The following is a 57,671-nucleotide window of genomic DNA, read 5'->3' on the forward strand; positions in this document are numbered from 1 at the left end:
ACAGGATGTCATTCAGGGAGAGGCCACTGGCTACCTGGAGGTGCAGACGACTGCCGCCCGTTATCGGCTGCCGCTATCGCTGCCGTTGCTCTATGAGGTATCAGACGATACCGAGGTTGTGCTCACGATTGCTCAGACCGATGCTACTTATACCGAGGAATGGAAAGCCTACCTGAGTGCTTCCGGCATGCGACCACTGGTTGAAGTGCCCGTCGTCTTCCATCTGGAAATTGACGGGGTGCCGTACCGCGATTTTGGTGGTGTATATGTGGAGCGTTCCATCCGTCTGAGTGATGGGGTGGGCGCCTACCAGGCCAGCGCGGTCTGGATGGATGCGGAGGGGCACGCGCATTTTGTCCCGCATCAGGCAGGAGAGGGTGAGCTCTGGATCAAGTCGCCACATAACAGTGTGTATGGCGCAGTTGGCTATGAGAAATCATTTGGCGACCTGACGGGTCACTGGGCCCAAACCGAGGTCGAACGTCTGGCAGGCAAGCTGATCGTGCAGGGAACCTCGGCGGATCATTTCTCACCGGGAACTGCCGTCACACGGGCCGAATTCGCTGCGCTGCTGGTGCGGGCGTTAGGCTTGGGTGGTATGTCAGACGGCCCGCAGTTGTCTAGCCATGGTGCTACGGCAGGAGCAGGCGGTTCGGGCGGTTCGGAGGCGATGGCTCCTCATTTCGGGGATGTCGAAGCCTCCGCCTGGTACGCTGATGCGGTTGCGAAGGCAGCCGCCACCGGACTGGTAACCGGCTATGAAGACGGCACCTTCCGTCCGGCGCAGACGATCACCCGTGAGCAGATGGCGGTGATGCTGGTGCGGGCGCTGGCATACGCCGGTGCAACCGGGACGCCTGACCTTGCGGCGTTGGATCGCTTCGATGATCGCAGCGACATCTCCGCCTGGGCCCGCGACGCCGCTGCAACAGCGCTTGGTCAGGGCCTCATGCAGGGGATGACCGAGACGGAATTCGGTGCCCAGTCGCCAGCCACCCGCGCCCAGAGCGCGGTGATGCTGCACCGGCTGCTGCAGCAGGTGGATTTTATCGACTGAGGATGGGTGGAACAGCTAGTGATGGAGAGCCCGCTATGAGGAGTTAGATGGGGGTAGCGGTGGATTTCTTAGCTAGAGCTAATGGCAAAGAGGAGGCTTCGATCCCTTACGGATTGGAGCCTCCTCTTGGTCTGTTGGCATCATTTCGCTGGTGTTGCGGAGTGAGTAGAGAATGTCACTAGTTGTGCACCTCGATTTTAAACAACCCCTCTGGTCCCAGCCGATAACGCTCAATCTCTGCGGAATTCGCCCAGGTTCCAACCTCTATAATGTCCTCTGGCGTAATCCGTGCGTAGTCGGCCTGTAAGCTATCACTAAGCCAGAGCCATTCCAACCGATCGCCATGCTGCCGATAGACGGTAGCGTCACCAGCCGTCCCAGAGCTGGCAACGACTTCCGCTTGTCCATCCCCATCAACATCCTGATGCATCACGTGCCCTGTATCCACCATTAGCAGAAGGATGGGCTCAGCTTCACTGACATCCACGTAGTGCGTTATGGACGCTGCAGCGCCTACAGCACCTGTGATTCGAACTGTGGAAGTTGAGAATAGGTCATGCATTTCAACTAGGAGTTGGTCATCTTGGTCGTAGCCGTATCCGGCCACTGCTCCAATGTCGTATACCGTATCATCCTTCGTCAATGCCGCCCAGAGCCACTCCTCATCCTCCGCTTTGGCGTAAATATGAACCGTCAGCGGTGCGTTCTCTGGCGAGCTCAGCGACGTTGTCTTCACAACACGGTCTGCGCGCTGCGGCCAGTCTTCAATTGTCTTCAGAGGGGCGGGCTCAGCAGCTTTTTGCCAGTTTAGCGTAAGTGGTGAAGCAGATTCAGTCGTTACAGTAGATGGCTGTTGTGGAGGTGGCTCGGGGAGGGATTGGGCTGTGCTCTGGCATCCCGCAACAATTACCGTGACCAGGATAAGTACAATACCGTGTCGTTTCAAAAGGATCTCGCTCCTGTCTTCTTTGGTATCTATATAGACGTAGGCGGGTGGGCGATGGTTGAGTGGTAGCCGAGTGTGTGGCGATGGTGTGAAAAGGCTAAATTAATTAAAAAGGCCAAACAGCAAAGCCGCAAAGCCGCAAAGCCGCAAAGCCCCCAAGCCCCCAAGCAACCAAACGGCCAAGCCGCAGAGTCGCAAAATCACATAGCCGGCAAGCAACCAAGCCGCGAAATGGTAATTTCGAATAGCAGTAAGGACAAAAATACACTTATTTCTGCAGTTGGGGCTGATTCTTATGGTGCTAAGGTCAAAAGTGCAGTTATTCCGCCTGAAACACCCATATATATCCATAAATGAGCTGATTAGTTGTACTTTTGACGTTAAGGAGGTGTGTGGCGGGTTTTCACAGAGTTTTAAGTGTATTTTTGTCGTTAGCGAGTCAAACGATCCTAATTTACAGCTATCCAATTTACCATGCATTGAGTAGCTGCCTGCCGCATCACAACTCCTTCGCTTCAAGCGCCTCACACGAAGCGCTGGTTCCCGGGGTCCGAAGATCGAACCTAAGAGATAACTGTCACTCGATAATCGCAAATCATACAAAAAACCTTCCTCTTATTCGATTATTAGTCAAATAAAAGAAAGGTATTTAGGAGTAAGGTTATATTAACTGCTTATACTGTAACAATCGATATAAAATATCAGCCAACAAAGCTCTTGTTACTGGTCTATTTGCACCATCTTCTAGATCCTCTTCCTTCAAAATCTCTAATTCTGACAATGATTGAGTATAGATATAGCTCCAATGTTGATTTTCTCCTGTATGTTTAGCGGGTTCTATCTGAAACGCAAGTACTAATATTTTGGCAAGCTCGCCTATTGTTAACTGTCCTGATGGATAAAATAAATTTTTATAACCATCAATAACTCCACCTTGCTGTAAGTTTACTATTGCACTATAGCTCGAATGGTTAGTCGGCACATCTTCAAAGCTTGCACCTTCCCTTATTGGATCAAATGTTACTAACCGATGGATTAGCAAGGTAAGATGATGTCTTTGGATCAAGTCATTTGGACCAAATTGACCTGTATCATATCCTTTTAAGATCCCTTTTTGTGCTAAGCTGTTAATACTATTTTCAGCCCAATGTCCATCTGTATCCGTAAAATATTTTTCTACTGGTGCTTCAGGTTCATTTTCTGATTCAATGTCTTCCGTATCTTCTACTTCTTCTATTGCTTCTTCAACAACTGGTGGAACATACGGGGGCACGAATGGTGGAATATAAATCGTATTCCACTTTGCAAACAATGTTGTATTTTCAATTACTTTTTCCGAATTGAAATTCCAGGCTGTTGTAAGTGCTTGATCAACATACCATCCTCCGAAGGCATAACCGGATTTTGTAGGAGGGACTGGTTCTGTTATCGTCGTATCATAGCTTACATCATTTAAATCCACCACCTGACTACCACCATTACTATTAAAAGTTACCGTCAATTGATTAGGAATATATTGCGAATATAAGGTTGTATTGGCATCAATTGAACGAGTGAAATCCCAAGCTGCTTGCCATGTTTCATCGCTATACCAATTTCCAAAGGTATAATTTTGTTTGGTTTGAGAAGCAACCACAGACTCGTCCAACGACGGTAAGCTACCTTCAAACGTAATCGTATCAAGACTGTTCGAAGCAAAAGCGTATGAATTGATCCTTGTAACGCTAGCAGGGATCGTTATACTCGTCAATTCATTGTTATAGAAAACACTATTTTCAATAGAGGTTAGGCTATTTGGTAGAGTAACATGTAATAATTTATTATAACTAAAAGCATCCCTCCCAATATTAATGACACTATCTGGGATAGTAACACTCAATAGTTCATTAGACGAAAAAGCATTTTCTTCAATGGTAGTCACACGATCAGGAAGGGTCACACTTATTAAGTTATTACCATGAAAGGCACCATTACCAATACTCGTTACACCATCAGGAATGATTAAATGTGTTAATTTATTACTCATAAAAACCGAAGGATTTAGTCTCGTCAAACGACTAGGTAAACTCACACTTGTTAACTGATTATAGAAAAAAGCACCATCACCAATAAACGTAACATCATCGGACAATGTAACTGTATTTAAATGATTAGAAGAGAATGCATAATCTCCTATGCTCGTCACACCATCAGGAATAACAAGATCACCTATATGATTCGAAGCAAAAACACGGTCTGAGATAGATGTGACACTGTCGGGAATGGTGATACTTGTTAACTGATTACTATGAAATGCGCTACTACCAATTGTGATTACACCTTCAGGAATCGTTACACTCGTTAACCCTAGAGACCTGAACGCTTCATTCCCTATGCCCGTTACGGGGTATCCGTCTATTTCTTCAGGAATAATGATATCTTTCGAACTACCCGTATATCCGGTTATTGTCGCCATTGAATTATGCACCGTGTATGCAAATTCCGTTGGGATATCAGCATAGACCTTATTAAAACTGATTGGTAAAACTAATAAAGTTATTGCCAAAAGTAATCCTAATATCTTTCTCATAATCGTTCTCCTTCTGTTTCATTTACTTGAACTATAGCACTTTCTACATGCTCGGAGTTTAAAGAAATCTTTACTTTAACCTAAATAACGAAAATGCCGTCTCATGTTTGCAAGTACACAGTTCAATAACAACAACCGTCCAAGCCATCCAAATTTACTGCTTGACGGAAGTTTGTGGGAATGTTAGACTCACTTTAATCCTAGTTAATACATCGGATTAATAAAATAAACGACTGTACCGGTCCACCGGAGGTCTCCTAGATAGCAGCCGCGCGCTGCTGTTCGGGAGGCCTTTTGTCTTAGTATTCAATGGGAAATGACCATTGCGCTCGTCAGAAGGGGCGATGGGTTGCCCAGGGGGAGTCCCGGTATGGGAGAGGGGTAGAGAGATGAAGCGGAACGTACACAAGCAATGGCGTAGTGGCCTAACAGCAGCCCTGTTGGCGGCTCTGATGCTGGTGATGGTGGCCTGCGGCAATAGCAGTAATGGCGGTAATGGGAGCAACAACGGAGGTAATGGGGGTTCCGGCGGCAACAATGGGGCGGCAGGTACGACAACGAATGCCAGCGAGCCGACAGCAGCCGCAGAGAGCGGGGAGTCCCGTGACCTGACGATCCGCATCGGCTACCAGAAGTATGGGACGATCAACATTCTGAAGGCGGATGGCGGGCTTGACGAGCGGTTGGCCGACGAGCGCAACATCACCATTGATTGGATAGAGTTCCCTGGCGGTCCGCAGCTGCTGGAGGCGCTCAATGTGGGCAGTCTGGATATCGGCCATACCGGCGAAGCACCACCCATATTTGCACAGGCGGCAGGAGCGCCGCTCGTCTATCTGGCCCATGAGCCTGAGAGCCCCCGCAGTGAAGGCATCATTGTGCCGAAGGACTCGGATATTCAAGAGGTTGCTGATCTGAAGGGCAAGACCGTTGTGCTCAACAAAGGCTCCAATGTCCACTATTTGCTGGTTAAGCAGCTGGAAAAAGCAGGCGTGGCCTACGAGGATGTCGATGTGAAATTCCTGCCGCCAGCTGATGCCCGCGCCGCATTCGAGCGTGGCAGCGTCGATGCCTGGGTCATCTGGGATCCTTTCCTCGCAGCAGCAGAGACCGCTACAGAGGGCCGGGTAATTGCCGATGGCACCGGAGTTGTGGCGAACCACGAATTCTACCTGGCTACCCGCGAATTTGCCGAGCAGTACCCGGATCTGATCGACATCCTGCTCGAGGAAGCTGACCGGATCGATACCTGGTCCAAAGAAAATACGCAGGAGCTAGCCGAGCTGCTGTCTCCGCAGTTGGGTATTGACGTGGAGTCGCTCGTCCTGGCTGCAGAACGCCGTACCTATGGCGTGACGCAGATCAGCGAGGAGCTGATAGCCGCGCAGCAGTCCATTGCCGATACATTCCATGACCTGGGCCTGATTCCCGAGGCGATTGATATTCGCGAGGCGATTCTGGAATAGAGCACTACACAATAAAAACGAACCATAATCTACGAAGCGAGGGTGAGTAGCATGAATGTATTCTGGTTTATCCCGACACATGGAGACGGACGCTATCTCGGCACGAGCCAAGGCGCGCGTGCCGTGGATGCCGAGTACATGCAGCAGATCGCAGCAGCCGCAGACCGGCTAGGCTATGAAGGTGTATTGATTCCAACGGGTACCTCTTGCGAGGATCCATGGGTTGTCGCTTCCTCATTGGTACCTGTGACCAAACGGTTAAAATTTCTCGTTGCGGTGCGACCGGGGCTAATGTCTCCTACCCTGGCAGCTCGCATGTCGGCGACGCTGGACCGAATCTCCGGCGGTCGCCTGCTCATTAATGTTGTGGCTGGTGGCGATCCCGTCGAGCTGGCTGGAGACGGCCTCTTCCTGGATCACACCGAGCGGTACCATCTGACAAGCGAGTTTCTCTCCGTGTGGCGCAGGGAGCTCTCGGGCGAGCGTGTCGATTACCAAGGCGATCATCTGCGGATTGAGGGCGGGCATGTGCTCTACCCGCCGATCCAACAGCCCTATCCGCCGCTCTGGTTCGGTGGTTCTTCGGAGGTCGCGCAGCAGGTAGCTGCGGAGCACGTCGATGTGTATCTGACCTGGGGCGAGCCACCTGCAGCCGTAGGTGAGAAGATTGCGGCGATGCGGGAGCTTGCCGCCAAGGAAGGCCGTCAGCTGCGCTTCGGCATCCGGCTCCATGTTATTGTGCGGGAGACGGAGGAAGAGGCCTGGCGGGCTGCCGACAAGCTCATTGAGCATGTCGATGAACAAACGATTGCCGAGGCGCAGCGTATTTTTGCCCGGTTCGATTCGGTAGGCCAACAGCGCATGGCGCAGCTCCATCAGGGCCGCCGCGATCAACTGGAGATCAGCCCCAATCTGTGGGCGGGGATCGGCCTGGTACGCGGCGGCGCAGGGACGGCTCTGGTAGGCAGTCCCGAAATTGTCGCAGAGCGGATGCGGGAGTATGAGGCGCTGGGGATCGAGACGTTTATTTTCTCCGGCTATCCGCATCTGGAGGAGGCTTACCGGGTAGCCGAGCTGCTGTTCCCGCTGCTTCAGCTGAGTCGTGACGGACTTCCCGGACCTTCTTCCATCAGTCCATTTGGGGAGATCATTGCCAATAACGTCAAGCCGGCCCCCCGGGCTTCGGCGCACTGACGGGAGGGCGGACGCAGATGAACAGATGGTCCAGAGTCTATGCTTCATCCTTGCCGCTTTTCATTCCACTGCTCATTCTGGTCATGTGGCAGCTTACAACCAGTACAGGCATGATCTCTGACCGCACTCTCCCTACGCTGGTTGACGTCTTCCAGGCAGGTGTGAGGCTCACACTGGATGGCACGCTGCTCGAAGCCATTACCGTCAGTACGATGCGGGCGGGGACGGGACTGTTGATCGGCGGGGGTATTGGCTTCGTATTCGGTCTCCTGAACGGAGTGCTGGGTATTGCGGACAAACTGACGGATTCGACGCTGCAGATGCTCCGCAACATTCCGCATCTGGCGATGATTCCCCTCGTTATCGTGTGGTTTGGTATCGGTGAGACGGCCAAGATTTTTCTGGTCGCGCTAGGCGTCATGTTCCCCATCTATCTGAACACGCTGCATGGGATTCGCTCCGTGGATCCTGGGCTGATCGAGATGGGCCGGGTCTATGGATTGAGCCGTTGGCAGCTCTACCGCAAGGTGATTCTGCCAGGCGCCATGCCTTCGATTTTGGTGGGTCTGCGCTTTGCGCTAGGCATCATGTGGCTGACCCTCATCGTCTCGGAGACGATTGCGGCCGATCAGGGTATTGGGTACATGGCGATGAATGCCAGGGAGTTTTTCCAATTGGACGTCGTTGTATTCGCAATTATTATCTATGCGCTGCTGGGCAAGCTATCCGATACGATGGCCAAGTGGCTGGAGAGGAGATGGCTCAGATGGCATCCACATTTCGCAAAAACGGCGCCGCCGCCGAAAGCCTGACACCCGAGTACCGGGTGGCTCCTGAACGCCATGAAGCTGCAAAAGGACTGCATGTGCAAGAGCAAGATGCCCCGCAACGTTCCATCCGGCAGGCAGCCCCCGCGGGAGCAGTATCGGGGGAAGGCGGGGTAGCGCTCCGTCTGCGTGAGGTCTCCAAGCGCTTCGGGACCAAGTACGTATTAAGCGATCTGTCGCTCGACATTGAGCCGGGCTCCTTCGTTGCCATCGTCGGACGCAGCGGCTGTGGCAAAAGCACGCTGCTGCGCTTGTTGTCCGGATTGGACGGGGCAAGCGAAGGCGAGCTGACGCGGGACGGCAAGCGGGTGAAGGATATTGATGCCGACACGCGCTTCATGTTCCAGGATGCCCGGCTGCTGCCTTGGCAGACGGTAATCGATAATGTCAAGATCGGCCTGGCTTCCGTGAACGCGACAGAAGCCCAGCGCCGGGCAGAGGCGGCGCTGGAGCTCGTCGGTCTGGCGGATCGCGCGAACGAATGGCCCTCGGTGCTATCCGGTGGTCAGCGTCAGCGGGTCGCCCTGGCCCGGGCACTGGTCGGGCAGCCACATCTGCTGCTGTTCGACGAGCCGCTGGGCGCGCTGGATGCACTGACGCGGATTGACATGCAGCAGCTGATCGAGTCGCTCTGGACGTCGCGAGGCTTCACCGCCGTGCTGGTTACCCATGACGTCAGCGAAGCGGTGGCGCTTGCCGACCGCGTCATACTGATCGATGCGGGTCGTATCGCGCTCGACATTCCAATTACCCTGGCCCGGCCGCGGGTGAAGGATAGCGGCTTTGCCCATTTTGAACAGCTGATTCTAAATCGTGTGCTGCAGACTGGAGACAACGCCAGCGGAAATCGCGAGCGCTCGGACTTCGATATCTGATGGGGAACCCCTATTGTAGAGCCTGACCGCCCCATATGATACACTGATTCTACCAAGCGGCGATGGCCGGATAACAGGAGGATCAGGATGGTCTATGTAGCGTTGTTAAGGGGCATTAACGTGGGCGGCAACAATAAGGTGGATATGAAGATCTTGAAGCAGGCGTTTGAAGCGGCGGGCATGGAGCAGGTCGTTACGTATATCAACTCTGGCAATATTGTGTTCGTAGATCAGAGCCGCACGCACGGAGAACTCGCTGCATTGCTGGAAGATGTGATCTACACAACCTTTCATCTGCGCATTCGGGTGCTGATCCGTAGTCTGGATGATTTTGAGGCGCTCATGCGCGAGCTGCCGGCATCCTGGACCAACGATCAGGAGATGAAGAGCGAGGTGCTGTTCCTGTGGGAGGAGATCAACCAGGCGTCTATACTGGAGCAGTTGGTCTGGAAGCCGGAGCTGGAGGACGTACGCTATGTCGCCGGGGCGATCCTCTATGCCATAGATCGTCAACATGCTGCACGCGGCTCGCTTAACAAACTGGTGGGTACGAAGATGTATAAGCTGATGACCATCCGCAATTTGAATACGACCCGCAAGCTGTATGACCTGATGAAGGCGGCTGCGGAAGCATCTAAGTGACGCTAAGTAATTCAATGTATCACTTAATATTACTTGGTATTACTATTAGCTTCTCGCCTTACTCCACGGTGAATCCAGCCAGTCCGGCTCACTCTCAATACGACCCATCGCTTCCTCATGATCTCTTGCCTTGAAGTCTGCAATAAGCTCAATCAGGTCCTCCCGGTCCAGCAGCTTGACGCCATTGACGCCTGCCAGAGTGATGCAAGATGCGGTATAAAACGCCGATGCCAGCACAATGGCCCGGTCGGCTTCGTAGTAGCGCATCGAGGTGTAAATCTCCTGCACGGCAGAGAGACCGACCTTGGCCCTCGGCTGGTAACGCTTGGCCTGCAGCACATGGCGGTACCCTTCGCGACAGGTGAACACGAGGTCAGCCCCGAAATCCTTGCTCTCCTGTGTCCGTGTCACATCCTCATACCCCAGCTCTGTGAGAAAGCGATGGAGGTACCGTTCGAATTCTCTGCCCTCCATCTCGTCAATGTCACGAATCGTAATTTTGTAAGGGTCCAGACGCGCCAGGCGTCGCCTCGCCAGTGCCCTAATCCATAGCCGGAGCAGCAGCCAGCCAAGCCCCAAGGCAAGGACGGCGCCTAGCACATAGGCGACCGAAGCAGAGACGGGCAGCCTCTCTATCCATTCATGCATCGTACGAACGCCTCTTTCTATACCAAACTTATGTTCCCTACTATATCACAATTTCGACCCTTTGCGCACAGCGGCCAATCCGCTCACGGGAGAGACGCGGGAGATCAAGCTGACCCTGGTGAGAACCACCAATATAGCACTGGACCGGACCCAGTATATAACGGGGGACGCCAGCAAGCCCACCCGCTAAGGGTGGGCTTGCTCTTAGATCCTGGCATAGTCGCAAGAATTGAATATTTAGTTGTAGAATAGTCGTTTTCGTGCTTAAGGTGTTACTGCAGCTTTGTCTTGCGTCAGTAGATCTGTCAAGAGATCCAGCTGATGTTCCATAGCTACGGGATCCTCATTATAGATCAGGTCAAAGTCGATTTCATACACCTGACCGTTTTGGACGGCCTCCAGCCCTTGCCAAATTCCACTTTCCTTGAGCTCTGCGGTCAGCTCATCGGCGTCAAAGGTGGTTAGGATGATATGATCGCCAGCGAAGGACGACAGCTCTTCCATAGAGATTGCATGGCCCGCATTGATGGATTCGCCCTGGATAATATCACTGAGGACGCGCTCTTGCGGACTCAGACCGAGCGCGTTGTAGAGGATATAGCCGCCCATGTTAATATCGCCATAGACACGCAGCTCTTTGCGCCAGACGGTGAAGATCGTAAACGTCTCGTCCTTGCCGATGTGTTCCGCGAGCTTCGCCTTGGCTGCCGCTGTTTTGGCCTCAAAGTTAGCGATCCAATCGTTCGCTTCCTGCTCTCTTCCCAACAGATCGCCGAATACCTGCATCGTGTTAATCGGGTCAGGATACAGCTCCAGGCCCACGGTGGGCGCGATTTTGGAGAATTGCTCATAGTTCTCATTGTTCCCATAGAGCAGGATTAGGTCCGGCTGCAGCTCGAGTACCTTCTCCAGATTCGGCGTCGAACCGATATCCTCGGTGCCCTCCGGCTCAATAAACGGGTGATGAGTGAGAACATAGCTGGTCAAGCCGATCGGCCTGACGCCCAGAGCGACCAGCTCACCATAGTACCAGTCCGAGACGACTCGCTGGGGTTTTACAGGAATCTTGCTTTCTCCTGACACATGAGTATACGTCCGAGTAGCTCCTTCTTGTGAGACGTCCTCCGTATCCGGAGCGTCCGTCTCCTGTTCCGTGTCTGATGAGAGGTTGGTCCCCTGTTCTGTCTGATTCGTGCTTCCGCAAGCACTGAGCAACAGCAGCAGCGCAAGGCAAGCTGCGCTCAGCCAGTAGCCGTATGTTGTACGCAACGTGATGTCATCCTTCCCTTGAATATAATGATAATGATTATCATCATCAATATATCAGCGCGGGAAGACGTTGTCCATGTCAAAAAGGGAAGGCGAGACTTGTTTTTTTTGTTGCAACAGTAGCAGCAGCTCCTCCAGTTGAGCCTCAATGGCCGCTGGCCCATAGCCATACCACTTCATCATCTCTACGGGATAGGCGCGTCCCTGGCGGACGGAAGAAAGGGTGGACCAGAGTGGGTCTTGCATCGTTCGCTTGGCGCGTGTATGTCCTGCAGTGCTGGATTCAATGGCTATGATGAGGTGGGAGGGATCAATTACGGCCAGGTCGTCCAGAGCAACCTCCCGCCACTCCTTGCCGTCATTATTGTGCTGCGATACGATTGCAGGCCGGGTTAGGCCAAGCGTGTGGTACAGCAGATCGGCTCCCATATAGCCACTGCTATAGAGAATCATTCCCTCGGCCCGAATATTCAGGATGCCTACCGTTTCGTCAGGTTGAAGAAGCTTCGTCAGCTCCTCCCGGGCTTCCGCTGCCCGCTCTTCGAAACGTACCAGCCACGCCTCTGCTTGGCTCAAGTGGCCTGCCAACTCGGAGACGATGCGGAAGTGCTCCCGCCAGTCTACGCCCTGCCAAGGAATCTGGACGACGGGGGAGATGCGACGCAGGCGGTCCAGATCGTCGCCCTCCTGCTCCGCATAGACGATCACATCCGGCGCCATCTGCTCCAGCAGGGCATAGCGCGCAGGCCGTGACCAGCTCCAGTCAATGGCATGGCAGGAACCGCTCTTGAGCAAGTGGGGGTAGCTGCGCTCCAGCCAGGTATCGGCCATGGCCACGAGCGGCGAGACCCCGAGGGCGACAAAGTCCAGCGTATAGGCGTGGTCGAGGGTAGCGAAGCTCTTGGCACGCTTGATATAGACCGTGGGCGAGAGGCCGGTCTTCCGCTTGAATGTTTTGCTGAGGTAGAACTCATCCTTGTAACCGACGGCCTGCGCAATTTCGCTCAGCTTGCGGCCGGAGCCCAGCATCAATTCCTGAGCGCGGCGAATTCGCAAGGCGTTGGTATATTCACTGATGCTCTGGCCGAAGGCTTGTCGGAAGAGGCCGGGCAACGCCTTGCGGCTGCGACCTGCAACGGCAGCAAGCCGCTCTTTGTCAATCTTATGCCTATAGTGCTGCTCGAGGTAGCCTCTGATCCGCTCCGCAGCATCCGCTTGTTGTGCGGCTTCATGACGTTGCCGGCATTGAGCGAGCTGGTGCAGCATCTCATACAGCAGACGGGTACCGGCAAGGGGATCGTGGAGCTGTCCCAGGGACTTGAGCCTGTCCATCTCTCTAACCAGCGCCAAGATCGCTTCGGTGCCGGGAAAGGCATATATACTCGAGTGCTCGACGGGTGCTTCTGCCGGTGGAGGGTGCTCTTGCAGCGGAATAATACGGTAACGAATCAGCCACAGACGCATCTCGTGGTCTCCTGTGCAAGCGAGTCTGACCGAGGCACCGGGAGGAGACATGACTATTATTCCGGCATTAATCGGACTGCTCGTGCCCCCACACTCCAGCGTTCCTTCTCCGGAGGTGACGATAATAATGCTATGGTAATCTCGTGTCATCTGCACAGGCCGATCCGGCAGGACAGGGGAGATGAGGACATCTATCAGAGCATAGAGAACAGGCGGCAGGCCCGCTGTTGTTGAGAATACATGATGCTGCATAACCAATACCTCCCGTACATGGTCCATAGCATCATTATACCAGCAAAGCCTGCGCACTGCTGCTGTTCAATCGATTGTCACTGGCTTCCCCGGAAGCGGCGGTAGGAGGCATTATACTCCTCTATAATCTGGGCCCCGCCGCTCTGTTTCCAGCGGGCAACCTCGCCCCGGAAGCCGGCTTCGTCGAGATTACCGAGAATGAAATTATAGGTGGCCTCCGTAATGATACTCTGGAGCTCCAGACCGATCTCGTCGTCTTTGGGCGATTCCAGGTTAATCGTGGCATCTCTTACGATGAAGCGTGTATTGTCCTTGATCAGGGACTCCGACAGCTCCGTTAATGGTCGATATTGTGCGAAAGGCAGCAGGTTCGGATTGGTGCGCTCACCGATCATTAGCGTGTGGATGGCGTTGACCTCATTGATGCGGAGGCTCTCGGTCTCGGGTGTCAGACTGACCTTGTCAGCGACTCGCGTATGATGGCGCCCCTCGAAGCCATAGCGCATTAAATTGCTTACATCAGCATCCATGCTGCGGTCATAGAAGGCCAGAATATCGAGCAGCTCCTCCTTGGTCTGGATGGCGTTCTTGGAGAACAGGAACATCCCGCCATAGCCCGGCATAGCCCAGACCCGGTAGCCTGCGGGCCCGAGCACACGGTTCACCAGCGTGAATTCGGCCTCGGGATTCAACTCCTGTGCGCTATCAGCCAGCCGCTGCGCATCCGCCATACTGCCGACGTACACGCCTGCTTGGCCGCTGACCAGCATATGGCGCTGATTCTGCTTGCTGGTGACTGAGAAATCCCGATTAATCAGCCCCTCGTCGTAGATACGCTTCATGAATCGCATCGTATCCATGTAGGGCTCCGTCTCGAATTCAGGCACAATCTTGCCCTGGATCAACCCCCAGTTATTCGGCGTGCCAAAATAAGAGCCCAACGTCTTAAAGGCGCCGTAAACGAGGTCATTGCGGTCGGTTAGTCCAAATGTATCCTGTACGCCATTGCCGTCGGGATCATTGTACGTAAAGGCATGCAGCACCTCATAGAGCTCTTCCAACGTCCCTGGAGGTTTCAGTCCGAGCCGGTCCAGCCAATCCTTGCGGATGACAATGCCCTGTCTGGATTCCGGACGCTCCGCATACAAGCCGTAAATCTTGTCATCGACGGCCGATTCTTCGAACACATGAGAGCTCAGCTTGCGCAGGTTAGGGAAGTCCCAGAGATAGGGCCCGATCTCCCAGAACATGCCCAGGCGAATAGCATTTTTCATATACTGATATTCCAGGAAATTAACATACGTTACCTTCATAAAGGAGGCGCTCGCCACTGCCAAGCTCAGTTTGTCGGCGTAGATTTCATCTGGAACCCAGTGGAGGTCAAGCTTGGTATCGGTGAGTTGCTCCAGCTCGCCCATCAGCTCCGGACTGGGAGGCTGAATCAGATGCAGAGGCAGCATGATGCTGAGCGGGGTGTTGGTTGGTACCGGCGGATCCTGAGCCACTGGGACTCCGGAGCAGGCTGTTAGCGCCAGCACGAGCAGCCATCCCAGGGAACGCAAGCCGAATCTACTACTTTGTAAGCGGTTTAAAAAATGATGATGCCGCAAATCACGCATGCCGAGCTCCCCCCTTAATCTTTACAATCGAGCAAGAACGTGTATGATTAGTGTAACATCACGACCTGCGATTCTTCAATTGAAATTACCGGAAAATTGGAAATAACCTGGAGGTGAGCAGCCTATGCGGCATTTGAGCTTCTTGGCGCGATTAACGCTGTTCGGTTTTTTGCTCAGCGCGCTCCCGGTGCTGTTCATCGGCGTGACCTCCTATGTCACCTCGACCAACGAGATCGAGAAGCATGTGACCCGCTCGAAGATGCAGCTGCTGCGTCAGACCAATGCCAATGTGGAGCAGGTGCTGTCTACAGTCAACCATACCTTGAATCAACTGGTTACTTCGACGGTTGTTAGGAAAGCGATTACAGACCCGCTGGGGGCCGAGTCTTTTGTTACCTACAATGAGCTGCGCAATGAACTCGGCAATCTGCAAGCCTTCGATACCAAGGTTCAGGACGTCATTCTGGTGAACCAGGATATGAACTGGATGATCAAAAACTCCGGCCGCTACGCGCTGGACGAGTACCCCTATCATCAGGAGCTGATGAGCATGCTGCGCATCCCCGACAGCACCTCCTGGGTACTCAATCCTAGCGACTGGTTCCATGGAGAAGGACTCTCCGTCCGTCCCGTCTGTCCTTACCAGATCTCCCTGGTGAAGAAGCTGCCGCCCAATTCGCTAGAGAAAGCCGGCTTCGTGGCGGCCAATATTCCGGCTTGTGGTCTCCAGGAGATGATTCAGTATGAGATCGAGGAGAACGGGTCGCATCTGATAATTGTTGATGATCAAATGCGGATTCTCCTGCATCCCGATCTGGATCTGATCGGGCAACCGGTCTCCCAGAGCGGCTACATCTCGGAGGCCTTGCTCGAAGGCCCGTCGGCGGATCAGTTAGGGACTGAGATTGATGGTGAGTCGTATACTGTCAGCTACTACCGGTCTGGATTGAACGGCTGGTACTATGTCTCAGTGGTTTCCATCGACAGTATTACAAGCGAGGCGGGCAAAATCGGCCGCTACACACTTTACATCTGTCTGGGGCTGCTGCTCTTGTCCATGGCGATTGCATGGGTGGGCTCACGCCGCATGTACTCGCCGATTGGCAAGCTGCTATCGCAGATTGCACCTGGTGGAAGGCAGCAAGGCGGTGACGAGCTCCAATACATTAGCGAGCATGTGCGGGATCTGTTCCGTTCCAAGACAATGCTGGAGCAGGAGGTGCATCAGCAGCTCTCCCAGGTGCGTACGCTCTATTTGATCAAGGCGTACCAGGGACAGGCCAAGCGGTCGTCGTTGAACGCACGGCTGCGTCAATACGGCTATGGCAGTCAGCTTGACAGCTGGCAGACGGCGGCCGTAATTACGCTGCAGATCGATTCGCTGGATCAGACGCGGTATGGCAGGGAGGACACGGAGCTGCTGCTCTACGCCATGGACAATATTCTGGGCGAGAGCGTACCGGCCGAGCATCTGGCCGCCCCGGTCGTCATTGATACGACAGCGGTAGCGATGATCGGTCACACGGAGCGGGATACGGACGCATTTGCCACGTTCATCTATGGGCTAACCGAGCGGCTGCAGCAGCGCATCGAATCCTATCTGGGTCTCCAAGTGAGCATCGGCATCAGCCTCCCGTTCACGGACCTGACCCAGCTGCATAGCGCTTATCGGGAAGGGCTGGATGCGCTGCGACACCGGATGAAGCTCGGCGAAGGCGTCATTATCCAATACAGCGATGTGAACTCGGGCCGACGCCACCTGCAGCTGGATTATCCCCGCCAGAAGGAAGGCGAGCTGCTGGATGCCATTAAGCTGGCTGAGCCTGAACGGGCTAGGGAAATGCTGGGCCGTCTGCTCGCATCCATCTTCCAGGTCGAGATGACGCCGCAGGAGTATGAAGTGCCGCTCAACCGACTGCTGGGCAGTCTGATGACCATGATGCAGGAATCCGGCGTAGCGATGCACCAATTGCAGGTGCCAGGCTCACTCTATGGCGAGCTGCGCAGCCGACAGACGGCGGGCGAGATCGAGGAGTGGTTCTGGGAGACGGTCGTGCTGCCGCTGATTACGATCTTCCGGGATCGCCAGGAGCAGCAATACCACAATATTTCCGAGCAGATTATCGCGATCATCCACGAGCAGTATGATACGGATCTCACGCTGGAGCAATGTGCAGCGCAGCTGCACTATAACGCCAACTACCTGAGCAGCGTCTTCCGCAAGGAGACGGGCGTCTCCTTCAGCGACTACCTGAGCGGCTACCGGTTCACGATCGCCAAGAAGTGGCTGCTGGAGACCGATCTCCCCGTCAAGGAGATCGCCGCCAAGCTGAGATACACGAACTCACAGAATTTCATCCGCTCCTTCCGCAAGCAGGAGGGGGTCACCCCCGGGCAGTATCGCGAAAGCGGCCAGCGTCATTGACGCGTGGCCGCTTTTTTCTTTGCGTCCTCCGTAACACCGATAATCATCACCTCAGGTGAAGGGGGGTCATCTGCCCGAAACCCTTGGCATGCCTGCGTTTGTGAGGAGATGATTATAGCGGTAACCGCACGGAGGGGATAAAGTGAAAGCGTAAACAAAAAACCGCAAGGAGGTCGTCTACACCGATGAATTCTACAAAGAAACGGTTACGGATCCTGACCATGTGCATCGCCGTCATTATGACATGCTCGCTCATGGCAGCTTGCTCGAGCGGCAACAACGGCGGAGGCACTGGCACAAACACACCAGCAGGCGAGGGGGGCACCAATGCTGAAGGTACGGCACCAGCAGATGACACGCCATTCGAGATTACCATGATGGTCACCCAGCACTCGGCGGAGGTGCCGAGCAATGTCATTCCCCAATTAATTGAAGAGAAGACCAATACCAAGATCAAGTTCCAGTGGGTACCGGACGGCAGCTATGATGAGAAGCTCAATGCAGCCTTTGCCACCGGTTCTCTGCCGATGATCGTGTCGGCCAAAAACACCGATTTTGCCAAGGATGCGATTCGCGCCGATCAATTTTGGGAAATCGGTCCCCTGCTGTCTGAATATGAAAACCTGAGCAACCTGAATCCCGAGGTACTGAACAACACGGCTGTGGATGGCAAAATCTATACCTTGTACATGGAACGTCCACTCTCCCGCCAGGGTGTCATCTACCGCAAAGACTGGGCAGACAACCTGGGTCTGAGTGAGCCGAAGACAACGGATGATCTCAAAGAAATGATCCGCGCCTTCACTCAAGATGATCCCGACGGCAACGGCCAGGACGATACGATCGGCCTGTCGGATCGCAGCGACCTGATCTACGGTGCGTTCAAGACGGTTAGCTCGTACTTTGGCACACCAAACTATTGGTCCGTTGAGGGCGATACGTTCCAGCCGGAATTCATGCATGAGGCGTATATGGATACCCTGAACTTTTTCCGAGATATTCATAGCCAAGGCTTCATGAACCAGGACTTCCCGGTGACCAGCAAGACGGACCAGATCGACCTGCTCGTCAATGGTAAAGCCGGCGTCTACATCGGCTCCATGCCGGACGTACTGACTCTCTCCAACCAACTGGCCGATATGAATCCGGATGGGGAATTGACCGTTGTGAACGGCATTGAAGGGCCGCGCGGCAAAGGCATCTGGGCCATCCCAGGCTATGGCTCCGTTGTCTTGTTCCCGAAATCGGCTGTGAAAACAGAAGAAGATCTGCATAAGATTCTGGCTTTCTACAATGAATTGATGAGCGCCGAGAGTGCGAACCTGCTCACTTGGGGTATTGAGGGCGAGCATTATGAGATCAAGGACGGATTGGCAAACAAAACCGTCGATCAAGTGACAGACAATACCCATGTCAAACCGCACAATGCATGGGCCATCGGTGGACCAGCCACCATTGAAGGGATGCTGAAAGGCTACTTCGAACTGCCGGCACGCGCGCTGGCTGAAGAGCTGGTAGCTGCCAATGACGAGATGCTAATTCACGATCCGTCTGCACCGCTGGATTCGCCAACGTACATCGAGCGTGGCGGCGCGCTGCAGCAGATCATTACGGATGCAACGTACCAATATGTGCTTGGTGATATTGACGAAGCCGGCTTCCAGAAGGCCGTTGATCGCTGGCGCGCGGAAGGCGGCGACCAGATGATCCAGGAGTACACGGAAGCTTATCAGGCGATTCAATAAAGCAGATGAGCGGAAGGGCAGGAGGAGAGCCGGGAGGCTCTTCTCCCGCAAATGGCCTCCCCTAGCGCTAACCGTACCGTAACGATGACAACAACCGTTCGATCATTCCGATTCCTCCGCCATGGCGGGCATAGAAAGGAAGACTGGCCATGAATCAACCCGCATCCGCCCCCCGTACCGGGACGCCCGGCCCCGTCATCTCGCACAGAGGCGAGCGGCTGAGGCGCATTATGAAAAACCGATATCTCTATTTAATGATCTTGCCGGGCGCCCTATTTTTTCTCTTGTTCAAATACCTTCCGATGTGGGGTTTGGTCATCTCCTTCCAGGATTACCAGCCGTACCTCGGCATTACCGGCAGTAACTGGGTCGGGTTCAAGCACTTCGAGCGCTTATTTAATGAACCGACCTTCTGGATGATCTTCCGTAATACGATCGTTTTGTTTGCGTACAACCTGTTCTTCTTCTTCCCGATTCCGATTATTCTTGCCCTGATGTTGAATGAAGTGCGTCTGCTGATGTTCAAGCGCATTGTGCAGACGATTGTATATATCCCGCATTTCATGTCGTGGGTCATCATCGCTTCCATCTCCTTCGTCATGCTGACGCTGGATGGGGGCATCATCAACGAGCTGCTGGTATTCTTCGGGTTCAGCAAAATCAACTTCCTGCTCAGCAGCGACTGGTTCCGACCGATGTATATCCTGCAGGTCATCTGGCGTGAAGCCGGTTGGGGGACGATCGTCTATCTGGCCGCCATTGCTGCCGTGGATCCGCAACAGTATGAAGCTGCCCGCATGGACGGCGCCAGCCGGTTCCGCCAGATCTGGCATGTCACGTTGCCGGCCATCCGCAGTGTCATTATCATCCTGCTCATTCTGAAGATCGGCGATGTGCTGGAGCTTGGCTTTGAGCATGTCTACTTGCTGCTGAACTCGATGAATCGCGAGGTGGCGGAGATTTTTGATACCTACGTCTATACCGCTGGTCTGCGCAACGGCCAATTCAGTTACAGTACCGCGGTGGGCTTCTTCAAATCCTTTGTCGGGTTGATCATGATTGTATTCGCGAACTGGCTGGCCAAAAAATTCGGCGAGGAGGGCATCTACTGATGCCCGGCTCCACACGTGTAAAGGAGGCGTATTCTCATGGTTGAAGACAGAACTTGGGGCAACCGCATTTTCGGTGCTGTTAATATGCTGCTGCTCACGCTCATCGCGCTCGTTACGCTGCTTCCGTTCATCCACGTGCTGGCGGGCTCGCTGACGACGGCGGCGGAGATGTCCGCCAAGAAATTCATTCTGTTTCCGACGACGATCAGTTTGGATGCCTATGCTTATATTTTCTCCACCAATACGATCCTGCGTGCGATGTTGATCTCCATCGGCGTCACCGTGGGCGGCACATTCATCAGTATGTTTCTCTCTTCCTTAATGGCGTATGGCTTGTCCCGTCGTGACCTGGATGGCCGCCGGACGATTATGTTCATGGTTGTCTTCACGATGCTGTTCAACGGCGGCATGATCCCGACCTTCCTCGTCGTGAAGGAGCTGGGACTGATTGATAACTACATGGCGCTCATTCTGCCTGTGGCCATCAATGCGTTCAATCTGATCATCCTGCGGAGCTTCTTTCAGAATCTGCCGGAGGGACTGGAGGAGTCGGCCAAAATCGACGGGTGCAACGACTTCGGTATCCTTTTCCGTATCGTACTGCCGCTCTCGATGCCAGCGCTGGCAACCATCTCACTGTTCTACGCGGTCACGTATTGGAACACGTACATCCATGCCATCCTGTATCTGAATGATTCGACCATGTATCCGATGCAGGTCGTGCTGCGGCAGATCGTTATTCTGGCCACTGGCATGAGCAACGAGTCCGGCGCATTTGACGCTGACTACATCGCTCCGCCGGAGCAGACGATCAAGATGGCCGTCATCGTGGTTGCCACGGTACCGATCCTGTTGGTGTATCCGTTCCTGCAGAAGTATTTTGCCAAGGGGGCTCTGCTGGGTTCCATTAAGGGTTAAAACCAATTGCATATCCATCATGAAGCTCCGGGACAAGCAAGGTTCCGGAGCTTCGTGTATGTCATAGGAGCTTGAAGCCTCAGCGGGGACGGCATGGTCCCGGAGGCTAACGGAAAGGAGGTGGTGCGGACAAGCGGTAGGCAGCCATGAGCAACAGGGACGGAGATCGAGGCGGTAAGACCATGATCATGAAGGAGGAATCGACGTGAAGGCAAGATCGCGAATGAACAAAGGGCTTATCCTGTTGTTAGCAGCATTATTGGTATTGGCCGCGTGGGTGGTATCGCCAGGTGCTGCAGGGGCCGCAACCTTATTCACGGACAACTTCAATAGCGGGAATGCTTCAGCATGGACAGCAACGCACGGGACGTGGGGCATTGTGAGCGATGGCTCTCCCGTGTACCGTAAGACGGGCGCTGCCGAGGGGCACTCTCATGCCGGTCAGATGTCTTGGGCGAACTATCGTGTGTCTGCAAAAATGAAAGCGGATTCTTTTGGGGGTGCGCGGCGTATTATGCTGGCCGCAAGGTACCAGGACGGCAACAATTATTATGCCGCCTCGCTGTACAACAGTGGGGGTGGAAGGCTGGAGATCCGCAAGAAGATCGGCGGCACCTCCACCACGCTGGTTCAGAAAAATTATGCGCTGAGCGAAGGGACCTGGTACAACGTCCGGCTGGAGGTGAGCGGCTCTCAGCTTCGCATGTTCGTCAATGATACCCTGCAGCTGGAAGCCACAGATAGCAGCTTGAGCAACGGAGCCATTGGTCTGGTCGCGCAGGATGCTACTACGGCGAAGTACGATGATATTGCGGTGGAGGACGCCATCGCGGTGCCTGGGCTCAATATGGATAGTTTTTTTACGGGATATCGGGACTACAGCAGCTTCGTCACGGGCAATCTCTCCACAGACACGACCTTCGCCATGAATATGATTAGCTGGCAAATGCCCCATGGCGGGTTCTCCAAAGGCATCAGCTATGCATCGCCGTGGAACGGCAGTGCGTCTCGCTCGGAATGGACGGCGGGCGGCGTGGAGCTGGGCATGTTCGATAACGATGCCACGGTCAAAGAACTCCGTTTCCTCGCAGATATGTACAAGAAGACGAACAACACGGCGATGCGAAATGCAGTCAGAAACGGGGTGAATTTCATTCTGACTGCGCAATACCCGTCTGGGGGATGGCCGCAAGTGTACCCGAAACGGAACAACTACTCCGACCATGTCACCTACAACGACGGCGCAATGGTCCGGGTCATGGTGCTGGTCAAGGATATTGTGGACCAGCGGCCGCCCTTTGACAATGATGTCGTGACCAGTGCGCAGCGCACCCAATTAAGCACCGCGCTGAACAAGGGCGTCGACTACATTCTGAATTCACAGATTAAGATGGGCAGTACCCGCACGGTGTGGGGACAGCAGCACGATCCGGTCACCTATGAGGCCAGAGCTGGTCGAGCCTACGAGCTGCCGGGCAAATCCGGCAGTGAATCGGTCGGCATTACCGCCTTGCTGATGGCGCTCCCGCAGACACCACAGGTACGTGAGGCGGCAATCGGTGCACTCGCCTGGTATGATCACGTCCGCTCGAACGGCGTCAGGTATAACCGCAATGGGCCGGTCTATTTTACAGCTGACCCCAATAGCGTTATCTGGTACCGATTCTACAATCTGCAAGACAATACGCCATTCTTCGCGGATCGCGATGGACAGAAGTATTATGACATCCTCCAGATTAGCGAAGAACGCCGGCATGGCTACCAGTGGGCGGGCAATTACGGCCGACAGCTGCTGCAGCATGCCTCCCAGAATGGATACTATACGTTGTCTGCGCCACTCCCTTAAGTGCGAGGTTAAGGGGATAGACGGTGAACATGGGACTATTTTCCTTGTTTTAATAGAAGCTTTTCGTTGCTCGGTCAAGTTTGCTTCTCCCAGCCTATTGCCTGCCTTCCGGTATATACGTATGCTATTATCGACCAAATATCGGAAAAAAAGCAGATAAGGGGAGATGTCTTATGTCGGTTGCACCTTCCGTCGTTAGTTGGCCCAAGACGGGGTTTAGTGTCCTAATTTTGTTCCTGCTATTTATCGTACCCTCGGCTGTAGCAGCGGAGGAGAAAATTCAAGTCTATGTCGATCGCCAGCCGGTCGTTTTCTCTATTCAGCCCAAGATTCAGAACGGATCGACGGTGGTCCAACTGCGGCCGTTGTTCGAGGCGCTGGACATTAAACTGGATTGGAATGCATCGACCAAGACGGTGCGCGGCAGCAAAGGCAATCAAAGTTTCTCGCTGGTGATCGATAGCCCCAGCGCCACGGTGAACGGGCAACGCGTGACGCTCGACAGTCCCGGAAGAATAGCAGGGAGCCACACGCTGGTGCCGCTGCGGTTCGTGGGGGAGGCCACAGGCGCGGCAGTGGGCTGGAATGCCGAGCAGCGCACCATTAGCATCTACAGCTCCGAGTACCAGAGCATTCTGGGCTTGACCAAGGAAGAGGCCCAGCGCCAGGTCAACCAAGGCTATATGCCGCCAGCCGCATCCACCTCGGGACTGAGTGGATTGTACGCGCATCATTCGCTTGACCTGCTCGGCAGCCGGAGCTGCGGTGGCGTGTGCTGGGATATTTTCTTCTTCGTGGATGACCGTCACGTCATTCAAGAGCTTCCTGAGACGGGCGTCGACCGACTCGACTGCGCCAAGGACAGCTGCCTCACGTATGAGGTCAAGGGCGGCAAGCTGACCCTGAGCAACGGGGAATCCTATACGCTGGAGATCAAGCCCGGTGGTGATGCTGTCATTGATGGCGACGACTATACCCGCCACGCTCCACTGGGACGGACGGTTTTGGATGGTAAATATGAGGCTAGTGGGTACACGAGTGCACCTGGCGGCACAGGACTGGCCCGGGTGAGTACGTATGTGTTCCGTCCGGACGGCACGTTTACCGATAGCAACTGGACAGGAGTTACAGCGGATGGCTCCGAGGATGGCGGCTCCGGCTCGGGGGTCTCGTCAACCATTACATCGGGATCGGCAGCATCGGGAACCTATACTATTCAAGGCTACACCATCTTGTTCCGGTACAAGGACGGATCCTCCGAGTCACGGATGTTCTTCATGCCTGACAAGAATGACGGCATGCTGCGAATCGGTGGCGGGGATTATCTCCTGAAGGAGGCGATTACGCCGTATCAGAACCTGCTTGTGGAGCAAGGGTTGGCTTACAAGGAAGTGCTGAAGGAACGAACGCCGGACTTCAAAGAGTCCCATAACGGGATCGAGCTGGGGCTGATCGGGTATCAGTGGGCGCAGGTGGACATCAAGACGGAGCATCAGCAGAGCTTCAACGGCTTCGGCGGCAAGGGCATCATCGAGCTGACTGCCAAGTATACCGTGAAGAACAACTCGAGCAAATCAATTCATGTGAATGACATTAAAATCGCGGTTCGTTCGGAGGCGTTGACGACCAGTGTGTTGGAAACGACTGACTTGCGCTCGTCTGTAAAGGATGAGCTGAAGCCGGGTGAGAGCATCGAGCGATTGGCCGTGGTCCTCCTCCCGTCTGACCGATTCCATCTGTTGACCAATATGAAGCTCTCATTCGAGAACGTGGTGACAATGGATGGCCAGGATCTGTTTGATGGTCAGTGGTTGGGATTCAGTATTTTTGAATAATAATTCTGCTGGGTCTCCTTAAGCTTCGTAGTGAGCCTCACTCTTACCGCGTGCGTAAAGCGCTTAGGCCGCGGGGAAGCGCGCGGGGGCAGGTGGCTCGGGGATCGGCGGCATGACAGCAGTTGCAAGACACACGACTCGTCCGTCAAATCGGCTTCGAGCCACGCGCCTGGAAATCCCCGACTTGAGGCCAGGTCGTGTATAGTCCCCGGTCGGTGGCGGCTGGGTATCGCGCTAGTGTACAATGAGGCTCATACACTAGCGTGAGACGCGGCGGAAAGAGGGCGGACAACGAATGAAGAAAACGAAACGAACCGTAAGTGTGCTGCTGGCAGCGACAGTGCTGGCAACAGCATTGACAGGCTGTGGCTTGTTGGAGAAGGTCCCTGAGCGGGTGGAGCTGTCGGTGATCGGCGAGGGCTCCGGATCGGGCGAGCTGGTCAGCAAGGGCAGTGGCACGTATGCGGCAGAGGCGTTCGACGGCATTGAAGTGAAGGGCGAGGCGCTGGCCATCTTCATCAGCCGCAGCACGGGCGACCAGGCCGAAGTGGAACTGCTGATGGACTCGAATATCAGCAACAAGGTAACGTTCAGCACCGAGGTCAAGTCAGGCACGCTGCAGCTGGATGTCAAGGAGAACAGCCGCAACATTGGCAATGATCAGCGCGGGGAGCGCAAGCTCCTCATTACGCTTCCGGAGAAGACGTATGACAAGCTGAACGTCACCAATGCCTTTGGCCGAATCGATATCCGCGATGTCGCGGCAGAGCAGATTACAGCGAAGATCGACGCCGGTCAGATCGTGATGGAGCAGGTCCAGGGCAAGCTGGATATCCAGACCGAAGCGGGCGAGATCAAGCTGAGCGGGATTGAGTTGACGGATGATATTAATGCCAAGTCGAGTGTGGGCACTGTAAGCCTGGGCTTAGCGGTCCAACCCGAAGCGGCAGAGATTAGCCTAAGCAGCGAGCTGGGCAAGGTGAGCTCGGACCTCGCTGGCCTGGACGTCAAGGAGCAGTCGGGCAGCAAGCTGACCGGCACCCTCGGCAGCGGCGGACCCAAAGTGACGCTGAAGTCCGAAGTCGGCACCGTCGATCTGAAGGTGCAGCAGTAACAGGGAAACAGCAGGTGGCAGGGGGAGATGGGAGCCCTGCTGGCCTGCTGTTTTTTTGCAATGCGCTTCCGTGTTGCCCCCCGGCCACCGCACCGTGTACCGTGTGCTTGCACCCCCGTACCCCCGCTTGCCGCTGCCGCTCGTTCTAACGGCCACCACAGCGGTTATTTGGCTCAAAAACGCACGTTTGAAATTCTAACGGCCATGAGCGCAGTTATTTCTACTTTTGAGGGTGCATGATGCCACATTTGGGTCAAATAACTGCACCTGTGTCCGTTAGAAGAGAAACCGCCGCTAAATTGGCCAAATAAGCGCACATATGGCCGTTACAGCTGGGGAGGTCGGTTGTCGGTAGTTGGTGGTGGTGGAGGTGCTCGTGGTTAGTTAATGGTTGGTTAGTATTGGCGCTCCGGCATCCGTCATATCCGAAGAACCAGCTAGTTGGTCGTTAGTTGGTTTAGTTGGTAGTCGGTCGGTGGAGGGTGCTTGTGGTTAGTTGGTGGTTGGCGCTCCTCCATCGCGTTCTCCGCGTCTGGAGACTCATCTACTCCCTCACTATTCCTCCGCTGGCTCCACCTCAACGGGGACGGCTCCCACCAGGCGGTCATTGACGGTGACCAGCAGTGTCCATTGGCCGGGCTCGGGGATCATCATGTGGCAGGGGAATGTCGCGTCGGCACCATTGAGCGGACCAGGCTGAATTGGGTCCCCCTCAAGAATGTGCTCTAGGCGAGAGCTGCCGGCTTGCACCGCATACACGTCGACGTTACCTGTAACCTCCTGCTCTGTGCCCCAGAAGTGCCACATGTGCTTCTGCACCTGTCCCGCCCGGAACCCGCCATTCAGCAGACCAAGCTGCCCCTCTACGCCCTCTAAGGTATACGCACCCGACTGAAAGGTTGGACTTGGGGTCCACTCCGCGCCCTCAATCTCCAGCACCTTGCTGCCTTGGTGCACGCCGTCAAGATAGAGGGTGTAGCTCCAGGTACCAGGGAGGGGGACGATCATCTCGGAGACCAGCATAGTACCGCCGTCTTGCTGCGGAACCCCGAGCGTAGGGAACTGTGGCCGGAAAGAAGACGTTGTCGTTGCGTCACTTGAAACCGAGGAGATTACGGAGTAAAGATCAATAGCTGTTGTCTCATCAATCTTGGTGCTCGGCAGTTCCTCAAACGTGAAGCCGGTGTCTTCATGCGTAGCCGTAATACGAACCTCCTTGCCTCGCAGCTCCTTCAGCGTACGAAGGATTCTCCAACTCGCCCCGCGCGTACCTACCTCCGGCTCACCCCCTGGCGATACCTCCCAGGTGACGTTTGGGCCCGGGGGTGGCTGCACGTCGGAGGCAGTCGACGGTGCCGAGTGGTTAGACGGTTGGGTAATAGCCACCCACAAAATCCCTGTCATCATGAAGACCATGAGACAAGCGCCAACTGAAGCTTGCCATAACCAGTGACGTCTCCCGACCCGCCTCCGATGCTGTCGGTGAAGCACCTCTCGCAACTCCCGCTGCCGCTCCATGGACCATTGCGGCTTGTCAAAGGGCGTCTCCTCCAGCTCGCAATACCAAGAGGGGGCGGGTTCGTTATCCTTTTTCATTGACATCACCTTCCTCCTTCAGCATGAGTTCCATTCGTGAACGGGCACGATACAGCCTGGATTTGACAGTGCCGATGGAGAGCTCCAGCACATTGGCAATGTCCCCGTAGGACAAGCCGTAATGCGCATGCAGAATCAGCACCTCTCGCAGCTTGGCTGGCAGCTGCATGACGCTGAGCCAAATCCTTCTTATCCCCATCTGGGCCAGCACCTCCTGCTCGGCGGAGCGTTGGAGCTCTCGCTGCTGCACGGTGCTAAACAAGCGGACACGACGCAAGAAGGAGGATTTGAGCCAATTGATGGCCTTATGTCTGGTTATTGTCAGCAGCCAGGTCTTCGGCGAGCTGCGGCCCTCGAACAGATGGAGCTTGCGCAGCGCGGTCAGAAAAACCTCTTGTGTGATGTCGTCGGCACTCTCTCGCTGCTTGGTGAGGAGAAACGCATAATTCCATACGTCCTGACCATGCGCTTCCATTAACTCCTCGACCGCCAGCGGGATGTCTTCCGCGGCCATCTTGAGACTCTTCAGATCCTCCATCCCATCACCTCTCTATCATTAGACAATACCATGCCTGAATTGTTCCCGGTTTCAAAATATATTTTTGACTTGACCCTCACGTATACTAGAGGCTTTACACTGAGGGTAGGAGGGATTGAGATATGATGGATCGAGAAATGTCTGATAAACCGAAGAAGGGCTTGCCGCGAAGTAACGGATGGAAGGTGGCGGGGCTGAGTTGGCTGGCCATGACATTGGGATTGTTTTTTGCTACACTGGCAGGCAAGAGTGCAAGGGAAGCGGGGGCTAATGACACGGCCGTATCCATAATACAGGCGGTGGTCGTGACCCTAATTGTCGTTTCCGCAGTCCTGTGGATTGGGAGGAAATATCGGATCTCAACAGGCTTGCTTCCAACGTTATCGGGCCGTGGGATCATGCATCTGCTGGCGGGGGCGGTACTGGTGGTCGGATTAGGGACCATGGGTTTCATCGTAGCCTCATACGCAGGCATGATCACCATCGTTTCCTGGCATCTGTCGACCGAGCTGGTTGTGGCCATAGCAGTGAATACATGTATCGCTTTATTCTATGAAGCTCTACCCGAAGAACTGTCGCTGCGAGGTGCAATGTACAGCGGACTTCGTCAGCAGCTGCCCGCCGCTGCGGCTTATGTGGTTCAGATCCTACTGTTTGTGCTTGTGCCGGTTGCTGCGAACGGGATTCAGGGCTTGGCAGGCATGCCTTTTGGCGTAACCATTAGTGTGGATTATATTATTCTGCTGCTTGCCTTCGGTACGACGCTTCAACTCTTGCGCAGTTATACAGGATCGATTGGGGCATCCATTGGCTTCCATCTCGCTTATTTGGAAATGGCTAGGTTTGTGGTGGGACAGCGGGAGCAACGGCTGCTTACCTTCGCAGAGCACGAGGCGGGTGTGGGAGAAATCTTTATTCTATTTCTCTCCATCATCGTGGGAGGAGCTATGGTACTAGGTGCGCTGCTGATAGTCCGGAGACGCCGCCGTGGCAACAGGGCAGCTAGTATGTAAAGGGCCAGTATGATTTCACAAGGAGGAATGGGACGATGTACACGGTAGGGCAGTTGTCTGACATGACAGGTGTCTCCATCCGCACGCTGCATTACTATGAGAAGTTGGGTTTGATTCAGCCGCAGCGCCAAGAGCCCAGTAATTACAGACTATATGGTGATGCAGATTTGTTGCGGTTGCAGCAGATTGCGGTCATGAAGCGAATGCATTTTACACTTCGGGAAATTGGAGAACTTCTGCAGCGGCAGACAGCATATGAGAGTGGGCCCGTCTCTGCCTGGGAGGAAGCCCTCCAGGCTCAATTACAGGCGGTTCAAGTTAGAAAAGCACAATTGGATCAAGTGGAGCAGCTGCTGACAGCATCCTTATATGCCATGCGGGTTACAGGCAAAGTGGACGCGGAGGAGATGGCCGGATTTATTCGGCAGCTGGACAAGCCCCAAGCCCTTTCGCGTCCCCATCCGCTTCAGCCCCAAGAGCGCGATTCAATTGCTGTCAATGACCCGAATCATCCGCTCGTCTGGGAATGGGCGGAGATTCTGAAGGAAATTCATAGCCACTACACGGAGTCGCCAGATTCGGAGGCATCGCAATTGTTGGCCTTGAAAATTATGAACTATGGCGAGCGTTTGTTTGAGGGTAATGCGGAACTCGCGGACAAGTTCTGGACCTCCATCGTGCCAGAGGAGGGTGAACCCGCCCGTCGTTATGGGATGACTGCTGAGGTTATGGCGTACATCGAGCGGATTTTGGAGCGGTGGACAGCCGATAATTTCAAACCCGAGTAGGGCGATTTTTAATTCCGACAAAAAACATAGGAAAACTATTGACACGGAACGTAAAGCAGCATAATATGGAAACTAAGCAAACCATGACAGCGGTCATGGAGGAGAAGACGAACAGAGAAATCGACTGGACCACCAGAGATTCGAAGCGTGTGCTGTTATACCAGCACCCTTCGAATCTTTCTTTTTTTCTCCGAGCATCTCGGTTGGAGGGGAGGGATGAAGGTCGGGGGAGCGCTCCGGCTCCATGAAGTAAGATTCGTTTCACCAAATACTGCTTGGCAGCGGGGGTCATGATCGGCGCTGCAAGCCAAAGGATGGGATAACCCAATGAAGAATCGCCTATTTACCAAAGTAACGATCTCCACTGCAACCGTCGTATTATTCGCGTCTGTCGTCACGTATGCTGCCGTCTCGGGGAACAAGCCAAGTGCTGCCCCACTCGCAGGGGCTGCCGCTCCAATTGAAGAGAATGTGGCTGCTAACGCCAACGAAGCGGTAGAGCCGCAAGAAACAGCAGAAGCTGAAGCAGCTGCACCAGCTGAAGAGCAAGTGGAAGCAGCAGTGGCTACAGAGGAAGCTACCCAAGAAAACACGGAAGCGGCAACTTCTGCTGCATCAACGCAGACATCAGAGAGCCGCAATGATCAGGTTGAAGCAGCTGCTTCCCCAGCCGCTCAAAAGAACGGCGTAACCGAAGCTGCCCCAGCGACATCCAGCCCAGCAACAACTACAACTACAACAACCAGCACGCCTGCTGCACAGCAGACGTCCCAGCCATCCGCAGCGAGCCAACCAGCGAGCAAGCCGGCTACTAGCCAGGCCACGCAACCGGCAACTGCACCTGCAGCTTCTACACCGGCAGCTAGCCAACCGAAGCAAGAGACGGCTGCACCAGCCGCATCGACCGCTCCAGCAGCGAAGTCCGAGCCTGCAGCTACACCAGCTCCGGCACCAAGCAAGACGGAAGAAAAGTCTAAATCGGTAAACTTCGTCAACCAACAATCGAGCAAGCCTAAATCCGTTCCGGCTCCTGTGAAAGAAGAGAGCAAACCGAAGGAAGCGCCGAAGTCGCAGAGTTCGTCGCCTGCTCCAGCTGCTGCGCCAGCACCAACGCCGGCACCAGCGCCAACACCAGCTCCGGCTCCTACCCCTGAGCCTGCTCCAACGCCAGCACCAGCCCCTGCTCCAGCCCCTGCTCCAGCCCCGGCGCCAGCTGATGAAGAAGAAATTTGCTAAGTAAAGGAGACCCTATGCAACCATTGAAATCTACACGCAGATTTATTGCACTATTACTGGCATTTGTTCTGACATTGCCCCTCATTCCTACAGGTTCGGCCCAAGCGGCCGAACCTCCGGCTCAGGCGGAGACACCCATCGTCACCGAGGCGTTTGACTATTTCAAACGTGTCTATCCCTCACTGAGCCAAACAGATCACGTCTTCGAGACGGTGACCTCACATGAGTTGTCCACCCTGTTGGATAGCGAAGGTACATACCTGGTGCTGATTGGTGGGGCATGGAGTGAAGCAACGCAAGCACAAATCGCCGAAATTAATGCACAGGCCAAAGCCTACGGCGTGGAGAAGATCTACAACTTCGACACGCGTCTGGATGGTAAAAACATCGACATTACGAATGAAGCAGGAGATAACCGCGACAAGAAGCTGTATGTTGAGCTGGTGAACAAATACTTGCTGAACCTGCCGGACATTCAGGACAAAGTGACGTATCTGGAAGGCGAGACGACAGTTGAAGCCAAGAAGATTACGGCGCCATTCCTGTTCGCTTACGAGAAAGGTCGCACGGTAGAGAGTGAAGCAGCGCCGATCATCGCTTCTGCTTCATCGAACTGGAATCAGGTGTTGGATGCAATCTCGATCGAAACGAACGGTCAGAAGGTCGCGCAGCATGACATCTTTACAGCCGAGGACTACTTTACCAAGGTGTATGACGATAAACTCGACCGTGAGATTTTCCGCGGAAAAGAAGTCGTATTCGAGCATGTCACCTACCATGAGCTGCAAGAGCTGCTCAAGACAGAAGGCACCCATAACATCGTTATTGGCGGCTCGTGGTGCCCGAACACCCAGCCGGTCATCGGTCTGATCAATGATGCGGCGCTGGACAAAGGAATTACGAAGATCTACAACTTTGATACAAAGCTTGACGGCGGTGTCTATGGTACTGGAGGTAACGACTTCCAAATTCGTACTACGGATCATCGGTATGCCAATCTGTATGTGGACCTGGTTAACGAAAATCTGCCGAATCTAACGACATACAATGCAGGTCAAAATCCGCCTACACGCATCAGCTATCAGGCGAATGGGGAAACGGTCTCAGCCACACGTCTGCAGATCCCGTACCCGTTCATCTATGACAAGGCTGCGGTAAATGCGCAAGGCCAACCAGCACCAATTCTTGGTCATGTTGAGCTGATGTATACATGGACCAACATTGTTGAGGGGCATCAATCGGGTAATCGCGCACGCTACCAGCAAGCCCTGGACCTGCTCTACTCCCGTCTGGAACTGAGCCCATCGGGTCTGGCAGGCGTGGCACCAAGCTACATCGGATCCACGAACGGCCGGATCACTGGTACCACGACAGCGCTGGAATACAAGCTGGCGAACAGCGAGACGTACACTCGTGCAACTAATGAACAAGTAACTGATCTAGCACCAGGGACATACCACGTCCGCTATGCAGCCAAAACAGGCTATAACGCAGGCGCTACGAACCCGACAGACCTGTACTACAGTGCAGGACCGGCTGTAGAAGTAGTCGTACCTGCTTCGACCACAAATCCGCCAACCAGCGGACCTACTCCTACAACGCCGCCACCTACGACACCGGTAGATGAGGAAGAAGAGACCGAAACGCCTGGCGAAGAGACGCCGGGAACGACGCCTCCTACCTCCGTTACGGTAGAGGTGACGGTTGATGAGGAGACGGGTTATGCGGTAGCGGCAGCTACAGCAGAATCGGTTGAAGCTCTGATCGCCACTGCCAAACTGGTGGAGGCTGCTGGAGAGCAAGCTGTGGTTGAGTTTAATGTGAATCCAGGCTCTGCCGCTACGGTACAGCTGACGATTCCTAGAGCCGCATTTAACGCTCTGGCATCGGGTACAGATGCTGCCATTAAGCTCGCTTATGGCAATCTCGGTACGCTCCTCTTAGATGCCAATGCGGTTCAGAGCATCAGTGCAGCGGCAGGAGATGGAGATATTAGTTTCATTATCGGCAAGTCCTCTCTGACCGAGGAAGGTCAAGAAGCACTTGGTGATCGTCCAGTTTATGATATCAGCGTATTCGCTGGCGAGACACCAATCGAGACGTTTGCTGGCAGCACGATTCACGTCAGCCTGCCGTATACACTGGCTGCTGGTGAAAGTCCGGAAGCCATTATTGTCTACGCCGTATCCGCTGAGGGTGATCTGGAAACGCTGCGCGGACGTTATGTCGCCGGCACGCGTACGGTTGATTTTGATACGACACATTTCTCCCAATTCATCATCGGATACAACCCGGTTGTGTTCGCTGACGTGGCTTCCTCCGCGTGGCATGCCCAGGCGATCAGCTTCCTGGCAGCCAGAGGCATCACTAACGGTACCGATGCCGATCATTATAGCCCAAGTGCGCAAGTGACGCGCGGACAATTTATCGTCCTGCTGCTGAACAGTTATGGCATCACGCCACAGGCTGGCGCAACTGACAACTTTGCTGATGCGGGTAACAAGTACTACACGGATTACCTGGCTGCCGCCAAACAGTACGGTATCGCGCAAGGCTCGGGCGACAATCGCTTCGCGCCAGAGGACGCGATTACCCGTCAAGAACTGTTCACACTGCTGTACCGCGCCCTGGATACGCTCGGCGAACTGCCGGAAGCGGCTGCAGGTGCAGCTACTGACAGCTATAGCGATGCAGACCAGATCGCGCCATATGCGCGTGAAGCATTCGACGCGCTCGTAGCTCGCGGTATCGTGCAAGGCAACGATGGCAAGCTGGACCCACGGGGATTGACAACCCGCGCCCAAGCTGCACAAGTCTTGTACAATCTGCTGTCGCAAGATTAATCTTTGCAAGCCTTCATAGCACGAAGGGATGGAGTCGGTGACGATTCCATCCCTTTTTGTGATGTTGCGACCATCGTACCTGCCAACTCCATCTAAGACTGATATAATAGAAGCCGGAGACTGTATGACGTGCGCTCATGCAGGCATCACGAACCGGCAGAGGAGTCTGAGTATGAAAGCCATCCTGATCGATGACGAGCGTCTGGCTCTCGATTACTTGACGAAACAACTGAACGGGATTACGGAAGTCAGTATTGGAGTAGTGGGGAGCTATATGGATCCATTGGAGGGCAAGGCTGCTGTCGCAGAGCAGCAACCGGACATTGTCTTCCTGGATATTCATTTGCCCGAGATTAGCGGATTGGAGCTGGCCGAACAGCTGCTGGAGCTGCGGCCCCAATTGCACATTGTATTCGTTACAGCCTATGACGACTACGCGGTCAAGGCATTCGAACTGAACGCCATCGACTACGTCGTCAAGCCGTTCAGCCGGGACCGATTGGCCAAAACGCTGGTCCGCATACGTCAACGAAGCGCCGAGACGCCCCCGGTCGTCACCACTGCGGATCGTCCGCTCGGCGTACGGTTATTCCGGCAGTTGCTGGTCGAATCGGCGAGCGGAGAGGTGTTGTCCATGAACTGGCGGACTTCCCGTGCTCAGGAGCTCTTCCTGTATCTGATGCATCACCGGGGAAGACTGGTGCGCAAGGAAGAACTGGCCGAGCTGCTATGGCCGGATTTTGACCTAAAGCGGGCCTACCCGCAGCTGTACACGACCGTCTACCACATTCGCAAGGCGTTGGAAGCTTATGGGGAGCGGTTTCAGCTCGTCAGTGCATCCGACGGCTACCGGCTGGAGCTGGATCGCGTGGATCTCGATGTGGAGCAATGGGAACGTGAGCTGCGTGAGCTGCCGGCGCTGGATGCAGCATCTGCCGCGCGTTACGCAGCACTGCTCGAAGCCTATGAAGGCGACTATCTGGAGGATCATGATTATTGGTGGGCCGAAGGAGAGCGTCATCGTCTCAGCCTGCGGTGGCTGGAGACGGGTCTTCGTCTGGCGCGCTGGTATGCATCGCATGGCTTTCCGGATAAGGCGCTGACCCTCTACCATCAGCTGAGCGTACGCCAGCCGCAGGAGGAGGAGTTGCATCTGGGGCTGATGCAGCTGTATGCCGCTGCGGGAAACCGGGCCGCCGTGGATCGCCAATATCGGCAGATGCGACAGTTGTTACGGGAAGAGCTGGGAGAGGAGCCGGGGCCAGGCACGGTAGCTTGGTACACGGCATGGTCTGGCACCTAACCGACGAGTGTTAGTGAGGCTGTGGAGATTTTGTATAGCTGGACAAGTTACAATGGCGCCTTAGGAATCTGATGAATGGGCAGGAGGCGCCAATAGATGAGAGTCATGCTGGTGGATGACGAATGGTTAGCGTTGCAAGGATTGGAAAACCGGCTTAGAAAAGCAGGCGGACTGGAGATTGTAGGCATGTATCAGGATCCCAAGGAAGGTTATCAGGCGGCGCTCCAGCTGCGGCCGGATTTGTTGTTCCTGGACATTGACATGCCGGAGCTCAATGGGTTGGCTTTTGCAGAGCGTATTAATTTGCTGCTGCCGCAGATTCAGATTGTTTTTGTGACGGCACATAGCCGCCACGCGATTGCAGCGTTTGAACAGGAAACGCTGGACTATCTGCTCAAGCCGCTGCAATCGGAACGGCTGAAGCAGACGCTGGAGCGGGCAAGAGACAAACTCCATGCAGGTACGCCTGTACAGAATCAAACGTTGCGAATTCGATTGCTTGGCGGGTTGGGGCTCGAAACCGACGCGGGAGAGAAGCTACTACCAGCTTGGCGGACGCAGAAAACGAAGGAGCTGTGTGCATACCTGCTGCACGTAGATGGCCGATTGGTCCGCAAAGAAGTGCTGGCGCGTCTGCTGTGGGATGACTTTGAGGAAGCCAAGGCGTACGCCCGTCTGTATACAGCCGTTTATCAGCTCCGTAAGGTGTTGGGGGAGAGCGGCTTGCAGGTGCTCAGTGCCGATGAGGGCTATTGGGTGCCCAGAGAAGGCGTGCAAACCGATGTGGAGCGTTGGGAGCGCGGCGTAGCCAAAGCCCCAGAATTGACCCGGCACACGCTGCACCTGCACATTGAGCTGATTGGCATGTACCGGGGGGATTATCTGGAAGGCCTGGATTACTCGTGGGCAGAATCGCGGCGTCAGCAGCTGCGGATCATCTGGTATTACCATGCGATGAGGGTGGCGCGGCTTCTCAAGGAGGAGCGTCTGACGTTTGAAGCAAGAGCCCTGTGCGAGCAGATCAAGGCGCGCTATCCGCAGGAGCTGGAGAGTGAAGTTTTATACAAAGAGTTAGAAAATCAGAAGATAGGGTAGCGGACTGTCCGAAGCTAAATTTATAATCCACTATTTTTTGCAATAGGGGCTATAAGTATAGTTGCTTTTTCAGGTCTTATCAGTGCGAGGCCTGAGAAAACTATTCCTGAAAAAGTAAATGAGGGCACAGCTCATATAGTCACGGGCCAATTACAAGCAGAGTCTCAACCGAATGTGCATAAAATCCTAGTCGGAAGTTGGGACAGAGCGCTGAAGAAAATGAACCAAACAAAGGAATTTTCAGCTGCTGACCTTAATCAATGGAATTTAATTAGTAGTGCTGACATAGGGTTGAAATTTACAAATCAGCTCTCCCAAGAGGAAGCTTTTTCTGTAAATGCTGCTTTAACTAGTAAAGAGCGGGAAGCAGCTCTTCAATACAAAGATTATTTCCCAGCAGTCTTACTCAATCAGGAACAAGATTACATGATACTTTTTTGGGAAAGAGAAAATGGTAACGTGGTTTACATCGATATTGCTTCAGAGATAGCCGAAGATGAAAGCAGGCTATGGTATGTGTCGGGTCCTTATAAAGAAATTTTAATTAACTAAAGACTTAAGTCCTTGATTAGACTGTTGAATAAATGCCGGAGAGGCACGGAATCGAATCTGGAGAAGCGAAGCGTTCGCCTTTGTCCCCGGATTTCACCCCTAATAGGGGTAAAATCAAAGAAATCTGGGGACAACAGCGATCGGAAGATCGATCCGTGACTGTAGGCATTCTTTTTTTCAACAGCCTGTTAATGGGCTTATTTTTTTCGTAAGGTTACAAGTCATGAAAAAGTTTGACAGTTTAACTTTTGTAGTGTGTAATATACATAAAGACCGACCGTCAGTCTATAAATGGAGGCTATACGATGCGGACGATCAAAGCACCGGAACAACGCAAACATGAGATCCTGGATACGGCCGAGATGCTCTTCACGAGCAAGGGCTACGCCAAGACGACGATTATGGATATTCTGAATGCCGTAGGCATTGCTAAGGGAACCTTCTACTACTACTTCAAGTCCAAGGAAGAGGTCATGGATGCGATCATTATGCGGATTATTGAAGCGGATGCTGCCATGGCCCGCAGAATCGCCGCAGATCCTGATATCCCGGTGCTGGGCAAGCTGCTGCAGATTCTGATGGCGCAGTCCCCTGTACAGGGTGGAAGCAAGGAGAAGATGATCGAGCAATTTCATCAGCCGGAGAATGCGGAAATGCATCAGAAGAGCCTGGTTCAGGCCATTCTGCACCTTGGACCGGTATTGGCAGATGTTGTCGAGCAAGGGGTAAAGGAGGGGCTGTTCCGCACCGAATACCCCAGGGAGACCGTGGAATTTTTGCTGGCTGGGGCACAAGTCATTTTTGACGAGGGGCTGTTCCAATGGCCGCAGGAAGAAGTTATGCGCAGAGCCGCAGCCTTTGTGCGGATGATTGAACAATCATTGGGCGCAGAGCAGGGAAGCTTCGACTTCATGCTGGAGCGACTGGCAGGTCCTGCAGCCGATGGAGAGTGACGGTTAAGGGGAGCGGTTGGGAGCGGCTTGATTTTTAGCGGAGGAGTCACTACTGTACCCTTCGTCTGAGTATTATAGACCGACGGTCGGTCTATAAACGAAACTACGAATTTATAAAAGAAAGAAGGCATCTCAGGTGGAAAAAGGGAAAGCACGCTTCTCCCATCATTTTATCCTGCTGGTCATAGGGCAGGTCGTCTCCATTCTGGGCACAGCACTCATGCGGTTTGTGCTCTCGCTGTATGTTCTTGACTTGACGGGGAGGGCCGATGTGTTCGCTGCACTGCTGGCGCTATCCCATTTACCCCTGCTGCTATCCCCTGTAGGAGGGGCGCTCGCGGACCGGATGGATCGCCGGCGGCTGATGATCCTGCTGGACCTTACTGGCAGCGTCATTGTCTTAAGTCTACTACTGGCCATGGCGGCGGGAGAGCCGCCGGTTGCGCTCATTGGCGGACTGATGATGCTGCTGGCAGTAGTCAGCGCCATCTATTCACCAACGGTGCTGGCGAGCATCCCCCAGTTGGTGCCACAGGACCGTCTGGAGCAGGCCAATGGCATGGTCAGCAGTGTGCAAGCCTTGTCCGCTGTAGCCGCACCGCTTGCTGGCGGCATCCTCTACAGTCTGGTTGGGGCACCGGTACTAGCGGGAGCCAGTGCCGTCGCCCTTCTGCTCTCGGGGATGCTGCTGTTGTTCATTCGCATCCCTCGTGTGCGAAGCGGCGGGCCAGTCCCGACCGTGGGCCAAGACCTCAAGGACGGCTTCGCCTATGTCACGCGCCAGGGGCTGATCCGTAAGGCGGTCCTTCTGGCAGCGCTGCTGAATTTCATTCTGACGCCGTTTTTTCTTGTTGGTGCACCTTATATTCTCCGGGTCGTCATGGAGAGCAGTGATACTCGCTATGGCCTAGGGGTCGGACTCATTCAGGCAGCGGTTATCGTGGGCGCGCTGTCGGTTGGCAAGCTTGCCAAGCGTTTTGCCGTGCCGTTATTGTATCGCTGGCTCTACGTGATTGCGGTTCTGCTGGTACCGCTGGCGCTGTCCCTCACGCCTCTTGGTCTGCTGTCAGGACATGATATGCCGTATCTACTATTCCTGGTGTGTGCAATGCCGGTCGCCGGGTTGATGACCATGATTTCGATTGCTGTCATCAGCCGGGTTCAGAAGGAAACGCCGCCGCTCCATCTGGGCAAAGTCCTGGCCATCATTACCATGGCTTCTCAATGTGCAGCCCCTCTCGGACAACTGGTGTATGGACTGGTGATCCGGAGTGCGGGCAGCCGGATTCATCTGGTTGTATTGATGGTCAGCGCGGCCATGGCCCTATTGGCGGGAGGGGCTCGAAGGTTGCTGTATAACGAAGGGGAGCGTGGATAAATGTTGAAGAAGCTGGCTGTCCGGGATTTGACCAGGAATAAAGTGATTACCGCGGTCCTGTTCCTGTTTATTGCGTCATCCGCGGCACTAGCGGCTGCGGCCGCCCTGATGGTAGCTGAGTTAAGCAGCTCGGTGTCCCGGTTTTTCGAGGCTGCGGCTGTGCCGCATGTCGTGCAGATGCATGCGGGAGAGGTAGACCAGGCGGCCATCGATGACTTCTCCGCCTCCCAATCGTCCGTCGTTCTTCAGCAAACGGTGGAGATGATCCCTGTCTCTGCTGGCGCGCTTCGGATTGGCTCCTCTGACGGGGGCCGTCCATCCGAGGTGATGGACAATGCTTTTGTACAACAGAGTCTCAGATTCGACTACTTGCTCGATCTGGATAATCGCATTGCCGAGATTGAGCCGGGGGAAGTGGGCGTCCCCGTCTATTATAAGGAGCAACTGAAGCTTCAAGAAGGAGACCTCGTCCGCATTGTCACGGAGCAGGGGGAGATGACCTGGCGAATTGCCGCTTTTGTACGGGATGTTCAGATGAACCCCGCGCTAATCAGCTCCAAGCGGTTTGTCCTGCATGAGGAGGACTGGACGGCGCTGGCTGGTCACATTGAGGCGAGGGAATACCTGATCACGTTCCGGCTGACGGATCCCTCGCTGGCGGGCGGGCTGGAGCAGGCTTACCGGGCAGCGGGACTGCCGCAGCAGGGGCCGTCGATTACTTATGGACTGCTGCGGACGCTGCACCTGCTGACGGACGGCATCGTCATCGCCGTCATCATCCTGGCCAGCTTGCTGCTCATAGGGATCTCCGCATTATGCCTCCGCTTCACGATGAGCGCTACCCTGGAGGAAGATTACCGGGAGATTGGCATTCTGAGGGCTCTGGGTCTGCCCGGTCGTTGGATTCGCCAGCTGTATCTCGGCAAATATGCAGTTATTACAGTGCTGGCCTGTCTGGCGGGCTACGGGGTGGCTTTGCCAGCTGGCAGGCTGATTACGGATCAGATGGCTTTGTATATGGGGAGAACGGCGCCAGGTTCGGCTACGTATCTGGTTCCACTTGGAGCGGTTGTGCTGGTGGGGCTGGTTGTGCTGGCTATCTGTTGGCTGATGCTGGGCCGCCTGGGCCGGGTCAGTCCTGTAGACGCGATCCGGACAGGGATGGCTCCAGCTGCTGGTCGGGTTGGACGGGCACCGGCCATTCACCGGAGCCGACTGCCGTTATCGCTGCTGCTGGCAGCCAAAGACATCCGATCGCGCCTGCCCATGTACAGTCTGCTGTGCGGGGTATACGTACTAGGCTTAATCTTGTTGTTGATTCCGCAACAACTGCTCCACACCTTTAATTCGCCAGACTTTATCTCCTACATGGGAGCGGCTCGCAGTGACCTTCGCTTGGATCTGAGGCCATCGGGGCCGCTGACAGACAAGCAAATAGAGGAATTGGACGTATCGATTCAACAGGATGGCGAAACCGAGCGTTATGCGCTGTTTGTGACAAGCGCCTGGCAAGTCGTCGATCAGGCAGGGGAGACAGAAACGATCTACGTCGAGCAAGGCGATTTCCGTGTCTTCCCCATTCAATATGCGAGTGGGGGAGCACCAGAGCAAGCGGATCAGCTGGCCCTCTCCGATCTGTTGGCGAGTAGTCTGGGCAAGCAGGTCGGAGACCAAGTGGTGACGATCGCAGGCGGCGTGGAACGGGAGCTGACCGTCAGCGGCATTTATCAGGATATCACCAACGGAGGCAAGACCGCCAAGGCCCTCATCGCCGCGTCGCCAGAAGACCGCCTCTGGGTGACAGCAGCTATCAATCTGGCGGAGGTGACGAATCTGCAGCAGAAACGGCAGTCCTATGCCGAGGCATTCCCGGAAGCACGCGTAACGGATATGCAGGATTATTTGGCGCAGACGCTGGGTGGTACGATCCGCCAGGTTGAGCGGGTGTCGCTGGCTGCCGCTCTGCTCGCGGTGATTGTTGGCGCGACGATTACGGGGCTCTTTTACCGGCTGCTGCTGGCCAAGGATGCTTCACAGATTGCGATCATGCGCAGTATGGGCTTCGCGGCATGGGCGATGCGGGGTCAGTATATGACTCGTGTAACCCTGCTGCTGACAATAGGGCTAATCCTGGGCACTTGTCTGGCTGGTGTGGGCGGTAATATGTTGGCAGGTGTTATGGGGGCCAGGTTTGGGGCAGCGGGCATCCGGCTGCTGCCCCTGCCGCTAGCGGTCCAGTTGGGCTACACGTTGCTGCTGGCCGGGGGCACGGCATGGGCTGCGTGGTTTACGGTACGGACAGCGATAACGGAGCGGAAGGGAGTGCGGGTATGAGGGGGATTCAAGATAGCGGTAATTTAGCGGGGCATAAGGAGGAAGGCACTCGGATGGTGGATGTGACGGGGGTGGCAAGGCCGGCCATTATAGAAGCCAGGCAGCTCTCCAAGAGTTATGTTTTGGGAGGCAAGCAGCATCCGGTGCTGGATCGTGTCGATTTGAGCGTTAGGCAAGGCGAGTTTGTAACCGTAATGGGGCCATCCGGCTGCGGCAAGTCGACTTTACTGTACCTGCTTAGCGGACTGGAACCAGCTACTGACGGTGAAGTGAGTTTCTGCGGTGTATCGCTCGAAGCGATGTCGGAGGCACAGCGGGCCGAGCTGCGACTGCAGCGGATGGGCTTCATTTTTCAGCAAAGCCATCTCCTGCGGCAGCTGAGCCTGCTGGACAATATCGTACTCTCCGCCTATGCGGCGAAGAAGGTCGATCGTAAACAGCTGACAGCGCGTGCGCTGTCACTAATGGCAGACATGGGGATTGCGGAGCTGGCGCATCAGGATATGACATCTGTATCCGGGGGTCAGTTGCAGCGGGCTGCTATCTGCCGGGCCCTGATGAATGAGCCGGAGATCGTGTTCGGAGATGAGCCCACTGGTGCGTTGAACTCTAGCTCGACCCGCGATGTGCTGGAGATCCTGCAGGGAATCCATAGCCAGGGTACAGCCATTCTGTTAGTTACGCATGATGCCAAGGTAGCGATCCGCTCGGAGCGCATTCTCTACATGCTCGACGGCAGACTGGTGGACGAGTGCCAGCTGGGGCCTTACGAGAGCGAAGGCGATCTGGAGGCGCGGGAACGCAAGGTAGGCAATTGGCTGGAGCGGATGGGCTTCTGAGGAGGTATTGAAAAGCAGGGACGCAAAGCCAGCATAGGGCTAGAGAAAGAAGACAGCACCTGTGTCAAAAATGCCAAGTCACTTAACCCCTCGCCCTGGTGAGGGGTTTTACTTTACCCACCAACGCACCAAAGTTCCTCTATTTGCTCGGCAATCCGCCGGAGGTCCGCTGTAACGCACCAAAGTTCCTCTATTCGCTCGCAACTCCGCCGGACGTCCGCTGTAGCGCACCAAAGTTCCTCTATTTGCTCGGCAATCCGTTGAACGTCCGCTGTAACGCACCAAAGTTCCTCTATTTTCTCAGCAATCCGCCGAACGTCCGCTGTAACGCACCAAAGTTCCTCTATTTGCTCGCAACTCCGCCGAACGTCCGCTGTAACGCACCAAAGTTCCTCTATTTGCTCGACAAACCGCCGCTGTCCGCCCTCGCGCACGGAAATTTCAGAAACTGTAGAGGTCCAAGTTTTACCATGGTGAGTGACCAATACAGTCAGAATCGTTTTATCATCCTATCCACAGAAAGGTTGAAGAGAACACCGTGCGAAAATATGCAAAATTCTTATTGATGTGCTTGCTCGTTGTTGCCTTGCAGGTCAGTTCCATTTCAAACGTATTATTTACATACGCAGCAGGGACTGGCAACGACGTGACGAGTGAAGTAGCTTCACAATTCATCACAGGTGTAGACATTAGAGAAAAGACGGGCACCATACCGGGGACTACACTTGTTGGTACACCTGATTTAGAGAAAGATACTGATTTTATGTTGTACTACGAGTTTACCGTACCGAATGTACATAATATCCTCGAGAATGACTACATTATTTTTGATGTTCCTGCGGCCATTAAATTACCCCAGCTTGCAGCAGGTCAAGAATTACAGATAACCACCCTGGATATTCCCGAAGAAAACACATTCGTTGCTACAGCTTATTTGTTGGCTGACAACAAGATCAAGCTTGTTTTTTCGAACAGTGTTGAGACGCTATCTAATGTAGGTGGCGCGTTTTTCTTGGCGGGTAATTTTGACGAAGCCCATATTAATGAGGATGGCACAGCGACGGATATTTCGTTTGGTATTCCGAACCAAACCGTAACGCTCACCTTCAAAGAAGCTCCATTGCCTGAGCCGGACCCCGTTACGGTACAAAAGGACGGAGCGATCACGAACGGAACAGACATTGAGTGGACCATTACAGTCAACAAAGAGAATGTTGCTGTGAACAATGCTGTGCTCGTGGATGAGATTCCAGCTAGTCAGGTTCTCGATCAGTCATCAATCAGAATTAATGGTGCTGCACCTACAGATGGTGTATCCGTAATTGACAATAACTTGTCGATTGCATTGGGTGACATTACAACCCAGCAAGAAATCACCTTTGTTACGTCATTAAAGGAAGCGGCACTGCTTGCGGCACTGGAGGCAGGAGAGACATCCATTGCTGTAATCAATACCGCTTACCTGGAGCATGACGATGACAAGACAACGAATGTGGATAGCCCAAAAACGGTCACCATTCCACTGAATATTTTGAGCAAGTCAGGAAACTATGATTCTACCACGACAACAAATAATACAAAAAATATTACCTGGACGATTGTCGTGAATGAAGATGAGTTAGCATTTGACAATGCCCTTATTAAGGACACACTTCCATCTGGACTCACCTATATTACTGGAACAGCAACTGTAAATGGTGCTAGTGTTACTCCGGGTGTAGACGGCTCTGAGCTTACTTTCAACCTGGGTAATATTACGACCGAAGTTATGATTACGTACGAAACAGAGATTGATCCTGCTCGTTTTCAAACAAATGGCTCCTATACGTTCAGAAACGAAGCGGTCCTTACCTGGGAGGGTCTGACTGGAGCAGGAGTCATGAAAGAGGCTTCAGTAGGTGTTGGAAGTGGCTTATTCAACAAGTCAGGTGCGGGGTATAACCGGGCGAATGGTGTCATTTCATGGTCCATTTCGATTAATAATGACAATATTACCTTGGATGCACCAACAATTACGGATGTAATCCCAAGCACGCAAGAGTATATTGAAGGGTCTGCTCGCATTGTGGACCATCAAGGCAATGCTTATGCTGGCGGTGCATTTGACTATGATACTGCAACCAGAACACTCACCTATGAGTTCAGTTCTGATATTAATTCCAGGTACACCATTACCTTTGACACAAAGCCAGCTTCGACAGAAGACATCACGGCTAATGCCAGTGGCAGCTTCTCAAATACAGCTACGTTCTCGAGTGGGACAATTACCCGTACGAGTACAGGCACGCAGAACTATACAAGCAATGTGCTGAAAAAAGATGCAGAAGGCTATGATCTAAATGTAGCTGAACGTACGATTACTTGGAAGCTGACTGTTAATGAAAACGGGGCAACGACCCCAAGTGCAGCGAAAGCAGGAACGGATGCTAGTTTGTACAATCGGATTGCACTTCCAAATGTAAGTATTGTCGATGCGATTCCTGACGGACTAACCTTCCAGCCAGACAGCGTCATCGTACGTAATCTTAGCGGTAATCCAGTTACCAATCTGGTCAACGTTAGTGAAAGTGGGACAGGTGTCGTCACCTTCGATTTCAATGCAAGCATTACAGAGCAATATACGATTGAGTTCAAAACAGCCATTACGGATCTGTCCAAATTTACGTCACAAAATAACGCGTTGAATAATGGGAATTTCAATGTGACGAATGAAGCAACATTAACCCATGATTCCACGACAAGATCCAATACCGATCCTGCAACGCAAACCATTAGGAACCATATTGTAAGTAAAAAGGGCATTCCGACTGCTTTCGGTAACAAGTATGTGGATTGGGTTGTCTATCTGAACTCCAATGCCGTTAATCTGAATCAGCTGCTGGATGTCGATAAATTCTGGTTGATCGATAACCTGCAAGCAGGCCTTGAGCTAGACACAACCAGCGTGGAGCTCATCGAATATAGTGGAGCCATTCTTGTACCTGACAGTATTCCAGCGGACGGAAATGATGGGCTAGGTGCAGGAACTTCAATAACACTAGATGGCTCGCATATTGTCTATGATGCGACGACGAGAGAATTTAGATTTAATTTCCCGACCGAGACGATTGATAAAGCGTACAAGCTTTCGTTCCGTACGTATGTAACAGAAACGGTCACCTCGGGTTCCAGCTTCACAAACAGCATTAACCTGTTTGGTTCGAAAGACGATGTAGCGGTGCCAATTGATGGTGCGTATCAGTCCAGTGATGGGCGTCAAGTCACCTTCTTGCAAGCAGGAAGTATGGGCTACGGCAATCTCGGTCAATTTATCGTTCATAAGGTAGATTTGAATAATACTAACGTTAAATTATCCGGTGCAACCTTCGCCCTGTATGATCAATATGGCAATAAGGTTCAAGAGAAAGCAACCGTAGACGGAGAACTGGAATTCAATCGAATCAAGTTCGACCTGCCTTACTATATTAAAGAGGTAGAGGCGCCAACAGGCTATCTTCTGAGTGGAGAAGTAAGTGTGGACGGCACGCCAGCAACTGCTACGCCAACAGGCGCTGTTGTAGAAGATGCCATTCCACTAACACTGGCAGCTTCACATACGCCAAAAGTTTTGGAGCTGGTTTTTGCTAACGAACAGATTCATGCGGATATTCAGTTTATCAAGCAAAATGAAACCGGCAACCCGTTAGCAGGTGCAGAGTTTGGGTTGTTCCCTCGCGGAGCAGATGCAACGTCCACACCACTTGCTACAGCTACAAGTAACAGCCTGGGCGTTGTAGCATTTGCAGATGTTGTGTATGGTGCGTACGATATTCGTGAACTGCAAGCACCAGAAGGCTATCGAACGTTGACAGGCGTTGTTCATGCCGTTGAGGTTAACGCGGCAGACCACGATACCACCTTGACGTATAGTTCAGTTTCCAATAGCTTAATTCGTGCGGATATTTCATTGGTGAAGCTGGATGATTCCGGTTCTGCACTAGCAGGGGCAGAATTCACGTTATATGATAGCTCAGATGGAGCGATCGCAACGGATATATCGGATGCACTTGGCGCTGTGCTGTTTGAGAATGTGCTGGCTGGAACCTATTATATCCGTGAGACGCGTACGCCGTTTGGATATATTCCGATTACAGGCAATATAAACAGCACACCGATTGCGATTACTGAGGCTGTGCATGGCACAACGATAGCTCTTGGCGACGTAACAAACGAGCTGATTCAAGCCAATATTTCGTTTGTGAAGCAGGACGAGAATGGTCAAGCGCTGGCGGATGCTACCTTTGGTTTATACAATAGTCAGGATACACTCGTGCAATCTCGAACCAGCTTGGCGGATGGTTCAGTAACCTTTACGAATATTGGCGAGGGAAGCTACACCATTAGAGAAACTGCTGCACCGCATGGCTACGTTCCGCTAACCGGCAACGTCCACACGGTCACAGTTGCGGCTAGTAATCATAATACTACGATTACATTGGATCCAGTTTCCAACACACTTGTTGAAGCCGATATCGAGTTTGTAAAAGTGAATGACAAGGGCGAGGTATTGCCGGGTGCGGAGTTCGAGCTGGTGGACTCTGGCGACAATGTTGTGGATACGGTAATGAGTGATGCGGAGGGTAAGGTAACCTTTGTTGATGTACGGGTAGGCGACTACACGATTCGGGAGAAAACACCGCCTGTTGGCTACAATCCAATCGTGGGAGATGTCGCAACGGTAGAAATTACTGCCGCAGAGCACGGGACTACCGTGACGTATCTCACCGCATCAACCCTGCCACAGTATGTAACAAACAACATTATTAAAGGTCATATCGAATTTGTGAAAATCGCTAAATACAGCGGCGCCTTGTTGCAACATGCAAGATTTGCTCTGTATGATGCGAACGACACGGCATTTACCAATGAATTGGCGGTTGCCATTTCTGATCGTGATGGCGTGGTCCGTTTTGAAGATGTAGAATACGGCGACTACACCATCAAGGAAATTGTCGCACCTGGCGGCTACCTTCGATCCGATGAAACGTTAACGGTCTCTGTGACAACAGAAGGTGAAACGTATGATCTTGGAACCTTTGAGAATACAGCGATGCCTGTTAACACGATTTTGGGAACCATCGAAGTGAAAAAGGTGAATGAGTTCGGCGATTCCCTTGCCGGAGCGAAGTTCGGCCTATACAACGCACGAGGTCACTTCATGGGTGAAGCGGTAACGAACAACTCAGGTATGGCTCGCTTCTACTCCTTAGCTGAAGGCACGTATACGATTAAAGAGCTAGAAGCTCCTGCCAACTACGTGAAAACCGATCAAGAGAAACAAGTTACAATTGCCTGGAATTCAAATTTCCAATCGGTGACGATTGTTAACGAGCGTAGTGATGATACGCCTTGGTCCAGTGTAACGGTACAAAAGGTAGATGATGCAGGTGTGAAGCTTGCTGGCGTGACCTTCGGTTTGTACCAAGCAACCGATATTAACTTCACCGCTCCTGTTGCTAGCAGCACCACAAATGCTGAGGGCTTAGCAACCTTTGCTAATCTACCTCAAGGTCCATATGTGGTGAAGGAGATCGAAGCGCTGGAAGGGTATATTCTTTCAAATGCTACGCTGTCTGTAACCGTAACAGAGGACGGGAAAACGTATCATGCTGGAACGATAGAAAACAAAGCAATTCGTGGTGATATTGTCGTTACTAAAGTCAATGAGGAGAATGAAACGCTTCAAGGGGCACAGTTTGGCTTATACGATAGCAACGGGAAGCTAGTAGGTACTGCTACAAGTAATAATGCGGGTACGGCGAGCTTCCAAGATATCGCTTATGGTTCTTATGAGTTGAAGGAGCTGGCTGCACCAGCGCTATACACGAAATCCGATGCAGTAATCTCCGTGAACATTACGGTGGATGGATCGGTTCAAACCTTCACTGTAGTCAATACAAAAGCTGATGACGTATCGGGTAATACCGATGGAGGCAACACGGGTGGAGAATCACCTGGCACGGGCACCGGTACTGGTACCGGAACGGGCACTGGCTCGAATAACGGAGCAGGTGGAGGCTCGGGCGAGTCTGATCCCGACACAGATGTCAAAAGTGGCAACATGGGTATGGGCGGTAACACTTCTGTATCAGATGGCGCGCACACAGGGAACAACGGAGCTGTAGTAGGTGGGGTCAATCCTAGCAATGAATTGCCAAGAACAGGCGATGCGATTGCTACAATGATGTGGCTGTTTGCTGGTAGTGGACTGCTGATTCTCACATTACTGATCACAGGCAGAAGAAGAACTCAAAAACAATAAGCCTCAAACGTAAACCATGCGTGCGTACGTTCCATCAGGAATGTACGCATTCCTTTTTTTTGACTATAATCATGAGGTAAAGTTTGAAATAGATTGAGGGATATCATGGGAAACAAACTGAGAAACGCGGTTTTATTTATTCTGGTTGCACTTTTCTTATACAGCGGCTGTCAATTAGCGTTATACCTGTACGACGGATACAAGAGCAATCAGCTGAATGAGCGGATGAGGCAGCAGGTGGAGACCGACCCGCACACCTCATTCGGGAATGGCGGAGAAGAACAAGCCGAGCTGACGGCTGAACAAGTAAAGCAGCAATACCAAGCACGTTTTCACAGGCTGCATGAGATTAATTCGGATATTGTGGGCTGGCTCAGAATTGATCATACGCCCATTGATTATCCTGTCCTTCAATCTGATGATAACGACTACTATCTGAAGCACAACGTGGACAAGCAAGCCTCAAGACGAGGCTCGATCTTCATGGACTATCGAAATACGAGCATAACGGATGATATCCATACGGTAATCTATGGTCATCATATGAAGGATGGCAGTATGTTTGGGGAGTTGGCCAAGTACAAGGACGCAGCATATTACCGCGAGCACCCAACGATTACGTTTGAAGGGATCGAGGAAGCGACGGCATGGGAGATTTTTTCGGTCTATATCTATTCGCCTGACGATCAATTTTTTGAATATGAGTTTGCAGATCAACAGCATTACGACGCTTATTTGCAAAAAATAATCGAACAATCACACTACGCTACAGGTGTGAGTGTTACGTCAGACGATCAACTGCTCACCTTAGTCACCTGCACGTATGAGGTGACGGATGCACGATTTATCATTCATGCGAAGCGAGTGCTGTAAGGCAAAAAACTTTCGTTGGAGCGCCTGACCCGGCGTGTACGGGAGCTGTAAGGCAAGAAACTTTCGTTGGAGCGCCTGACCCGGCGTGTACGGGAGCTGTAAGGCAAGAAACTTTCGTTGGAGTGGCCTGCTAGACACCTGTCTCTTGACCTAAACCCTCTGCATCCATTACAATACGTTGTATATCCAACGTTGGTTATTGAGGAGAGCAGGTGTAGACATGACGAATATGATCATCTTGGCCTTACTGCGCCAAAAGCCGATGCATGGTTACGAGATTCAGCAGTTGATTCAACAGAGTCGCATGGATCTGTGGGCCAATCTGCTGTCAGGCTCGATCTATTATGCGCTGAACAAGCTGGAGAAGGATGGATTGATTGTCACGGAGGCCGAGGAGCGTACCGGCGCACGACTTCGCAAGATCTATGCGATAACGGAGGCAGGAGAGGTGCATTTGCTAGAGTTGGTGAGTGACGCACTGGCTTCGCCGCCGCATTCCGTGAAGTCCGATCTGGTCGTGGCCCTCAATTGGATAGAGACGCTGCCCAAGGAAGAAGCACTCTCGCAGCTGCGCGCGAGTCTGAAGGCGCTGGAGACAACGCTGTCGGAGTGGCAGCTGGGACGGGACATCAAGCGGGAATATGGTCTATCCGCTTATGCGGAGGCGTCCTTTGACAATGCAATCGCCTTGCTGGAGCTGGACATCACCTTTGTGAAACGGATCATCGCTATCCGGGAGGCCGACACGCCTTGACTGTGCGGCCTTTACTTTTGCCCTAATAACCAACATTGGATATACAACAAAGGCTAATAGGAGGTCATATCATATGAATCAACATCCACCACCACTTGTACGGGCAGAAGGATTGCACAAAAGCTATGGTCACCGCCAGGCTATTCGGGGAATCGACCTTGCGATCTGGCCAGGGGAAACGGTCGCCATCATCGGACCCAATGGGGCGGGCAAATCTACGCTGCTGGATCTGCTCCTGGGGCTAAGGCAACCGGATGGAGGCAAGGTACACTACAGTCTCCCCGAGCCTAGAAGGCAGATCGGCTTGCAGCTGCAAAACGCCCCTTTGTTCGCTGGCTTCACGGTCCTGGAGAATCTGCGCATGTTTGCTGCCTGTTATGGTCTACGCTGCAAGAAGGCAGAACTGCTGGCTATGCTGGAGCGGTGCGGGCTGGGGGAAGCAGCTCATACCAACGCAGCTCACTTGTCCGGAGGCCAACAGAAGTGGCTAGCGATTGCGATTGCGCTAGTCCACCAGCCACGACTGCTCTTTCTCGATGAGCCCGCTGCAGCCCTCGATCCACGGGCCCGACGCCAGATGCGCTCATGGATTGCGGAGCTGGCGGCAGAGGGAGTATCGGTCGTACTGACGTCTCACGATATGGACGAGGTTCAGCAGGTGGCGGATCGTATTCTGCTCCTGCAAGATGGTCATATTGTGGCTGAAGGTACTGCGGAGGCGCTGCTGGCGACCTCTGGAACATCAAGTCTGGAAGACATGTATTTGAAGTACACCGATACAAAGGAAGAGGTGCGCGGAGTATGATCATCATTATGCGTACGATGATACGTGGGCTATGGCGGGACAGTCACACCCTGATCTGGAATATCTTATTTCCACTCGGGATGCTGGTAGGTTTGGGTTTGTATTTCCGTGATCCACTTTACTCCGAGAGGCTGCTGGCAGGGGCGTTGGCTATCAATCTGCTCTTTGGCGCGACAACGGCGACGGCCTTCTACGTGATTGCACAGCGCCATCGGGGCGTCTACAAGCTGCTGCGGGCGACGCCGCTGCCTACCTTGTCCTTCGTGACCGCCATGACCGGCGCCCGCCTGGTGCTGACCATGGCGATCAGTGTAGTACTGGTAGGCATCGGTATCGGTCTGTTTGGCGTGGCAGCCGGTCCCCTCCGTGCCGGGTGGATGCTTGTGGTGCTAACCATCGGTTCGGCGGGCTTTACAGCCCTGGGGTTTCTCCTGGCCAACCTCGCCCGCGACGAAACCCAGGTGAGCATCTTTAGCAACTTAGTAAGTCTTCCCCTGATTCTTACCAGCGGTGCCTTTTACTCTCTGGAGCAAGCGCCGGGCTGGGTACAGACCATGAGTCAGCTGCAGCCGTTTCATTACTTGGTAGAAGCACTTCGTGTCTCCATTGCCTCGGATACAATTCTTGCTGACCTGTGGCTGCCGCTGGGCGTGTTGACAGCCTTTGCCGTTCTGTGCGCTCTGCTCGCTGCGCTGACTTTTCGCTGGGATCCGGAGGGACGCTTATTCCGCTTGCGGGGCTAAGGCAAAGCGTAGAAGCCAGCTGATTGCAGCTGGCAGGTTGAGCTTGAGATGGCCGCAAAAAGCAGGCCGAGATGGGCATCCCGGCCTGCTATTGGATTACAAAGAGGGCAGCAGCAGTGACTTCAGCGGTACCATTTCGTCCTTGGGTACGTAATAGTTGAATTTGTTGTCGCTGATCGCTCCAAGCAACTGACGGCGAAACGGGGAGGCGTCCCGCAGCTGCTCCGCTGATGCCACATGATAATCAATGGGGCGCATCCAGATTGGACTGTAGCCCAGGAACAGCTGTCTGCGCGTGAATGACGAACGGTTGGGGGAGCCGGCATGCCACAGGTTCTGGGCGAAAATAAAGACATCGCCTGGCTTGCCGCAGATTTGCAGCTCACCATCCACCTGCTGCCGGACATCCTTGCTGTTCGGGTTGTACGATTGATTATGGCTGCCAGGAATGATCTTGGTGTTGCCACGGTCGGGCTCGGACATGTCGCTAAGAATATAGCACACTTTGATATAGTAGGTCGGCGTGATGCCGCCAATCGCAGGGAACTGCGGATGCGGACCGTCCTGATGCCAATCGATGAAGCTCTGGGAGGAGGTCTTCAGGTCATCCGGGTTAGGATGGCGGACGGTAAGATGCGAGATATGAAGCTGAATATTGTAGCCGAGCAAGTTCACAATCAGAGGCAGAATATCGGGTTGCTCCATCAGCGAAGCAAATTCGGGATGTCGGTCTACACTATTGTACAGATTGTAAGCAAGCGAAGGTTCTTCACCGGCCAGCACTTCATCGATGGCAGCATTTAATCGCGTCACCTGATCCTCGCTGAGTACCGAAGGGAGCACCAGATAGCCGTCTTTCTGAAATTGCTGGACGTATGCCGGAATGGCCTCCGGCAGGGCGGTGGGATTTGTCATGCGTAGCAGCCTCCAAGTTGTATTTTTTTAAAATTATATAATCTTATCACTCATGATAAAATGTAAGTAGAGATCAATTTACTTGTATATAATTTCAGGAATAGAGGTGGGCGTGAATGAGGCTGCTGCTCCCTGATTTTCAGTACCACGTGTATGTCAAAGATGCCTTTCACTTTCAAAAAAAGCACGATCAATATGACCACTGGGCGCTGTTCATTGCCGAGGAGGGCGGCTTTCATTACCGCATGGGCGAAGAAGTGGAACAGTCAGCAAGCAGCGGGGATATGGTCCTCTGTCCACCCGGGGTTGTATTCCACCGGCGTACAGAGCATTTGACCTTCCATATGCTCGGCTTCCAGTGGGTAGAGGATAGGGGACCGTCTGAGCGCGCGCACAAAACCGGCAAGCTGAGACTCATCAATCAGCCGCGATTGTATTCGACGCTGGCCCTGCTGCGGCAAGCGTGGCAGCATCCGGCTTCCGAGATGGCTGCTTATCGAAATCATCTGCTGGGTGATCTGCTGCTCGCCTGGCAGGTTGAACAACAGACCCTGCGGACGGCACCGGTTCATAGCGACCACCCGGTCGTGAGAGAGGCGCTGCAGCTGCTGCATGCGCAGGCGGAGGCGGGTATTCCTCTCCGCTCGATTGCCCAGGAGTTGGGCATTAGCCAAGTGCAGTTAACTCGCTTGTTTCAACAGCAGCTGCAGGTATCGCCAAGCACCTATGCAGCCGGTCTGCGGATGGACAAGGTCAGACAACTGCTGGCCCGGACAACGCTGCCTCTGGCCAGGATTGCCGAGCAATGCGGATTTACGGATGAGCATCACTTAAGCAAAAGCTTCAAAAAATCCCAGGGTATGAACCCTTCGATGTATCGCCGGACCCACCAGGTTTGAGTGCCTCCATGAGCCCGAAAGTTTGACAATTTTAAGGCAATAGGAGCAAATCCAGACTTGACCCGCAACGAATCAAGACCCGTCTGCGTATGATATAGGAACAGTGAAAAGGTACGCTGGTGCAAGGAAGGCACGGCATACCAGGAAGCGGGTGGTACGATGAGGTTAATCCTGTTTGGGTTTATGGTGGCGTTGGTCGCCCTGATGATATATCTCTGGTATGGACGGAGCCGATTACGTCATCTGCATGGCGTGCTGGAGCAGCGGCGGGTCACGCTAACGTCGCAGGCCGATGAGCTGCAGACCTTCGTGGGACTGGTGCAGGGGGCAACGAGAAAGCGGGCACAACAAGCGGAGGATCGACTAACGGATGTGACGACGGCGGTGACAGCCTTAATGGACCATATCAACAGCAGGCAATTGGGGTTGGGTCATGTACTGCGGCAGGGCAGGGAAGTGGAGCAGTGTGAGCGTACGGCAGCCGAGCTGGACCGGGCCGGCCGTGAGCTGGCGGCAGAGGTTGCGCAGCTGCGGAAGCTGGAGAGCAGGGTGAAGCTGCAGCATGAAGAGCTCCAACAGGAGCTCCATCGCCTCAAGGCCTCGGCCGACGACGCCCGATTGTACCACCAGACGGAGCTGCCCCGGGTTGAGGTGCAGCTCGATAGTCTGGATAACGACTTGCAGGTGGCCGGCGAGCTCGCCTTCTTCGATCCCGTTGGAGCAAGCGAACGGATGACCGAGATCGAAGGGAATCTCGAAGCAATGCGGCGTCAGATTAAAGCTTGAGGCGGAGCTGCACGGTTAACGTTGGGTTGCGTTCTGGCGCAACCGGCGGAGCATCGGAACTTTATACCGCTTCAGCAGCCAGCGTACCAGCGCATAGGTAACCAGACAGCCCACAAGACTGTTAAAGATCGAGCCGAGCAGAAAGTCCAGACCGAGATCTCCCAGCGAGCTAAGGTTCCAGGCGGTCTCATGATAGTCTGTATCTGGAACGGGCTTGTCGATTATCCAATCGAAGTCAAAGGGGGAGCTCCAGAATAGCACGTGGAAGAAATGCCCGATTTTATAATTAATATAGAACAAGACCGGCCACAAAAAAGTGCCCAGCGAACCTGCTACGATGGCAGATGGCATGTTGCCGCGGAACAACCGGGCCAGAGCGATAGACAAGGCCATGCCAATGCCAAACGTGGGGTACCAGCAAGGGAAAAAGCCGATTGTCACGCCCAGAGCGACCTGATGGTCGCCTTTTTTGTTGCCCAAAATGCGTAGCGCATAATATTTTATCCGTCTCAGGAGTTTTTTCTTCATGATGCAGGATCCTTTGCAGGAGAATTGTTAATCCTTATGATACCAGATTTGCAGTAAAAAACCGAATGGGATGTGCAGGTTGGATTTGTATCATCGGTTTGGGAGTAAAACGATATTAATTTTGTCCAAAATCGCCTTAGCTTTCCCTATAGTCCGCTGCTGCCTTTGCTTCTATACTTGGTGGAAACCCACATTCAGAGAAACCAAGGAGGAGTAGGAAGCATGGAGAAGCAGCAACAAATCTTACTGACAGATGAACAAATGAGAGCCTTTATTGCGAATGGATTTTTGATTCTCCGTACGAATTTTAGCGAAGCGTTTCATGCGAATCTGGTGGAACAGCTGAACGAGGTGTATGCCACCGAAGGCAATCCGGGCAACAACCTCTTGCCACGCATTCGTGATCTCCAGCGAGTCTTCGACCATCCTGTCGTGACAGGTGCGCTCACAAGCGTGCTAGGGCCCAATTATATGATGCATGCTCACCGCTATGGTCACTGCAATGCGTCCGATAAGCCCGGGGGCTGGCACAAGGATAGTTACTGGGGTTACGACCGGATGCGCAACCATCATCCCTGGTGGGCCATGGTCATGTATTTTCCGCAAGATACGCCAGTAGAGCTTGGTCCAACGGGGATTTTGCCGGGGACGCATAATCACGAGAGTCGTACCTTCAGGGAGGATGACCACCCGGGCGAGGCAGTAGCCAGCGGCAAGGCAGGAACCTTTGCCCTGATTCACTACGATATCTGGCATCGCTCGACAGCCAATCGGCTGGGGCTGGAGAGGTATATGCTGAAATTTGAATTCATGCGGACGCAATCGCCGCAAGCACCATCCTGGGATAACAGAACCCGAGACTGGTCTGAGCCAGCAGGGTTACAAGCGCCGGTATCCCGTCATGATCGTATGTGGGAAGAGACGTGGGAGTGGCTTTCTGGCCGCCTGGGCTCACTGGCAGAGACGGTGTCTGATTCCGAGAGGGAGAGTCTGTTAACGACCAATCAGCTGGAGAGTGAATTCGAGCCGGAAGCATTGAATAGCGCTTATTCGCTTGCCGGGTGCGGCAGCGAAGGCATTAACCGGCTGCTCGACGGACTTCATCATGAACGAGTAGCGGTATCTCGCAGCTGTGCTTACGGATTGTCCGTGGCGGGTGTCAGGGCGGTACCGGGGCTGACGGCAGCTCTTGGTTCAGAGCGTGAAGAGACGCTCATCCATGCGTTGTTTGCGCTGGGCGAGCTTCGTGGGCTGGCAACGGAGGCTGTGCCGCAGATTGTGAACCTGCTGTCTCACACTTCGGTGAAGGTGCGGCAGACGGCGGTGGAAGCATTAGGTATGATCGGTTCACCCGCTCAGGCATGCACGGCCGGCTTGATTCGTGGTCTCGGCGATCAAGCAGCCCAGGTCAGATTCACTGCAGGGCTGTCCCTTGCCAGAATGGGCATGGCGGCTACCGAAGCGGTTCCTCAGCTGGCACTTGCACTGGAGGATGACAACCGTTATGTCCGTGCCCATGCTGCAGAAGCCTTGCATTACATCAATACAGAGCAGGCCAAAGATGTCCTGATCCGTTACTTGCTTGATTCGCGGTGGTGTCCGACAACGACCAAGGACAATGCGTTTTTTCCTTGATAATAAGAATGAAGAGGACTCGGCCCGGGTCCTCTTAAATGGGGTTCTGCCGCATGACCCAATCCCGGTAGCCGCGCGGCGAGAAGCCGGTGTGCTCCTTAAACATTCTGGAGAAGTATGCCGGCTCCATGCCCAATGATTCGGCGACCATGGCGACCGAGAGCTCTGTAAGAGTCAACTGGTCTTTGGCCTTCTCCAGCCGTTGTCGGTTAATGTATTGAATCGGCGATAGGCCGGTGAAATGCTTGAATACGCGGATAAAATAATTAGGGTGAAAATGAGCAATCTGCGCGAGTTCCTCTACAGTCATGTTCGTTGTCAAATGATTGTCAATATAGCTTAGGACATGCCCCATTTTATCATGCGAAGGCGCTGCCGACAGGTTCATCTGCACGGGACCGGACTGCTCAACATATTGGGCAATCAAGCTGAGCAGCAAGGAACGAACATGCAGTTCAGCTGTCAGAGCATTACTGCTCTTATACCTTATCAGTTGCCGAAACAAATCAGCCATCTCTTCCGGCAGTTCCGGACGTATACAGATCGGCACACGGATGAGTCGGAACAGTGGTAAATCGCCAAGCAGAGCGGTAAAGTGGCACCAGTACTTGCCGAAGGTATCTTCGCTTATCGTACCATAAGACTGCAATTCACCAGCAGGAAGCAGATACAACTCGCCCGGCTTAGGATAATAGGTACGGTCGCCCACCTTCAGATAGCCTTCTCCTTCCAGCACGAAATACATTTTGTTGAACTCCGGTACGAAATCGTGCTCTTGCCACGCCCTGCTCACCTTGGAGTAGGCTGCCATCGAGACATCCAGTTGAACCTTCGCGATGTACTGTTTCCAGAAGGGGTTAACAGCTTCCACATGACTCGCTCCATTTCCCAGATAGACTTAACTGGCCTTCAGTATAACCCAAGCTAACCGGGTTGTGGGCGCAAAGTCCTCTTTCAGTCCGAACAGTAGACAAAACTCGGCAGGTCTGTGTTATAATGCCTGTACTATAAACCGGTTACCCTGGGTGCTGCTGCTCTCCAGGTTGACATGCGGACAGGAAGAGGACAGAGGGATGAAGCCAACGATCTATGATATAGCCAAGCTTGCAGGTGTCTCAACGGCAACCGTATCCAAAGTATT

The 57,671-nt window shown here is 53.6% G+C and carries 44 protein-coding genes (2 of these 44 only partly in view); 33 read left to right on the forward strand and 11 right to left on the reverse strand.

Annotated elements, in window-relative coordinates:
- Nucleotides 1-1,057: the final stretch of an Ig-like domain-containing protein gene (locus F556_RS0117720; protein WP_020618323.1), read on the forward strand. 5,612 nt of this gene lie to the left of the window's left edge; only the last 1,057 of its 6,669 coding nucleotides appear in the window; its start codon lies beyond the left edge, outside the window; its stop codon occupies nt 1,055-1,057.
- A 178-nt stretch (nt 1,058-1,235) separates the two neighbouring features.
- Here the strand turns inward: F556_RS0117720 and F556_RS0117725 are convergent, their stop codons facing one another.
- Together F556_RS0117725 and F556_RS36395 are read right to left on the reverse strand one after the other, a co-directional pair.
- On the reverse strand, nt 1,236-2,003 hold the full coding sequence (locus F556_RS0117725; RefSeq protein ID WP_020618324.1) for a hypothetical protein: 768 nt from the start codon (nt 2,001-2,003) through the stop codon (nt 1,236-1,238).
- Between the two features lie 661 nt (nt 2,004-2,664).
- Nucleotides 2,665-4,572 (reverse strand): leucine-rich repeat protein, encoded by a 1,908-nt coding sequence (locus tag F556_RS36395; protein ID WP_020618326.1) that lies wholly within the window; start codon nt 4,570-4,572, stop codon nt 2,665-2,667.
- Nucleotides 4,573-4,961: 389 nt separating this feature from the next.
- Here F556_RS36395 and F556_RS0117740 point away from each other — a divergent pair, with 389 nt between their 5' ends.
- The 5 genes from F556_RS0117740 (at nt 4,962) to F556_RS0117760 (ending at nt 9,576) form a co-directional block, all read left to right on the forward strand.
- Nucleotides 4,962-6,038, forward strand: a complete 1,077-nt coding sequence (locus F556_RS0117740; RefSeq protein WP_020618327.1) for a sulfonate ABC transporter substrate-binding protein — start codon at nt 4,962-4,964, stop codon at nt 6,036-6,038.
- Between the two features lie 51 nt (nt 6,039-6,089).
- On the forward strand, nt 6,090-7,232 hold the full coding sequence (ssuD, locus tag F556_RS0117745; RefSeq protein ID WP_020618328.1) for an FMNH2-dependent alkanesulfonate monooxygenase: 1,143 nt from the start codon (nt 6,090-6,092) through the stop codon (nt 7,230-7,232).
- Nucleotides 7,233-7,249: 17 nt separating this feature from the next.
- Complete coding sequence (locus F556_RS0117750; RefSeq protein ID WP_020618329.1) at nt 7,250-8,044, forward strand: ABC transporter permease subunit; 795 nt, start codon at nt 7,250-7,252, stop codon at nt 8,042-8,044.
- Nucleotides 7,999-8,934, forward strand: coding sequence for an ATP-binding cassette domain-containing protein (locus tag F556_RS0117755; RefSeq protein WP_020618330.1), 936 nt, complete (start codon nt 7,999-8,001; stop codon nt 8,932-8,934). Before F556_RS0117750 ends, F556_RS0117755 begins: the two co-directional genes overlap by 46 nt.
- A gap of 87 nt (nt 8,935-9,021) precedes the next feature.
- On the forward strand, nt 9,022-9,576 hold the full coding sequence (locus tag F556_RS0117760; RefSeq protein ID WP_020618331.1) for a DUF1697 domain-containing protein: 555 nt from the start codon (nt 9,022-9,024) through the stop codon (nt 9,574-9,576).
- A gap of 45 nt (nt 9,577-9,621) precedes the next feature.
- On the opposite strand, the gene F556_RS0117765 is transcribed toward F556_RS0117760, so the two are convergent.
- From F556_RS0117765 to F556_RS0117780, 4 genes are all read right to left on the reverse strand, one after another.
- Nucleotides 9,622-10,224 carry a restriction endonuclease gene (locus tag F556_RS0117765; protein ID WP_020618332.1) on the reverse strand — a complete coding sequence of 201 codons (603 nt, stop codon included), beginning with the start codon at nt 10,222-10,224 and terminating at the stop codon, nt 9,622-9,624.
- A 264-nt stretch (nt 10,225-10,488) separates the two neighbouring features.
- The gene (locus F556_RS34405; protein ID WP_020618333.1) at nt 10,489-11,493 is read right to left on the reverse strand and encodes an ABC transporter substrate-binding protein; all 1,005 of its coding nucleotides are present in this window, start codon (nt 11,491-11,493) and stop codon (nt 10,489-10,491) included.
- A gap of 54 nt (nt 11,494-11,547) precedes the next feature.
- A complete protein-coding gene (locus tag F556_RS0117775; RefSeq protein WP_020618334.1) occupies nt 11,548-13,209 on the reverse strand; it encodes a helix-turn-helix domain-containing protein in 1,662 nt (553 codons plus the stop codon).
- Between the two features lie 77 nt (nt 13,210-13,286).
- Nucleotides 13,287-14,828, reverse strand: a complete 1,542-nt coding sequence (locus F556_RS0117780) for an extracellular solute-binding protein (RefSeq protein ID WP_020618335.1) — start codon at nt 14,826-14,828, stop codon at nt 13,287-13,289.
- Nucleotides 14,829-14,952: 124 nt separating this feature from the next.
- Here F556_RS0117780 and F556_RS0117785 point away from each other — a divergent pair, with 124 nt between their 5' ends.
- The 7 genes from F556_RS0117785 to F556_RS0117815 all read left to right on the forward strand — a co-directional run bounded on the left by F556_RS0117785 (nt 14,953) and on the right by F556_RS0117815 (nt 25,823).
- Complete coding sequence (locus F556_RS0117785; protein ID WP_020618336.1) at nt 14,953-17,253, forward strand: helix-turn-helix domain-containing protein; 2,301 nt, start codon at nt 14,953-14,955, stop codon at nt 17,251-17,253.
- Between the two features lie 185 nt (nt 17,254-17,438).
- Complete coding sequence (locus tag F556_RS0117790; RefSeq protein WP_020618337.1) at nt 17,439-18,998, forward strand: extracellular solute-binding protein; 1,560 nt, start codon at nt 17,439-17,441, stop codon at nt 18,996-18,998.
- A 230-nt stretch (nt 18,999-19,228) separates the two neighbouring features.
- Nucleotides 19,229-20,110 (forward strand): ABC transporter permease, encoded by an 882-nt coding sequence (locus tag F556_RS0117795; RefSeq protein ID WP_245583092.1) that lies wholly within the window; start codon nt 19,229-19,231, stop codon nt 20,108-20,110.
- Nucleotides 20,111-20,146: 36 nt separating this feature from the next.
- Nucleotides 20,147-21,028 carry a carbohydrate ABC transporter permease gene (locus F556_RS0117800; RefSeq protein ID WP_020618339.1) on the forward strand — a complete coding sequence of 294 codons (882 nt, stop codon included), beginning with the start codon at nt 20,147-20,149 and terminating at the stop codon, nt 21,026-21,028.
- A gap of 205 nt (nt 21,029-21,233) precedes the next feature.
- Nucleotides 21,234-22,874 carry a pectate lyase gene (gene pelA, locus F556_RS0117805; protein ID WP_026297359.1) on the forward strand — a complete coding sequence of 547 codons (1,641 nt, stop codon included), beginning with the start codon at nt 21,234-21,236 and terminating at the stop codon, nt 22,872-22,874.
- A gap of 173 nt (nt 22,875-23,047) precedes the next feature.
- Complete coding sequence (locus tag F556_RS34410; RefSeq protein ID WP_020618341.1) at nt 23,048-24,709, forward strand: copper amine oxidase N-terminal domain-containing protein; 1,662 nt, start codon at nt 23,048-23,050, stop codon at nt 24,707-24,709.
- A 295-nt stretch (nt 24,710-25,004) separates the two neighbouring features.
- Nucleotides 25,005-25,823: a DUF4097 family beta strand repeat-containing protein gene (locus F556_RS0117815; protein WP_020618342.1), complete on the forward strand. Its 819-nt coding sequence runs from the start codon at nt 25,005-25,007 to the stop codon at nt 25,821-25,823.
- Between the two features lie 555 nt (nt 25,824-26,378).
- Here the strand turns inward: F556_RS0117815 and F556_RS0117820 are convergent.
- On the reverse strand, nt 26,379-27,425 hold the full coding sequence (locus tag F556_RS0117820) for a hypothetical protein (protein ID WP_157272806.1): 1,047 nt from the start codon (nt 27,423-27,425) through the stop codon (nt 26,379-26,381).
- Nucleotides 27,406-27,957 (reverse strand): RNA polymerase sigma factor, encoded by a 552-nt coding sequence (locus tag F556_RS0117825; RefSeq protein ID WP_020618344.1) that lies wholly within the window; start codon nt 27,955-27,957, stop codon nt 27,406-27,408. The genes F556_RS0117820 and F556_RS0117825 overlap by 20 nt, the downstream gene beginning before the upstream one ends.
- A gap of 122 nt (nt 27,958-28,079) precedes the next feature.
- On the opposite strand from F556_RS0117825, the gene F556_RS0117830 reads away from it, so the two are divergent.
- The 16 genes from F556_RS0117830 (at nt 28,080) to F556_RS0117910 (ending at nt 51,767) form a co-directional block, all read left to right on the forward strand.
- Nucleotides 28,080-28,970, forward strand: coding sequence for a CPBP family glutamic-type intramembrane protease (locus tag F556_RS0117830; RefSeq protein WP_020618345.1), 891 nt, complete (start codon nt 28,080-28,082; stop codon nt 28,968-28,970).
- A 35-nt stretch (nt 28,971-29,005) separates the two neighbouring features.
- Nucleotides 29,006-29,758, forward strand: coding sequence for a MerR family transcriptional regulator (locus tag F556_RS0117835; RefSeq protein ID WP_020618346.1), 753 nt, complete (start codon nt 29,006-29,008; stop codon nt 29,756-29,758).
- 327 nt (nt 29,759-30,085) lie between these two features.
- Entirely contained in the window at nt 30,086-30,994 is a 909-nt protein-coding gene (locus F556_RS36400; RefSeq protein ID WP_020618347.1) for a hypothetical protein, read from the forward strand.
- A 14-nt stretch (nt 30,995-31,008) separates the two neighbouring features.
- Entirely contained in the window at nt 31,009-33,837 is a 2,829-nt protein-coding gene (locus tag F556_RS0117845) for an S-layer homology domain-containing protein (RefSeq protein WP_020618348.1), read from the forward strand.
- A 172-nt stretch (nt 33,838-34,009) separates the two neighbouring features.
- On the forward strand, nt 34,010-35,140 hold the full coding sequence (locus F556_RS0117850; RefSeq protein WP_020618349.1) for a response regulator: 1,131 nt from the start codon (nt 34,010-34,012) through the stop codon (nt 35,138-35,140).
- A 96-nt stretch (nt 35,141-35,236) separates the two neighbouring features.
- Nucleotides 35,237-36,235: a response regulator gene (locus tag F556_RS34425; protein WP_020618350.1), complete on the forward strand. Its 999-nt coding sequence runs from the start codon at nt 35,237-35,239 to the stop codon at nt 36,233-36,235.
- Nucleotides 36,236-36,454: 219 nt separating this feature from the next.
- Nucleotides 36,455-36,787 (forward strand): hypothetical protein, encoded by a 333-nt coding sequence (locus F556_RS0117860; RefSeq protein WP_157272807.1) that lies wholly within the window; start codon nt 36,455-36,457, stop codon nt 36,785-36,787.
- A gap of 305 nt (nt 36,788-37,092) precedes the next feature.
- Nucleotides 37,093-37,740, forward strand: a complete 648-nt coding sequence (locus F556_RS0117865; protein WP_020618352.1) for a TetR/AcrR family transcriptional regulator — start codon at nt 37,093-37,095, stop codon at nt 37,738-37,740.
- A gap of 136 nt (nt 37,741-37,876) precedes the next feature.
- Nucleotides 37,877-39,118, forward strand: coding sequence for an MFS transporter (locus F556_RS0117870; protein ID WP_020618353.1), 1,242 nt, complete (start codon nt 37,877-37,879; stop codon nt 39,116-39,118).
- Nucleotides 39,119-41,452: an FtsX-like permease family protein gene (locus F556_RS34430; protein WP_020618354.1), complete on the forward strand. Its 2,334-nt coding sequence runs from the start codon at nt 39,119-39,121 to the stop codon at nt 41,450-41,452. It begins immediately after the preceding gene.
- Nucleotides 41,453-41,505: 53 nt separating this feature from the next.
- The gene (locus F556_RS0117880) at nt 41,506-42,291 is read left to right on the forward strand and encodes an ABC transporter ATP-binding protein (RefSeq protein WP_020618355.1); all 786 of its coding nucleotides are present in this window, start codon (nt 41,506-41,508) and stop codon (nt 42,289-42,291) included.
- Between the two features lie 646 nt (nt 42,292-42,937).
- Complete coding sequence (locus F556_RS0117890) at nt 42,938-48,592, forward strand: SpaA isopeptide-forming pilin-related protein (protein WP_211222607.1); 5,655 nt, start codon at nt 42,938-42,940, stop codon at nt 48,590-48,592.
- 105 nt (nt 48,593-48,697) lie between these two features.
- The gene (gene srtB / locus F556_RS34435; protein WP_020618358.1) at nt 48,698-49,465 is read left to right on the forward strand and encodes a class B sortase; all 768 of its coding nucleotides are present in this window, start codon (nt 48,698-48,700) and stop codon (nt 49,463-49,465) included.
- Nucleotides 49,466-49,685: 220 nt separating this feature from the next.
- Nucleotides 49,686-50,219, forward strand: a complete 534-nt coding sequence (locus tag F556_RS0117900; protein WP_020618359.1) for a PadR family transcriptional regulator — start codon at nt 49,686-49,688, stop codon at nt 50,217-50,219.
- A 73-nt stretch (nt 50,220-50,292) separates the two neighbouring features.
- On the forward strand, nt 50,293-51,024 hold the full coding sequence (locus F556_RS0117905) for an ABC transporter ATP-binding protein (RefSeq protein ID WP_020618360.1): 732 nt from the start codon (nt 50,293-50,295) through the stop codon (nt 51,022-51,024).
- The gene (locus F556_RS0117910) at nt 51,021-51,767 is read left to right on the forward strand and encodes an ABC transporter permease (RefSeq protein ID WP_020618361.1); all 747 of its coding nucleotides are present in this window, start codon (nt 51,021-51,023) and stop codon (nt 51,765-51,767) included. The genes F556_RS0117905 and F556_RS0117910 overlap by 4 nt, the downstream gene beginning before the upstream one ends.
- Before the next feature lie 96 nt (nt 51,768-51,863).
- Here F556_RS0117910 and F556_RS0117915 read toward each other — a convergent pair whose 3' ends face one another.
- A complete protein-coding gene (locus tag F556_RS0117915; protein WP_020618362.1) occupies nt 51,864-52,682 on the reverse strand; it encodes a phytanoyl-CoA dioxygenase family protein in 819 nt (272 codons plus the stop codon).
- A gap of 116 nt (nt 52,683-52,798) precedes the next feature.
- On the opposite strand from F556_RS0117915, the gene F556_RS0117920 reads away from it, so the two are divergent.
- Together F556_RS0117920 and F556_RS0117925 are read left to right on the forward strand one after the other, a co-directional pair.
- Complete coding sequence (locus F556_RS0117920) at nt 52,799-53,581, forward strand: AraC family transcriptional regulator (protein ID WP_020618363.1); 783 nt, start codon at nt 52,799-52,801, stop codon at nt 53,579-53,581.
- A 183-nt stretch (nt 53,582-53,764) separates the two neighbouring features.
- Nucleotides 53,765-54,367 carry a hypothetical protein gene (locus F556_RS0117925; protein WP_211222608.1) on the forward strand — a complete coding sequence of 201 codons (603 nt, stop codon included), beginning with the start codon at nt 53,765-53,767 and terminating at the stop codon, nt 54,365-54,367.
- Nucleotides 54,368-54,382: 15 nt separating this feature from the next.
- Here F556_RS0117925 and F556_RS0117930 read toward each other — a convergent pair whose 3' ends face one another.
- Nucleotides 54,383-54,895, reverse strand: coding sequence for a DUF2062 domain-containing protein (locus F556_RS0117930; protein WP_020618365.1), 513 nt, complete (start codon nt 54,893-54,895; stop codon nt 54,383-54,385).
- Nucleotides 54,896-55,117: 222 nt separating this feature from the next.
- Here F556_RS0117930 and F556_RS0117935 point away from each other — a divergent pair, with 222 nt between their 5' ends.
- Nucleotides 55,118-56,530 (forward strand): HEAT repeat domain-containing protein, encoded by a 1,413-nt coding sequence (locus tag F556_RS0117935; RefSeq protein WP_020618366.1) that lies wholly within the window; start codon nt 55,118-55,120, stop codon nt 56,528-56,530.
- Between the two features lie 34 nt (nt 56,531-56,564).
- Here the strand turns inward: F556_RS0117935 and F556_RS0117940 are convergent, their stop codons facing one another.
- Nucleotides 56,565-57,401: a helix-turn-helix domain-containing protein gene (locus F556_RS0117940; protein WP_020618367.1), complete on the reverse strand. Its 837-nt coding sequence runs from the start codon at nt 57,399-57,401 to the stop codon at nt 56,565-56,567.
- Nucleotides 57,402-57,603: 202 nt separating this feature from the next.
- On the opposite strand from F556_RS0117940, the gene F556_RS0117945 reads away from it, so the two are divergent.
- Nucleotides 57,604-57,671, forward strand: the beginning of a protein-coding gene (locus F556_RS0117945; protein WP_020618368.1) for a LacI family DNA-binding transcriptional regulator. 931 nt of this gene lie beyond the right edge of the window; the window shows 68 of its 999 coding nt (coding positions 1-68); it begins with the start codon at nt 57,604-57,606; its stop codon lies beyond the right edge, outside the window.

This window comes from Paenibacillus daejeonensis DSM 15491 (assembly GCF_000378385.1).
GTDB lineage: Bacteria > Bacillota > Bacilli > Paenibacillales > Paenibacillaceae > Paenibacillus_D > Paenibacillus_D daejeonensis.

Bases quoted from the DNA above. Each gene is read 5' to 3' on its own strand.
- F556_RS34430 (WP_020618354.1), top strand. From the start codon at position 39,119: ATGTTGAAGAAGCTGGCTGTCCGGGATTTGACCAGGAATAAAGTGATT.
- F556_RS0117910 (WP_020618361.1), top strand. From the start codon at position 51,021: ATGATCATCATTATGCGTACGATGATACGTGGGCTATGGCGGGACAGT.
- ssuD (WP_020618328.1), top strand. From the start codon at position 6,090: ATGAATGTATTCTGGTTTATCCCGACACATGGAGACGGACGCTATCTC.
- F556_RS0117750 (WP_020618329.1), top strand. From the start codon at position 7,250: ATGAACAGATGGTCCAGAGTCTATGCTTCATCCTTGCCGCTTTTCATT.
- F556_RS0117900 (WP_020618359.1), top strand. From the start codon at position 49,686: ATGACGAATATGATCATCTTGGCCTTACTGCGCCAAAAGCCGATGCAT.
- F556_RS0117845 (WP_020618348.1), top strand. From the start codon at position 31,009: ATGCAACCATTGAAATCTACACGCAGATTTATTGCACTATTACTGGCA.
- F556_RS0117790 (WP_020618337.1), top strand. From the start codon at position 17,439: ATGAATTCTACAAAGAAACGGTTACGGATCCTGACCATGTGCATCGCC.
- F556_RS0117785 (WP_020618336.1), top strand. From the start codon at position 14,953: ATGCGGCATTTGAGCTTCTTGGCGCGATTAACGCTGTTCGGTTTTTTG.
- F556_RS0117915 (WP_020618362.1), bottom strand. From the start codon at position 52,682: ATGACAAATCCCACCGCCCTGCCGGAGGCCATTCCGGCATACGTCCAG.
- F556_RS0117755 (WP_020618330.1), top strand. From the start codon at position 7,999: ATGGCATCCACATTTCGCAAAAACGGCGCCGCCGCCGAAAGCCTGACA.
- F556_RS0117920 (WP_020618363.1), top strand. From the start codon at position 52,799: ATGAGGCTGCTGCTCCCTGATTTTCAGTACCACGTGTATGTCAAAGAT.
- F556_RS0117860 (WP_157272807.1), top strand. From the start codon at position 36,455: ATGAACCAAACAAAGGAATTTTCAGCTGCTGACCTTAATCAATGGAAT.
- F556_RS0117905 (WP_020618360.1), top strand. From the start codon at position 50,293: ATGAATCAACATCCACCACCACTTGTACGGGCAGAAGGATTGCACAAA.
- F556_RS0117850 (WP_020618349.1), top strand. From the start codon at position 34,010: ATGAAAGCCATCCTGATCGATGACGAGCGTCTGGCTCTCGATTACTTG.
- F556_RS36400 (WP_020618347.1), top strand. From the start codon at position 30,086: ATGAAGAATCGCCTATTTACCAAAGTAACGATCTCCACTGCAACCGTC.
- F556_RS0117740 (WP_020618327.1), top strand. From the start codon at position 4,962: ATGAAGCGGAACGTACACAAGCAATGGCGTAGTGGCCTAACAGCAGCC.
- F556_RS0117780 (WP_020618335.1), bottom strand. From the start codon at position 14,828: ATGCGTGATTTGCGGCATCATCATTTTTTAAACCGCTTACAAAGTAGT.
- F556_RS0117775 (WP_020618334.1), bottom strand. From the start codon at position 13,209: ATGCAGCATCATGTATTCTCAACAACAGCGGGCCTGCCGCCTGTTCTC.
- F556_RS0117935 (WP_020618366.1), top strand. From the start codon at position 55,118: ATGGAGAAGCAGCAACAAATCTTACTGACAGATGAACAAATGAGAGCC.
- F556_RS0117765 (WP_020618332.1), bottom strand. From the start codon at position 10,224: ATGCATGAATGGATAGAGAGGCTGCCCGTCTCTGCTTCGGTCGCCTAT.
- F556_RS0117760 (WP_020618331.1), top strand. From the start codon at position 9,022: ATGGTCTATGTAGCGTTGTTAAGGGGCATTAACGTGGGCGGCAACAAT.
- F556_RS0117880 (WP_020618355.1), top strand. From the start codon at position 41,506: ATGGTGGATGTGACGGGGGTGGCAAGGCCGGCCATTATAGAAGCCAGG.
- F556_RS0117865 (WP_020618352.1), top strand. From the start codon at position 37,093: ATGCGGACGATCAAAGCACCGGAACAACGCAAACATGAGATCCTGGAT.
- F556_RS0117825 (WP_020618344.1), bottom strand. From the start codon at position 27,957: ATGGAGGATCTGAAGAGTCTCAAGATGGCCGCGGAAGACATCCCGCTG.
- F556_RS34410 (WP_020618341.1), top strand. From the start codon at position 23,048: ATGTCGGTTGCACCTTCCGTCGTTAGTTGGCCCAAGACGGGGTTTAGT.
- F556_RS0117930 (WP_020618365.1), bottom strand. From the start codon at position 54,895: ATGAAGAAAAAACTCCTGAGACGGATAAAATATTATGCGCTACGCATT.
- F556_RS0117815 (WP_020618342.1), top strand. From the start codon at position 25,005: ATGAAGAAAACGAAACGAACCGTAAGTGTGCTGCTGGCAGCGACAGTG.
- F556_RS0117820 (WP_157272806.1), bottom strand. From the start codon at position 27,425: ATGTCAATGAAAAAGGATAACGAACCCGCCCCCTCTTGGTATTGCGAG.
- F556_RS36395 (WP_020618326.1), bottom strand. From the start codon at position 4,572: ATGAGAAAGATATTAGGATTACTTTTGGCAATAACTTTATTAGTTTTA.
- F556_RS0117835 (WP_020618346.1), top strand. From the start codon at position 29,006: ATGTACACGGTAGGGCAGTTGTCTGACATGACAGGTGTCTCCATCCGC.
- F556_RS34425 (WP_020618350.1), top strand. From the start codon at position 35,237: ATGAGAGTCATGCTGGTGGATGACGAATGGTTAGCGTTGCAAGGATTG.
- F556_RS0117830 (WP_020618345.1), top strand. From the start codon at position 28,080: ATGATGGATCGAGAAATGTCTGATAAACCGAAGAAGGGCTTGCCGCGA.
- F556_RS0117795 (WP_245583092.1), top strand. From the start codon at position 19,229: ATGAAAAACCGATATCTCTATTTAATGATCTTGCCGGGCGCCCTATTT.
- F556_RS0117925 (WP_211222608.1), top strand. From the start codon at position 53,765: ATGGTGGCGTTGGTCGCCCTGATGATATATCTCTGGTATGGACGGAGC.
- srtB (WP_020618358.1), top strand. From the start codon at position 48,698: ATGGGAAACAAACTGAGAAACGCGGTTTTATTTATTCTGGTTGCACTT.
- F556_RS0117800 (WP_020618339.1), top strand. From the start codon at position 20,147: ATGGTTGAAGACAGAACTTGGGGCAACCGCATTTTCGGTGCTGTTAAT.